The following is a 55,421-nucleotide window of genomic DNA, read 5'->3' as shown; positions in this document are numbered from 1 at the left end:
CCCGGAGAGCTACGAGGCCGGGCTGCACCTATGCGGTGCGATGCTCTGGCTCCGCAGCATCGCACCGCGTCCATAATTCGAACTCCAGACAGGACCTAGATGGGTCTCCGAGAAGCTAAGTCAGCAGCAACGTGATTACTGGTCACGTTGCTCGTGGCTGTCGACTGGAAGCACTCAAGGACACAAGGTCAACAGGTGTTCAGGGTTGGAAGCTGTGGGCTCAACAGGAGTCAGTGAGAACCAGCGACAAGCAGGGTCAGCACGTGTGCATCACAGGCACAGGGGAGACAGCACGCACAGGGCACGCTGTAGGAGGGGCCTTACTGGCAACACCGCCTGTTGCCACTTCTGAGAGGCCCTGGGAGCCACAGAGGGGGTCGGGCAAGGTAAGGGGCCTTACCGTGGGTCGTAGCGGTTGGCGTGCCTGCCCCGTGCTGGTGGTGCTGACACGGTGCCTGGACATGCGAGAGACCCCATCCCGGACCTTGGTCCGAGACAGGGCCTCCTGACTGTTCAGAGTGCCTTGCTGAAGGGGTTCCCGAGGCTGTGAGAGGGTCAGCACGAAGTCAGCACGCTACCCCCAGACAACCGAAGCGAACCCGAGTCAAGACCAACACCCCAAGACCCTAGACCCCTACTGAACAGGTGTTATGAGAACGATCAGGACCAGCGGAGAGGTCGAAACCGAGATCCGGAAGTCCCGGTTCATCTGCGCCCTGGCCAGGGTGGACAGCGAGGAGGCCGCCCGCGACTTCATCGCCGAGCGGCGCAGGGAGCACTGGAACGCCAACCACAACTGCACCGCCTACGTGCTCGGCGAGGACGGCGGCGTCCAGCGCTCCAGTGACGACGGCGAGCCCGGCGGCACCGCCGGGACACCCATGCTGGAGGTCCTGCGGCACCGCCGCCTCACCGACACGGTCGCCGTGGTCACCCGGTACTTCGGCGGGGTCAAACTCGGCGCGGGCGGCCTCATCCGGGCCTACGGCAACGCCGTGTCCGCCGCCGTGGAAGAGGTCGGGGTCCTGGAGCGGCGGCGTCTGCTCGTCGTGGACGTGTTCGCCGACTACGTCCTCGGCGGTCGGCTGGAGAGCGACCTGCGCGGCTCGCCGCTGATCGTGCGCGACGTCGCCTACGAGGACCGGGTCCGGATCGAGGTGGCCCTGCCCGAGGCCGACCTGACCGACTTCGGCGTCCGACTGGCCGAACTGACCGGAGGCGGAGCGGAGTACGGGATCAGGGGCCGCACGGTCGTCGAGGTGGAGCCCGGCTCCGACGATTCGGCGACGCCCTGACCACCAGGCGTGTGCCACCGGCGGTGCCCGACGCTCACACCTGCGTAACGAGTGGACGCCCGCCCGTGTCGCCGCGCCGACGCCCGGCCTAGGATTTGCCGTATACGTCGTCGTTCGTGGGGAGTCACCGTCCATGCGCAGCCCACGCGTGCCCCAGGTGCTGTCCTGCGGTCTCGCGGTGCTGTTGGCCGCGGGGTGCACCGCCGCCCCCGAACCCGAGGGCCGGCCCGCGCCGGAACCCGAGGTCCGCCCTCACCGCTGCGACCTCCTTCGACGGACAGGCGCCGCCGGGGATCGACGGCGCCGTCCTGCGCTTCCTGCACGGCGACCAGGCGGACGTCCACGAGATCATGGACGACCCCCTGGGCGTGCGGATCAGCCCCGTCGGCGCGGCCTTCCTCGTCAGCTCGGGCGGCGCCGACCGCCACCTGCTGCACGACGCCGCCACCGGCGAGACGCTCTGGGAGGGCGAGGCCCGGTTCCGCGGCTTCGACACCGACCTTGCGGGCGCGACGGTCCTGCGGATGACCGACGACGACGGCCCCTTCGTGCTGGACGCCCTGGGGGAACGCGTGTGGGAGGCCGCAGAGGAGGGCGACACCTACCTCGGCGGCGTCGCCGTCCGGTACCCCGACGGGTGGAGCTTCGACGCCCCCGAGGGCGACTACGCGGTTCTGGACACCGCGGGCGGGACCCTGTGGGAGTACGCGTTCGACTCACCGGCTCCGGCGGACGGGGAGCCCTCGGCGGACCCGGACGCGGAACCCGAGGAGGACGCCGAGGACGGCGGCGACCAGACGGACGAGGACGTGCCCGTGGCGGGCGTCCCCGTCGCGGCCTGGGACGGGGGAGTCCTGGTGGCCCCCGGCGGCCCCGTCCTGCGCGCCGCCTCCCTGGACGAGGACGCGGCCGGAGAGGAGCTGTGGTCGGTCAGCGGGGTCGACGAGGACCTGGGGCGGCCCGCCTCGGCCCCGGCCCCGGTCCCGAGCGTGCTCGGCATGTACACGCTGCCCGGGGAGGAGGACGAGGACGAGGACGCCGAGGATCCCGAATCCGGATCGGACGTCCTGGTCGTGCGCTGGGCGGGCCGCGAGGAGCCGTCCACGCTCGCCGTCTACGACCGCGGCGACGGCGCGCTCCTGTGGGCCCTGGAGGAACCCGGCCCCAACCCCGTCGGCGAGCCCTTCGACTCCGCGGAGGCGGCGGGCAGCCTCTACGACGACACCACGGGCACCCTCCTGCTGCCCCAGGCGAGCGGAGAGGCGACCCTCCTCGCCGTCGACCTCGCGCGGGGCGAGGTGCTGTGGGGCCTGGAGGAGGACGACGTGTCGATCTCCCCCGCCTTCACGCACGAGGGCCTCGTCTACGCAGACTCCCGCACCAACGACGGCGCGGACGAACAGCTGGTTCTGGAGGCGGAGACGATGGACGTCGTCGCCGACGAGCTGTCCGCCTACGTGGAGGCGGTCAACGACAGCGGCCACGCCGTCCTCGTGCGGGACCGGCAGCGCTTCGTCTTCGGTCCGCGGCCGGACGAGGAGCCCTCGGCGGAGCCGACCGGCGACGCGTCCGACGAGCCCGCCGAGCCCGACGACGAGACGGGCTGAAGAGCCCGGTTGACGACGGGGAGCCGGTCCCGCAGCGGCGCGAGGGGGCGCCGGGTCGCGTCCGAGACCCGCACCGCCCGCACCGTCGCCGAGGATGCCCGGCTCGCGGATTCAGGCCGTGGGACGCGCAGTGCGCCGCCGGCCGCCGGGCAGGCGCTTCACCACCTCCGACACCGCGCTTCGGACCGCCCCATCCCCGGGGGCCTTGCGGACGGCGCCTGGCAACCGCTGTCCGGTGTTCGTGTAGAGCCGGGGACGACCCCCTGGCAGCGTCCGGACCGCCGGATCCACGGACTCGAAACCCGTCAGGGCGCGCGCGTGACCGAGCTGGTGGCTGATCGTGAGAGACGTGATCGCGGCATCGAGCGCCCTTCGGACGACCGGGAGCAGATCGTGGCGTCCGCGGGAGCGGATGAGACCCCGGATCCCGTGGGCCTTCCGCAACGCCCTGTCGGCCTTCTTCTGCGCCGCCTTGGCGACCGCGGACGATTTCCGGTACTGGCCGGTGAGCTTGAGGTTGTCGACGTAGTCGCGGACGACTTCGAGTGTCCGCGGATCGTTGGGCCCGTACAGCCGTTCGGACGCGTGGTAGGCGGTCGCACGCAGCGGCTCGGCCTCGGCCGCTCTGCCGCGTGCCTCCAGAAGTTCGGCGAGCTTCGTCGCGTTGACGACGCCGTGGAACGTGGGAGCCCAACTGGTGAACCGGGCGTGGATCCGCCGGGCGACCGCCTCGGCCCGCTCGTGGTTCCCGTCGTCGAGATGCCGCTTGCAGCGGTCCAGGAGGTCCTCGGTGCTCTCGAACTCCGGCCGGGCCACACCGTTCGTGGCCGTGCCCGTGAAGTACTCGCGGTCCTGGGCGGCGAGCCGCTTCAGTTCGTTCGCGACGGCCCGCTCGGCTTGGGCCTGTGTCTCCCGGACCACGGCTCTGTTGAGGGAGTCGAGGGCGTCGACGGCGTCGCGGACCCTGATCACCGAGTCCGCGCACTCCTGGGCCGATCCGGAGCGTCGCGGATCCGTGGAGAACCCCTCGAACGCCAACAGGTACATCTGGAGAGCGTCACGGGGGCGGTCGGCCCGTTCCAGTAGGCGCGCGATCGAGTGCTCGATCTCCGCGCGCCTCGTCCGGAACGCCCTCTCCTGGTAGTCGGTGGCGTGCAGTCGTTCCGCGTGGACCGCCGCCGCGGCCAACGGGCGGTCCCGGCGCAGCAGGGCCTCGGCCAGACCCACCAGATTCGTGTGATCGCTGGCCCCGTGGGGGAACGTCCTGCGCAGGGCGTCGTCCCACGAGGTCCTCGGGCCCGCTTGTCGGGCGCTCCACGCCGTGAACGCCCGACCGATGAGGTCGCCGGGGATCTCGGAGAAGGCGACGCGCGGGTCGAGGAGATCGAGGTAGGCCTTCGCGACCCCGTCGAACGCGGCGCGAAGCGGATCGGGGGTGGAGGGGACGGGACGCGGTTCTGACACTGAGGGTCCAATCCGTCGGGGGGAGTCCGGGGCTGGGGACAGCTGCGACCGCCTGTTGAGCGGATGATATCCCTGGCGGGCAGTGCCAGGCGGCACATCACGGCGGAGACCGACGCTGAGGTTCGCATCAGCGGCTACAGCCGGTGATCGGCTCAACGCCGGTGGTGGAGTGGAACATTCGCGCCCGCCCGTCTGTCGCGATGCGGCTGGCCCCACTACCATCGGCGCGCGGGCGCGACGAGGCGCCCGGACGGCAATGGTGCCGACGAGTCGTGGAAGGTGCGCTCCTATGGCGAGAAAAGACCCAGACAAGACCAGAATCGGGGACATCTTCAGAGCGTTTAAGGAGTCCAACGATTCCCAGAGAGCGGGCAGACCCTCCACCAAGAGTCTGCGTGAGACGAGTGCGGGAGCGGCCGTCCAAAGGTCGCGCGGTTCCACAAGCGGAGGCGACGCCGGGTCGTTCATGCGCGGCGTAGCCAGGCAGCGGAAGGAGGACCCGACGAACAGCCTGGGCTCATACGTGGGCGAAGCGGCGGGGTCTCGGAAGGACGGAGGCCTGGCGGCGTATCTGCGCAGGTCCCGGGGCCAGGGGCGCAAGGGCTACACGGCCTGACCCCACCCGATCCCAGCGGTTCCCGCCCCGACCGTTGACGCGCGCCGCGGCCCGGCCCCCGCCGCGGCCGCCTCCACCGCCCAGGCGCGGGCCTGACGCGCTACGCTCGCTGATCCGGGCGCGAAGCGACGCCCCCGAAAACTTCTCCGTTCCGCCGAGCATCGAGTCTGGCGGCGGCACGTCGGAGCGGACCCATCCGTGCCTTCGTGCCCTCCACCGCACACGGGGAACGTGGTCAGGAGGCACAGCATGAGGAGGAACGGGCGTCGGAGGGAACCGGCGTCGCTGGTTCCGGGCACGCACTCCCTGGCGACCTTGTACCGCGGCGACGACGCGGTGCTGTACCAGGGCGAGCTGGACTTCGACGGCGCCTCCGTCGTCGCCAAGGTCCTCGACGGCGCCCGGTCGAGGGCAGGCGGGACGAGACCGGCCTGTGGGAGGAGCTTTCCCTCAGCCCCGGCGTCCAGCCGCTGCTGGGCGCCGGCGCCACCGAGGCGGGGCGGCCGTACCTGCTGATGGAGTACGCCCCGGACGGCAGCTACGAGGACGTCATCCGGCGCGGGGCCCCGATCCCCGTCCACGAGGCCGTCCGGGTGGGCGTGACCGTCGCCCAGGCGCTGGTCGCCGTGCACGGGCTGGACCTGCTGCACCACGCGGTGACCCCGGCCAACATCCTGCGGACCGACGCCGGGCCGGCCCTGATCGACTTCGGTGCGGCGCTGCCGACGGACCACCCGTTCCCGCCCGTGTACCACTCGCGGGCGACGCTGCGGCACGCTCCTCCCGAGGCGCTGCGCGGGGCCGGTCCGAGCCGCGCGTCGGACGTCTACCGGCTCGCCTCCACGGTGTGGACCCTCCTGGCGGGGCGCGCCCCGTTCGACGACGAGGACGCGCCCGTCAGCCTGGAGGAGTACCGGACACGTTTGCTCACGGCGCCCGAGTCCGACGTGCCCCGTGCGGACGTGCCCGAGTGGTTGAACGCCGTCCTGCGCCGAGCGCTGGCCAAGGACCCGGAGCAGCGGATCGGGAGCGCGGAGGAGTTCGCCGAGGCGCTGCGGCTGGAGCGGTCGGTGTCCCGCCCCGAAGCCGACTCCGAACGCGGGGCCGCTCCCGAAGAGCCCGCCGAGGGGCCGTCGCGGGCCGGAGCCGACCAGATCGCTCCGGTGACCACACTGGGCGAGACCGAGCAGGAGGACGAGGGGGAGGCCCCCTGGTGGGAGGACGCCGACGCCACCGAACTGGAGGACGAGGCGTCCACCGAACCGGACGCGGCGGCCCCGTGGTGGGAGGATCCCGAGGCGGCGGGGTCGGAGGGCACCGAGCCGACGCCGGTGATGGGATCGGCCGTAGGTGCCGGAGGCGGTTCGTGGTGGGACGGGTCCGAGGGCACGGAGCCGCTGGGCGGGCCCCCGGCCGACGCCGGAGGGGCGGGCTCCTGGTGGGAGGATCCCGAGCACCGTCATGCCGTGGGCGGGACACCGGCGGGGTCGGGCGGGTCCACCGGAGCTGACGGGACCGACGACACCGCCACAGATGGGGGGTCGACGCCGGAGCGAGTGGCGGACGAGGAGATCCCCTGGTGGGAGGATCCGGATTCCGGACCCGCGCCCGCGGCGGAGCGGCCCTCGTTCGAGGCCCGCGGCACGTCGGGCGTCGCCGAGGACGCCCCCGCCGAGCCGGAGGACGAGGACCGGGAGCCCGCGCGGGACGCGTCGTCCGCCTCCCTCACCCCCGCGCTGTCCCATCCCGCCCCGCCGCCCTCGCCACCGCCGTTCGGACGTCCTGAGCCGCCCGTCCGGCCCGCGCAGCCGCCGCGCCCGAGTGGCTGGACTCCCGAACCCGCGCGGTGGTCGGCCGACGAACCCGTCGACTGGCGGCTACCCTCCGGGATCGATGACCACCGCACGGACCCGGACGAGCGGCGGAAGAGGCTGACCGGCGTGCTCACGCTGGCGGGGCTCGCGGTGCTCGTGGTCCTGACACTGGGGGCGGGCGGCTACGTCCTGAGCAGCTCCTTGTCGTCCTCCGGGGCTCCCGAAGCGGAGCCGTCCGATGCCGCCGAGGGGGAGAGCACCGAACCCGCGGTCGAGGACGGGGAGGATACCCGGCCCGAGACCGGCACGGACATCGCTCCCACGGACGTGGCGGTGGTCGACGAGTCCTTCAGCGTCTCCCTGAGTTGGACCGACAACACCGGCGGCGACACCCCGCACTACGTGGTGGGCGGGCCGGTGGGCGGCGCGTCGTCGTCGATGGCGGACGTGGAGAGCGGCGAGGCCGAGGTGGAGATCAGCGGGCTCAACCCCACCGTGGAGTACTGCTTCCGGGTGGTCGCGGTGGAGTCCGCCGACGTCCTCGCCCCCTCGCAGGAGTCTGCACCGACCGAGGCGGGGCCGACGGGGAGCCCTGAGCGGCGACGTAGACACGTCTAACCTGGGGCATCGGTGAGTTCAGTCCCATAGGGGGACAAATGTCCCGCCAGTCCCTATGATGTAGCCCACCCTGGCGTTTAACTACCTGTTCAACGGGGGTTTCCGCTGGGCACACTGTTCATATGTGCAACGGGGATCCCTGCCCTCGATCCTTTCCGGTGCCGAGCGACTCCTCTCCGTAGCTAGAGCTGAGAGGGTTGTTCGGTCGATGGGTCAGTCCGAAGAGAAAAGGCTGTCGGATCATGGAAATCTGGGGCGCAATATTGGCGACTCTCACTAGTTCCACCATGTTCCCATGGGTTTTGGGTGGGGCGGCCTTCGGAGTACTGTGGCGGTCACGCCACGACGTGCATGTCGCTAGGAACGAACTAGCAAATCACTATGTGGAGGGCGCAGTAAATGATACGGCTAGAACCAATCGCGATAAGAGAGCTGAGCATACCCCGAAGAAATGGTCCAAGGAAGACGGACTAGAAGTCATTGAAGGTGCCATTGGCACCCTTGAGAATGTTATCAGTGCAGCGACGGATCGCAGAGCTGCGGCGGCCAGGTCGATGTACAGGGTGCCTGCAATTCGGGACGCGATTGACGCTACAGCTCGCGAGCAATCGGGGGCCCCTTTGAAACGGAAAAATCTCAAGAGGCAAGGGCTCGACAGCGAAGCGGATAGGCGAGGGCTCGACAGCGAACTGGATAGGCGCGGGCTTAACAGGAGGCCGTCGGATTCTCGGCCGCGAGGCAGGGGTGCCTTTTAGCTTTTCTCTGAATCGCCTGTCGGTGATGCGATTGGATCCTTTTAAATGGATTTTATGGTAACGATATTTGTGGCAGTTGCTGTGCTCTATGTATTGCGTGTTTTGGTGACGGAGTCATTTTATGGATCTGGGGCTCACTTGCGGAGCGTTGCCCAGTTCAGGGAGGCTTTGGACTTTGTGCGCGCGCTGGATCTGAGGGCGACATGCGTGAGTATTGGAAGGAGTGCCTTGAGGGAGAAAAGCTCAATGCTGGATAACATGTCCTCCTTGGCTACCCATCGAAGGCACTTTGGTGTACCACGTGAATCTGCGGGTGATTCCACTCGGTTAGACGAGAGGTTTGCGGACTACTCGAGCCACATCCAGGAGCTCGACGAGGAGATTAAGGAAGTGGTCAGGGTCGAACGTGAGGCCGCAGATATTTCGATCGACGAAGGGGGTGTGGATGGGCAGTGGTACGGTGCTGCGCCAAAATGGAAAAACCTCTCCTGGTACTTCTATGCGGCTTTTGCCGTGCTGCTCGCTGTCCTGGTGGCCGGAGTGCTTATTGTGGAATAGATTGGATTGCAATATATGTATGAGAAGAATCTTGGGGGGAAGGTTTGACTGGATCTCTGCTGAGCATTCTTGAGTCGATGCTCAGGGGATTATCAGCTCAGGGTGCGGTCGGTACGCTTGTCCTGATGGGGGGAGCGGTTGCGGCTGCGTTCGCCGCCCGGTACCTGCCGATCAAGAGGCAGAAATCGGACCACCACCGCCATGACGTCCTGAGGAACGGTCGGCGAAAAGTCACGGAAAACGCGATCGAGATTAAGGGAGCGGGTTGGGCTACGAAGCTTGACCCTCTCTTGATTGAGCGTGTGAGGGCAAGAAATGAAGCGGCGCAGGCTCGGATCGAATCCGACCTTGTCGAATTCAACAGTCTTGGCGATCTCGTTGGAGGTGCGATCGACAGGCTCCACAACAAGCATTGGGTCAGCCACAGCTACGAAGGTGCGATGCAGCCTGGTGTCAGAGTGAAATTTAATCTTCCGATTCAAGGGAGGTTGAAGGCCTCGCCGGATGAAATGGATCGGATTAGCCGTGATGTGGAGGTATATCGCAGCACAGAGGCAATGTTGGCCAGGCACTATAATAGGACCTACGATGTTCCCGGGGTTCAATACACGGTCAATGGTTCAGAGGCTGTCAGAACTGGGAATCTGGTAGACTCGAGTAAATTTCTTGATGATTTCCTGTCCGGATACCCGGAGGGAGTCGATGAAATCATCAAGTCAGCTGGTGTGGAATCCTACGTGTTGGCTATCGACTGGGCGGAGCAGGCGGGGTCGGATGGATTTGACAGGAGGACCTACACGCAGGCGTACGCGACGTCACCAAGGCGATGATTCGGGACAGGACCGCTCGGGAGGAGTCGGGTCTCTCTCCGATGGGGGAGGATCCACGCGCCATCCTGGGGCCGGGTCAGTTTGACAGCAAGACCTACAAACAGGTGTACAAGGAGATCGCTGAGGAGATCAATCGGGACAAGGCAGTCCGGGAGAAGAAGGGTCTCTCTCAGACGGGGGCGGACGCGCGTTCGCTCCTGGGGCCGGCCCCCCGTAGGTTCCCGTTGCCCCGAAAAGGGCCCAAGCGGGGGGCTCACTGAGATGAGGTCGCAGAACGCTCCCGCGATCGCGGTCGCCGTGACACCGATCAGCGCACCGAGTACGTCCAGCCTCTGGGAGGAGCACTCCGTTGGACATTGACCAGTTCGCCTTCTCCCTCTTCTTCGTCGTCGCAGCGGTCATCGCCGCCAACTCGGCTCTGCGGGTCTACCAACGGCCCCTCTACGATGCCGGTCTGGCGATCACGACCCGGAGGATGGAGCGGAGGCAACGGATCTCGGTCACGGCCCTGAGCACGGAGAAGAAGCTCGTCGACCGAAAACAGCAGATCGTCGATTCACTGGTGGACATCATGTCCTCGCCCTCCAGCCAGGCCGAGATCGCTGAGGAGGAGCGCGGGCGCCGTGAAGTGGAGTCACTGAACGAGGAGTTCGACGCCTATCGGGCCAGGGTCGACGAGGAACTCGAACGCATCGACGCGGAGACCGAGGAGGAGTTGGCACGCTACCGACAGCGCCGCCGCATGGCACTGGCCGCCGACGTCGTGCTCCTCGTCCTGTCCCTGGCCGCGATGGTCGCCCTGGTGGTCGCCGCGCTTCCCCTCTTCTCCTGACGCATGAGCGGCCGTCCAGCCGCCGGGACGCCGCCCGAACGGCCGCTCTCGTGTCGCCGCCCGCCGCGACCGGATCAGGCCAGCCAGCGGTTGGTGATCGGCAACCGCCGGTCCCGCCCCAGGTTGCGCCGGGTGATCTTCGGGCCCGGAGGGTAGTGGCGGCGCTTGTGCTCGGCCCGGTCGACCAGCCTGATGACGTGGCGTACCAGGTCCGGGTCGAACCCGGCGGCGACCAGCGCCGCGGCGCCCTGGTCGGTGCCGATGTAGGCGTCCAGCAGCGCGTCGAGCACCTCGTACGCCGGAGGCGGCGGAACCTGCGGGGTCACCGTGTCCCACGCGCCGATCGGGTCGCGGCTGACCGAGCGCCCGGGGATCGGCGGGATCCGCCCCTCCTTGGCGTCGTGGGCGTTGCGCCAGTGGGCCAGCTCCCACACCAGGGTCTTCCAGCAGTCCTTGAGCGGTGCGTAGGCGCCCACGCCGTCGCCGTGGTGGACACACATCCCGGTCGCCAGTTCGCTCTTGTTCCCGGTCGCCAGCACCAGGTGCCCCTCCTCCCGTGAGAGCGCCATGACGAGGGCGCCCCTGGCCTGGGTCGACCGGTCGCGCCGCCTCGGCCCCTCCAGGGTGACCGCCGACTCCAGCGCGTCGACCAACTGGTGCACGGGGTAGAGCCTGCGCGTCAGTCCCAGCCGTTTGATCAGGTCCTCGGCGTCCCCCAGCGCCCCGTCGTCGGTGTCCGGGCCCGGCATGAGCAGGGCGTGCACGTTGGCCGCCCCGACGGCGTCGGCGGCCACGGTGGCGGTGAGCGCTGAGTCGACGCCGCCGGAGACGCCCACCATGACCGAGGTGAACCCGTTCTTGCGGACGTGGTCGCGCACGGCGGTGACCAGCGCGGTGTAGACCTCGCCGAGGTCGCTCAGGGGGTCGCGGCGGGGGGTGAGCACCGGCCGCCGCGCCTCGTAGGGCGCCAGGGGCTGGTCCGAGACGGTGTACCGCACGATCCGGAAGCCGCCCGTGCGCTCCAACCGGTCCGAACCCGCCCGGGCCTCGGGCAGACGCATGTCCGTGATCAGCAGCTCCTCGTCGAACTGCGCGGCTCGGGCGACGAGGTCGCCGTCCGCGTCGACGATGAGGGAGTCGCCGTCGAAGACCAGGTCGTCCTGGCCGCCGGTCATGTTGACGTAGCCGATGGCGGCGCCGATCTCGCGCGCGCGCCGCTGGCACAGCGCGAGGCGGACGTCGTCCTTGTGCCGTTCGTAGGGGGAGCCGTTCAACGTGATGAGCATCCCCGCGCCGGTCTCGGCCGCGGCGGCGACGGGCCCGCCGTCCTGCCACAGGTCCTCGCAGATGGCGAAGGCGATGTCGACGCCGTGCAGCCGGAGGACGGGGAGGGTGTCGCCGGAGACGAAGTAGCGGAACTCGTCGAAGACGCCGTAGTTGGGCAGGTGGTGTTTGGCCGAGACGAGCCGGACGCGGCCGTGGTGCAGGACAGCGAGGGAGTCCTGCGGGGTTCCCGAGGGTTGGCCGAACCGGGCTCCCGGTCCTTCTCTGCGACTCAGGAAGCCGACGACCACCGGAAAGTGTCCGAGGCCCTCCGCGGAAAGGCGTTCGGCGAGGGCGTGGGTGGCTTTGACGGACGCGGACACGAAAGCGTCCCGCAGGGCGAGATCCTCGACCGAGTATCCCGTCACGACCATCTCGGGAAAAACGACGAGATGGGCTCCAGCGTCACTCGCGAGGCGGGCGTGGGCGAGGACGCTGTCGCAGTTGCCTTCCAGGTCACCCACGGTCGGGTTGGTCTGGGCCAGGGCTATACGAAGTTGTACCACGGCGGCGACAGTAGCGAAGGAGTTAACGGGCACGCAACATGTCTCAGTTGTATAACACCGAATTCTCGGGTGGTCGCTGAGCGTGTGCGCATAGCCATTCCCAGTCGCTTTGGCGGTATTTCCGATGTGATTCGCATCACAGCGGAATTCCGTCCCAGCCGGGTGGGCTGGCATCTGGTACTGCGTTCCGATTCCGGTGGGGCGCGGACCCGTCCCGGAGGAAAACACCCGCTCACCGCGCCCTTCGCCGTGCGGTGGCGGCGCCCTCCGCGGGGCCCGCCGTGCCCCCTCCCGTGCCGTATCGCGTGCGGAGGGGCGGAGTGGTGGGGGTCATGGCGACTCGTGATCTATCTTGCGTTCGCGTCGGATTTGCCGTTTCCTGGTCCGCGGCCCGAACCACCCCCACGGGTCTCCAGGTGACTCGCGGCGATGACCTCGGCGGATCGGTCACCCCGTGTCCGGAAGCAGATCAGACCACGCACACCCGCCCTGCCCCCCGCGGGACATGAATCGGTCGCGGAGCGAGACAACGCCGTCTCCGCCGACGACGAAGGGAAAAGTCCCCCTGTGGATGCCGTGAACGAGGGCATCGTCGCCTTCAACGATGTGTTCTGGGCGTACCTGCTCATCCCCCTGCTGATCATCCTGAGCCTGTACTTCACCGTGCGCTCCGGCGCCGTGCAGTTCCGCCTGCTGCCCGAGATGTTCCGCGCGATGCGCGGCGACCCGGGTCTGGCGGCCGACGGCGGCAAACCCATCTCCGCCTTCCAGGCCTTCGCCGTGTCCGCCGCCGCCCGCATCGGCACCGGCAACATCGCCGGCGTGGCCACCGCGATCGCGCTTGGCGGCCCCGGCGCCATCTTCTGGATGTGGGCCATGGCGCTGCTGGTCGGCGCCGCCAGCTTCGTCGAGTCCACCCTCGCCCAGCTCTACAAGGCCCGGGGCAAGGAGGGCTACTACGGCGGCCCCGCCTACTACATGGAACACGGCCTCCGGTCCAAGTGGATGGGCGTGCTCTTCGCGATCATCATCACCGTGACCTTCGGCCTGGTCTTCACGAGCGTGCAGAGCAACACCATCGCGGCGGCCGTGTCCAACACGGTCTCCACCGCCACCGGCGGCGACGCCGCCACGTGGATCCCCTACGCGGTGGGCGTGCTCCTCGCCGCCGTCACCGGCGTGATCATCTTCGGCGGCGGACGCCGGGTGGCCAAGACCGCCACGCTCCTGGTTCCGTTCATGGCGGGGATCTACCTCGTCATGGGCCTGGTGGTGGTCGCGATGAACGTCGGCCAGATCCCCGCCGTGCTGACCGAGATCGTCACCCACGCCTTCGGGCTCCGGGAGATCGCGGCGGGCGGCATCGGCACAGCGATCGTCCAGGGCATGCGGCGCGGCATGTTCTCCAACGAGGCCGGTCTGGGCTCCGCGCCCAACGCCGCCGCCAGCGCCGCGGTCAGCCACCCGGTCAAGCAGGGCCTCGTGCAGACCCTGGGCGTGTACTTCGACACCCTCATCGTCTGCTCCACGACCGCGTTCATCATCCTGGTGTCCAACCCGACCTACGGCGCGGAGGCCGGTCCCACGCTGACGCAGAACGCCCTGGAGGCCAACCTCGGACCGTGGGCGCTGCACCTGCTCACCCTGATCATCCTGCTGGTGGCGTTCACCTCGGTGCTCGGCAACACCTTCTACGGCGAGGCCAACGTCGGCTACCTGACCCGCAACCCCGCGGCCATGACCGGGTTCCGGGCAGTGGTGATCGTGGTGACCTTCCTCGGCGCGATCGGCTCCGGCGGCGTCGTCTGGACCCTGTCCGACACCACCATGGGGCTCATGGCCCTGGTCAACCTCGCCGCACTCGCCTTCCTCGCCCCGATCGCCTGCCGCCTGCTCAACGACTACGTCAAGCAGCGCAAGCAGGGCAAGGACCCGGTGTTCACCAAGGACACCATGCCCGAGCTGACCAACGTGGAGTGCTGGGAGCAGGAGGACGTGGAGCGCTTCCGCGGGAACACCACCACGGTCTGACCGTCCCGGACCGGTGTTCCCCTTCCCCGGGTGTGGCGCTACCCCAGCGGCGCCACACCCAGCCGTGCCCGGTGCGTCCCCGTGCGACGAGGGCGGACCGGGCCGGTCAGAACAGTCCCGCGACGGCCGCGGCGACGGAGCCTCCGGCGACCAGCGCGGCGGCCCCGACACACGCGACGTCCAGCCGCCGGGCGGTGGCACGTCGGCGCTCGGCCAGCCTGCGCCGGTCGTCGAACCGCGCCCGCAGCTGATCGACGCGCCAACTCTCCTCGGAGTCCAGCCGCGCCAGGTCCCGGTCCAGGTCCGCCACGACCCGCACCGGGTCGGGGAGAGCGGCACTGGCCGCCGTGGTCGGGCCGAGGCGGGCGCCCTCGCGCACCCGGGCGCTGGCCGTGTCCACCAGCGCGTACCGGCGCTCCAGGAAACCGCGCCGCAGCGTCTGTTCCGCCTCCTGCTCGTCCGTGCCGAGCAGCACCGACGGGTGGTCGAACCGGTGGCCCCGGACCCGCCTGACCGAGTCGGCGCCGACCCAGACACAGACCGCGACGGCCGCGACAGCGACCAGGAGCGTGACGACGTCACCCGCGTTCAACGTGCCCATGATTGATCCCTCCTCCAGGTCTCACGCGTTCCTCGGGCCGGAGGCGCGCCCGAGTGGCTGACGGGCCTCCGCGACGGTGATGCGCCGGGGCGTCCTCGGCGGCCCCGACTCCGCCGTCCTCCTCAGCGCGTCGTCCAGGGTGGTCGGAGCGTCCCTGAGCGCGCCGAGTCCGGCTCCCCGTGCCTGAGCGGCGCCGTAGCTCGGCTCCTCGGCCCGGTCGAGCCGCCGCACGTGCGGGGTGAGCAGGTCGCCTCCGAACGCCGCCGCATCCGTGAGTCCACGGATGGCCGTCTCGTCGACGCGGTCCGGTCGGCTGAGGCGCTCCTCGGTCGCGGCGACGTCCTGTTCGGTGATCGGCGGCGGCGTGGCCAGCGGGTCGAGGACCCCGCTCGTCTCGCAGTCGGCCCAGTGCTCCGCCAGCCTCCGTAGCACGGCCTCCAGGCTCGCGCGTCCCTCCGCGCGGCTGCCGGGAGGCGGTCGGTCGCGACAGTCAGAGTCGCCGGATCAGCACTGAGCAGTCCGACGCCTCGGAGGTACTGGAGCAGTTCTTCGTGCTGTCGCACACCAGCGGTGAAGGACTGCGCCGACCGGCTGGCGGAGGCTTGCGCCGCCTGGAACCGCGCCAGGATTCCAGCCGCGAATCGGCGCAGCGTCCCCGCACGGAAGGCGCTCTCGACCTGGACGCGCAGTCCGGGCAGCCTGACCTGCGCGTCGACGAGGCGCCCGTTGGCTCGGGCCCGGCTCTGTTCGTTCTCCACGCGGGCGCGATGCACCGCGTCCCGCCCGCCCTGGAGCGCCTTTCCCAGACTGCGCCGGAACACGACGAGGGCGGTGCTGAGGACCGACGCCAGCACTGTCGCGGCCGTGATCAGCCACTCCACGGGTCCGCCCCCCTCGCCGTCTTTCCGTACCGGGCAGGAGCGGAGGAACCAGGCAGGTCAAGGCCGGTGAGCGCGGACCGGATCCGCCTCTGGGCATCGTCGAACGCGCGTCGCCGTTCCGCCTCGTCGGCGGGCCGTCCGTCTCCGGCGGAAACCCTGGACGCCTCCGCCGCGGTGTCGGACAGCAGGGCGCGCCACGCCCACAGGTGGCCCGTGGAGGCTCCGAGGACTTCGGCCCGCTTCAGGGCCCGCCGCGGGTCCGCCGCCGCACCGGTCGAGTCCCGGGCCCGAGGCGGGTACCGGCGCTGTCTCGTGTCGCGGAGGTCGAGCACCTTGCGGGCCATGACGAGCAGCCCCGCCGCGGCGGCGATCCAGACGGCCGTGGTCATCTGCTGGCTCCCCGCCGCCCGCGTGGTCCGGTCCCGGGCGCCCGCTTGTGCCCGACCGATCGTGCGAGGCCGCGACGCGCGCCCGCCAGGCGCCGCGGACCCCTCGGGGCCGGTCGTACGCGCGCAGCAGCTCGACGATCCGCTGCGCGTCCCCCAGAGCCTCCAGGTACTTCTGCACGTTCCTCGCGCGTGTCCGGGCATGTGTCTCAGCCGCCGTGACCAGCTGGTCGCGCCGCTCCAAGTCCTTCGCCACGGGTTTGTGCGCGGACTCGTAGGCTTTGAGGAGCGCTTCGAGGTACCCCGCCTCCAAGACCTGCGGGCTGCGCATGACCCGCGACTCGTAGTCCTTGGCCTCGGCGCGCAGCCGGTCCGACTCGCCGCGTCCCTCCCAGCGGGCGCCGAGGGCGACCGAGGCGACGAGGACGCTGGTCGCGCTGATGAAGGCGGAGCCGAGCGCCAGTGCCAGTTGGAGGGGGTCCACCCGTGCGCCTTCCCGGTCCGTCGTCTCCCGCGTTCGCGGGCCGGGACATGTCTACCGGGAAGGATGGACGGGATTATCCTTCGCCGGGATCGACACGGCGACCGCCGGGTGAACAGCGGCAACCACGGGAAAGGGACCAGCGGTACCCCGCCGGTCCCTTCGGCACGTCCCTCCTACGCGATCACCACTCGTCCTCGAACCAGCCCTCGGGGGCGGGTTCGGCGGGCAGCGGGCGCGGTTCCTGGTGGCGGCGCGACGTGCACTCCCGGAACGGTCCGGTGTCACCGAGCAGGATGCTCATCTGGAAGTCGAGGTGGTCCCGGTACCAGACCGCCATGCCGGTGCCGGCCTCCCAGCGCAGCACCTCCCACGCGTGCCACAGAGCCTGGAACCGGGAGACCGCCTCGGCGTGCCGCCACCACTCCTTGCACCAGCGGAACTGGCCGCCCTCGGGACGGACGTAGACCGGCAGGAAGCGCAGGCGGACGAACTCCTCGACGTTCTTGAACACCGGCTCGGGAGCCGGTTCGTCCTCCAAGGCGTCGGCGTCGTCGCCTCCGTCCACCCCGGCGACCGCGGCGGTGACGTCGGGGGCCTCCGTGGTGAGGCCCCGAGTCCCCGGGCTCAGCCGTTCCGCGTACTCGGGCTCCCCCCACGCGTCATCGGGGAGTTCCGTCTGCCCGTTCACCTGCTGGTTCTGCTCAGCGCTCATGTCCTGCGTCGTCTCTTCTCAGGGTCTTCGTCGTGCTGTGGGGGCCTTCGGCCGGGTCATCGGGCGGCGGCACGGTGTGGCTTGCTGGTCGTCGTGGTGCGGTTGAGGTCGGTCTCTCGTTCCTTCAGTCGCGCCAGAGCCACGCGCGCGTGCTGCTTCTTCTTCGGGAGGCCGACGGCGGATTCGCCGCCCCGAGCGGGCCGACCGCGCCGATGTCCTTCGGCGTAAGCACGGGTTTCGTGGTTGCCCCGGGCGATCTCGACCCGGCCGAGCCGTACCCCGCCGCCGTCGCGGTGTTTCGTGCGCACAACCTTGCCCTGCGGGTAACCGACGTCGGACTGAGCGGTCACGGCACGGTGCGGGCTGACGACCCCGCTGGCACCGCCCAGCCGATGTGCCCGGTGGACCTGACCGATGGTCTCTGGGAGCCGGGAGTCCATCGTCAGGCGCGGATTCGCCGTCCTCGCGGTGCCGTGTGCCCGAAGCTGCGCCTTGATCGCGTTGCCCGCGGCGATGAACCCGGCTCGACCGCGCGGCTGGTCGGTGACCGGGAAGCCGCGGGCCTTGTCCAGCGCGTCGAGAATGCCGTCCCCTTGGAAGAAGGGCCTCCCCAAGCCCTTGTCGGCACGTGCCTGCGACCGTTGCCTGGCCGCCTCGAAGTCCTTGGTGAAGTCGGGGAGGGCCTTGTTGTACATCAGGTTGGCCTTCACCTGGGTCAGGGCGTTGACGGGAGCCCTGCCGTCCAGGACCGCGGCGCTCAGCGACTCGGCGGTGTCCCGGAGCTTGCCGAGGTCCTCCCTGGGGTCCTTGAAAGCGGGGATCGAGCGGGTCCAGAGCTGCTCCATCGTCTCCATCGGGCGGCCGTTCGCCTGCGGGGACGCGGCCGACATGATGGAGTTGGCGTCGATGCGCGCCGAATGGGGGTCGCCGGTGAAGTTGATGTCCTTGACCGTGTGCCGCTCGATCGCCTCCCTCATCTGGATCGGCAGTTCGTCGTAGGCCTTCGCCTGCGCCTCCCGGGCGCCGGGCTCGGTGGAGTTGGCGGCGCTCAGCCAGATCAGTGCGCGCTCGCGGTCCTTCATCGAACTGATGTCGACGTCTTCGTCAAGCGCGCGCCGCCAGAGCTGTTCCGGCGGGGTGTTCGGGTCCGGCCCCTGCCGCCACACGTTGACGCGGGCCGCCTGCTCGATGACCCCGCGGTGGTAGTCGCCGCGCAGCACCGCGTCCATGTCCTGGATACGGAGGTTCCGCTGCACCTCGCGGACCCGGTCGGCGTCGAGGCCCAGCTTCCGGGCGACCAGGCTCGGGTCGGCCTGGCGCGCGAGGCTGAGCCCCGCCATGGAGATGTCGGGTGAGAACGGGGTCTCCGCCTCCCCGAAGAAGCCCTCGCCCCTGCTCCGTGCGCTCCTCTTGCGGAGGGCACCCTCGACGGCGGCTCTCCTGAGGTAGCCGGCGCTGCTGAGGCGGCCGCGGACGACGGTGGCGCCCAGGGTCGTGAGGAGCAGGGCCTCGGCGATCTCCTTGTTCCCACCGCCGCCACCACCCTCACCGGAGCCGATGGCCTTCTGGAGTGCGGCCCACCGTGCGGCGACAAGCTGCCGCGCGCGTTCTTCCTCATAGATGCGCGGGTTGCCCGCTGGCCGGTTCTCACTCATGGACCACTCCATCTCCTCCCCACGTGCGCGGACTCACGGCCGCAGACCACGCCTCGTGCCCTGCGGGGCGAGCTGCTGACCCCGAAGGTGCCGGTCCGTGGATACGGGGGGCGCTGTGCGTCCCCCGCGCTGCCGGGGTGGGAAGCCAGGTCCGTGCAGGCGGGTTGGACCGTTGGGCGCCCGCTGGACATGCGCTCTGCCCACCTGAGCGTTCTGAGTGGCTCCCCCGAGCGAGGACGAGGCGCCGGGCAGGTTCTGGCTCGTGGGATCGGCGGCGGCGATCTCCCCGGCAAACTGCTGCCGTTGTCCCCTGGCCGTCTGCGCGTTCCATCGCAGAGCTTCCTTCACGTACGCCTTTGGCATTCGCCGGTCCCTGGCGAGCGCCCTCAGAACCCGTACGCGTTCTGAGATCTGGTCGGTATAGGCAGCATGAGCCGCGTTCGCGGCATCGACCGCGCGGTCGTGCCGGTCCTGGGCCGTACGCAACAACATGTCGGTCTGGCGCGCCACGCTCCTGAGATCCGTCGTACCCCTGCGGATGGTCGCCTGGACATTCGCGTTCTCGGTCCTGCGCACGTTGGATATGATCCGGTCGGCTCGCTGCGTCGCCAGCCGCTCACGCCGTGCGCTGTCGAGCTTGGCCTTGCGCACCGTGCGCTCCCCTTCGGCCTTCGCCCTGTGCTCAGCTGCCGGTCCCTTACCCTTCGCCGCCTTCATCAAGGCCATCTTCTGCGCTTCGGCCTGCTGGACACCCTTGCGTCCGGTCCGTATCGCCTGCGCGACCAAGCGACCACCCTGCGCCTTCACTGCCGCGATCCGTTCATCCCGTTGGCGTTTCGCGGCCGCCACCTCGCCCCTGACACGGGTGTGAACCCGGGCGATGATCAACGCGCGTTGATCCCTGGCGTGTTGCAGGTACGCTCCGGCGCGTTCCACGGCCCGATCACGGGCCACGTCCGCGCGCGCCTGCCCGCGCTCCGCTCTCCTGGCACGCAACCTGGCCCGGAAACGGGGACTGCGTCTGATGAGACGGCGGAGAAAGGGACGCACGATCAGCCGATTGACCCAGTTCGTCAGCGCGTTGGCGGCCATCACGGTGAGGCCCGACAGAAAGTCCAGTACCTTCCCAGTGATCGCCCTGATATCGCGCATCGCGTTCTCGGTATCCGCTGCGTAGTTCCCCGTCCCGCCCTGGGACGTACCTCCGCCGCTCAATGATCCGTCCCTGTGCGCGACGACGGCGTTGGTGTTGTCAGCGGGGCGGGTGGGGGCGGGTTCCGCATATTGTTCCCCGACTTGCGGGGCTGGCGGAGTAGCGGTGCTCGGAGCGGTGGCCATGGATGTACTCCCTGCCGGTCAGGTCGGACGAGCGCCGACAGCTGTCATTCGTCTGCGGTAATCCGCTTCGTCGTGATCGCGGGCCCTGCCCGCGTCGGTACCCGTCCCCCGGTGCATGCGCGGCGCGTCCTACACTCGGGGCGGGAGGCTGGTTCTCGCCGAGGCGACTTCCTCAGAGCCAGTGCGCGAGGGTGGGTTCGGTGCGGATCGTGGACTCCCGACCATGTCGTCCCACACCGCTACCGCGGCCCCCTGCCCCGTTTAGGCGGAGCAGGCCCTCTTCGCGGGTTCGTTGTCGTTGGATTCCATTCGTTTGGTCTCTTGCGTGGTGGTCCGTTGTCACGGAGGACAGCGATCGGATTCTGAGGAAGGCCCGCTGGTTTCGGAGGAGGGCCCGCTGGTGTCGCCGCGTCGTGGCTTGCCGGTGGCCGGGGGGTGGGGGGCGCCAAGTCTGCATAGGCACGTGACTGGGACGTGGTGAAGTCGTCGCGGGCCGGGACCGTTCGTTGGACCTGTTCGTCGTCCGTGCGGAGGGCCTCGGTAAGCGTCAGCGCTCTCTCCCATGCTGTCCTATCCGACTCAGCTCCTCGCAGAACTCCGGTGAGGTCCGCGATGCGCCCGCTGAGGACGCCCACGTAACTACCGTGCGCGGCGGTGATCTTCTTGACCTGTGTTTCGTAGGCTTGCCGGTTGACCGAGTTCAACCCCGGGCGCGGAAGGTTGGACCGCTTGAAGAGCTCCAGCAGGTCACCCGCCGCTGCTCGCTCGTTCTCCAGGTCGAGGATCCGCGTCTTGACTCGCCAACGGGCCCGGACGAGTCGAAACGGGCCCGCGACACCTCGCGCGAGCCTTCCCCACCTGTCTTCCTTCGGCTCGTCCATGGGCGTCCTCCTCGCCGGTCGGTCCGGGTGTCAGCGGTCGTGCCTCACGTACGGGCGGGCGCGTCGTAGCGTGTGCGCGCCCCGACGGTGATCTGTTCCTCCGCCTCCTTGATCGCGGCACCGATGAGCTTGGCCTTCGGGGTCCTGTACCAGGGACGCATCCGCAGCAGCGTGGGCTTGGCCGCCGTGGCGAAGAGCAGGCACTCGCCCTTGTCGATCTGGCGGATGTCGGCGCCCTGCATGATCTCCTGGCGCCTCAGCTGCACCGAGAAGTTGCCCTTGTTCTCACCGAAACTGAACGACGACGTGGACACGTCGTGCTGGCCGATCAGCTTGGACAGCGCGTCCACGATCTTGTGGTCGTCGAGCCCGGCGCCGAACACCTTGACGGTCGCGGCCGACCACATGGCCTCCATGCCGTTCTCGGTCCACACCCGCACCCCCTGGCGGTAGCTCTGGAGGATGGTGACCGGGACGATTCCGCGCGACCCCAGGTGGGAGTACATGTCGGGCAGGTCGGCGATCTTGCAGATGTTGGCGGCCTCGTCCAGCACGGCCACCAGCGGCGGGTCGAGCCTGCCGCCCTGCCCCTCGGAGGTCTCCTCGCCAGCGAGGAAGATCGCGTCGGTCAGGGCGGCGATCAGCGGCGCGGAGGCGGCGCGTGACTTGCTGAGCAGGTGCAGCGTCTGCCTGGTGGTGACGAAGTCGCGCGGGTCGAACTCCGCCACCGTGCCGTCCCTCGGCTGCGTCACCCACTCCATGATCGCCGGGTCGTCCAGACACCGGGCGGCGGTGCGGGCGGTGGTGTAGATGCCGTCGCGGGTCTCGGCGACGATGTTCTGGGTCTCGCGCAGCGCCTCGGCGTAGGCGGTGAATCCGTGGTCGAAGAGCAGGTCCACCGGCTGCGGCAGCTTGGTGTCGTGCAGCCACTCCCCGACCTTGGCCAGGTTCTCCCGCCCCAGGGCGGCGGCGAGCATGAGTTGGGAGAGCAGCGCCCGAGCCGCCGGACCCCACATGTCCTTCTTGGAGTCGTCGTCGATGGTGAGCACGAAGTGCCCGGCGAGGCGGTAGGCGTCCTCCACGCTGCGGACGTTGGCCAGCGGGTTCCACCACAGCTCCTGGCCCTGGTGGGTGATGTGCTGGGGGTCGAACAGCCAGACCCGCTCGCCCGTCGTCCGCTCGCGGATCTTCGCCGTGGCCGCCCAGACGTCGCCCTTGTTGCTGGTGGCGAGCGCCGGACCGGGGGCGTCCAGCACGTAGGGGATGGCCATCGCGGTGGTCTTTCCCGCGCGGGGAGCCATGTAGGCGAGGACCGTGTCCTCCCAGGACGCGAACAGGCGCGGCCCCGCCCCCCTGCCCGTCGGGCTCTTCATGTCGCCGAGGACGAGTCCGACCTGGGCCTCCGGCAGGCCCTTGCCCCGCATGCCGCGCAGCGAGTGCTTGCGCAGCCGCACCGCCTTGTCGGCGGCCTCGGGGCGGGCCAGTTCGGCGACCGTGTCGTTGCCCTTGTTGAGCGCGGTGACCGCGTCGGGCTGCCCGTACAGCGTGTTCCTCAACCACCGCAGGAACAGCCACGTACCGGTGACCGCCGCCGTGGCCAGGACCGCGAACACCGCGACGACCGCGGCGCTGGGCGTGCCGGGCCAGGCCGCGTCGGTGTCCCAGGTGAGCAGCGCGACCACCCACATGCCGCCGAACGGGCCGACTGCGCCCCCGGCGAGCGCCGCCACCAGCCAGGCCGACAGCCAGAACAGGAAGAACAGGCCCACCGTGCCCCACAGGGCCAGCAGGATGAGCAGCGGGGGCGCGCCCGCCGCGGCGGCGCCACCGCGGACCTGGTACTTCTCCTTCTCGCGGGCCATGGTCTCACTCTCCCCGGATCGCCTGGTCGGTGTCGTACAGGCGGAGTTCGTCGCTCGTCAGCGTCATCTGCACCGGGATCCCGAGCCGCTCGGCGCCCGTCTTGATCAGGTACTTGCCGCGTCCCGGGTGGCGCGCACCGGGCTGCCAGGAGTCCGGCGACGACCACGACGCCACCAGGCCCTGTTCGGGGCCGGTCATCGGGGTGATGCGGTTGACGGCGGCGAGTTCGCGCGGCGGCAGCCCGGCCAGCACGGTGATCGCCGAGCGGTCGACGAACCCCCGCGCCTTGGCCCGGTCCTCCTCGGTCGCCAGCGCCTCAAGGTCGTTGAGCGAGTGCGTCACCATGATCGACGCCATCCCCTTGGAGCGGTTGAGCCGGGTGAGGGAGTCGGCGAACTCCACCAGCCCGGGGGCGCCGCGCAGGGCCCGCCACAGCTCGTCCATCACGCCGATGTAGGACCGGCGGCGGATGAGGCCGAGTTGGGACAGGACGGCCGCCGCGTCGACCATGCCGAACCCGTAGCTCCACGTGCACAGCATCGCGGCGGTCAGCAGCTTGTCCCCGGCGGCCCCCACCCGGGAGATGTCGACGCTGATCCCCGGCGCCTCCATGTCGAGTGGCCTGGTGGTCTCGGCGTCGAAGACCCCCGCCAGGGAGCCGGTGCACAGCAGACGCAGGGTGAACACGAGGTCGTCCACGCGCTTGTCGTACTGGCTCCGGTCGTTCGCTCTGGCGAACGACCGCAGGGACTCGGGGCCCTCCTCCACGACGCGGAGCACGTCGACGACCGTCGGCTGCCTCCCGGACAGCCGCTCGTCCAGGAGGTCCACCGCGGCGCCGAGCACGACCTCCTCGGAGTTGCTGATCCGGTCCTCGCGGACCAGGGTGCACAGGGCCATCAGCAGCGAGATCCGCCGGGAACGGACCTCCCAGCGCAGCTTCTCCCGCTCCACTTCGGAGAGGCGTTCCATCACCGAGCCCAGCGGGCCCGCGTCCAGCGGGTTGATCCGGTCCAGGCCCCGCCCGATCCGGATCACCTGGCCGCCCAGGTGCTGGATCAGGTCGGTGTAGTCCGGTTTGGTGTCGCCCAGGATGATCGCCTGGGAGCCGAAGGAGACCGCTCCGGTCACCAGCCGCTTGACGAACGTCGACTTCCCCGTTCCCGGCTGGCCCAGGACGAAGCAGCCGGGGTTGGTGATGAGCCCGGCGCGCAGCCAGGCCATGGGGTCGAGGCAGACGGCCTCCCCGGACAGGAGGTCGCGCCCGATCGGCGTGCCGACCGAGGGCGGCTTGCTGCTGGTGACGAACGGGAACAGGCCGCACGCCTGGGCGGTGGTGGCCTGGTACTCGACCGCGTTGGGGATGTTCGGCGAGGCGCCGCCGCCCCGGTGCTTCCATCCGAGCAGGGGCGCGATGACCTCGCGGTCCCGCTCCGTGGAACGGTCGGGCTGGCTCGCCTGGGCCCTGCGCGCCTCCTTCTGCTTGAGGCGCTTGCGCTCCGCCCTCTGCAGGCGGCGTTCCTCCCGCCGGCTCTGCCGGTCGATGATCGCCATGGTCGCTCCTCCCTAACCCATGCCGCGCTGGATGAGGAAGGGCGGGCACACCCCGAGCGGCAGTGTCGTGGCGAAGGCCACGTCCTGGCTGCCCCAGGCCCGGCGCAACCGGATGCGCGACGTCTCCGCCGCCGACTCCGTGTGCGCGACCGCCTGCTTCAGCCTCTCCTCGTCGTCCACGGTCGCGGTGGTGTACAGGCTCACCTGCACGAGTCCCGCGCCGCGCGTCTCCTCCTGCGCCGCCTGGCGCGCGTAGGCGAGGTCCTGCCTGTCACGGGCGCTCACCCGGTGCCGCACGCGGGCGGACAGTTCGCTCTTGTACTGGGCCGCGGCGTTCTGCTGCTCCAGGGCGCGTGCGGCGGCCGCCGCGGGCCAGGGCCGGAACAGCAGGGTGGTCCGCTTGACCCAGCGGGTGGGGGAGAGCAGCTCGGCCAGCACGGTGCTGGTGACGTGCGTGCGCGGCGCCTCCTGCCAGATCCAGGAGACGCTGGTCCCGCTGTCGTGGGTGTAGCGGTCGTGGTGCACCTCGGCCTCGACGGGGGTGGCGTCGGTCCAGTCCAGCGTCCCGATGTCCTGGGGCTTGTCGTGCAGCATGGAGCTCAGGTCGTTGACGACCGTCGGGTCGTAGGCGGTGCGCACCATCGCGACGAGCTGTTCCGGGGTGGCCCGGCCCAGCACCGACACGCCGGTGCTGGCGAGGCTGGTCTCGATCTGGTTGAGGTAGCCGCTGATCTCCACGGCCGCCTGCATGCGGTCCCTGGGGGCCACGGGGAACTTGCGCGGATCGAAGGTGAGGCTGACCCGGGTCTCGACCTGGGCGCTGATCGTGGGGGAGTTGACGACCAGGTCGCGCATGATCTTCCTGGCCGCCGCGGGGGACTGCGGGTCGATGTCCGCCTCGACACTGCCGCGCAGGGCGCTGCCGGGGGCCGGCCGGGACTCGACGGTCACCGTGACCCACTGGACCCAGGGCATGTACCCGAGGGAGGCCAGCCACTGGTGCCAGTTGGCCACCCAGGTGTCGACGTCGGAGGATTCCGCCAGCCACACGGAGTTCGACGAGACCAGGACCGTCGCGGTCATGTGCCCCAGACGGCGGTTCCAGGCCAGTCCGAACCGGCCGCCCCTGCCGTCCTCGCAGGAGAGGAGGGCGACGGGCGCGAGGATACCGGGCAGTTGGAAGGCGCGCGGGTGCTCCACCATGACCCCCGCCCGGTAGCGGGTGTGCCCGAGGACCTTGGCCCACCACCACCGCAGCCGCGCCAGGAGGAAGGCCAGCAGCGACTCGCCGCGCACGGGCACCGCCGCGAACAGCAGGGCCACGGTCAGGATCGGCAGCAGGTAGAGGGCGAGCCTGGGCGCGAACATGCCGGACAGCATCAGCAGGACCAGGCCGCCGAGCAGGAACAGGGTGGCGTTGAGCCCCAGCCCGAACAGCCCGATGCTGCGTCGGCGGCGCCACCCTCCGTACGTGCGAACCACCTAGACCATCCTTCCGTCTGCTCCGTCGGCGAGCGATCCCGGTCCCGCTCCCTCCGGGGGCGCCGATCCGCCTCCGCCGGAGATGGAACCTCCCCCGTCCGCCACCAGGGACGCGCCGCCCGGCGCGTCCGCGCCTGGCGCCGCGCCGCCGGGGGCGTCGCCGCCCGAGGCGGGGCGCCCCCGCCCGGGGTGTCCGCGCCGTCCGCGCCGGACGCGACCGTCTGGCTGTACGACTGCTCCGAGCCGCTGACCGTCGAGCTGACGGACTCGGTCGCGCCGGAGGCCGCCGTGCCCGCGCCGCCGCCGTCGGCCCCGACCATGGCGCCCTCGGCGGCACCGGGACCCGCGTCGCCGGTTCCGGCGCCCCCGTCCCCGGAGCCGTTGACGCCTCCGGTGGCGGCGCTGTCCGCGCCGCCCGTCCCGCCCAGGGCGGAGAGCTGGCCGTTCTGCGTGCCCAGGGCCGCGGTCGCCGCGGCCCCCGATCCCGTGTCGGACGCGCTCGCGGCCATCACGGACCCGTCGCCGCCTGCTTCGGGACCGCCTGTTCCGTCGCCGCCTGTTCCGGGACCGCCCTCGTCGAGGTTGCGCGCGACGCCGGCGGCGCGTTCGTTGGCCCCGGCCGCGGCGGCCTGGGCTCCGCCCGTTCCGCCACTGGGGTTGGCGGCGTTGTTCATGGCGCTGGCCGGGTCGGCGTTGGTGCCGCCGCCCGTGCCGCCGCCTGCGCCACCGCCGCTTCCGCTTCCGCCGCCACCCCCGCCGCTGGTGAGGGCGTTGACCCCGCCCGCCGCGATGGCCAGCATCCAGACACTGCTAGAGCTCATGAGTTTCATCAGCACGGGCAGCGCGCCGGTGGCCAGCAGCATGATCGCCGCCCCGAGGAGGTATCTGCGAAGATCGTCCTCGTCGCCGTTCGCGTTGGCGAGGATGACCAGCCCGACCAGGTAGATCATCAGCAGGAGGGGTTTGTAGAGGAAGCAGGCGAACAACCAGCCGATGACCTTGGACAGGAGCTTCAGTCCCGGGATCATCGCGCTGGCCGCGGCCAGCGGCAGGAGGCAGGCGATGAGGTAGACGATGGAGTCCAGCATGGCGAGGACGATCAACTGCGCGTTCAGCCCGAGGATCAACGCGAGCCCGACCAGGGAGCCCAGAGCCCCCTCCGCGACCTCGTTGGTCCCGAAACCGAGGTCGATGCCGCTGGCGCCCACGCGGACGATGCTCGGGTAGACCTCCTTCGCGGATTCGAGGAAGGTGTCCTGGTCCCCGTACGTGCCGGTCTTGAGAACCATCCAGGTGAGCGCGCCGCTGAAGTTCCTCAGAGCGTAGATGAGGAAGAGCCCGCCGAACGTGACGACGATGACCGTCAGCAGGCCGCGGATCATGTCCAACATCGGGTCGAGCCGCCGGGTCCACAGCATGCGGACGGCCGCCAGCAGGATGCCCAGGGTCGCGAGGAACAGGACCAGTGGATTGAAGACGTCCTGGAGTTGCAGGATGCCCTGGTCGATCTGGAGGTTGGGGTTACCCGTTCCCCGGCGGTCCGCGTTGTAGATGGGACTGCTGAGTTCGCTGTCGATCAGGAGATCGAACATGCGCTCGATGATGCCTTGGAGGCTCTCCGTCACCCAGCCGTTGATGCGCTCCCCATCCACCCGCTCCACCCCTCTGTTCCTGGTCTGGCTTTCGTTCCCTGTCTGAAACCCTCGCTAGTCGTCCAGTTGGTCCGGACAGAAGTGGGCAGGCACCTTTTTTTTCGCGCTGATTGCCCTGTACCCAGTTCGGATATTGGGTGCAGGCGTAGTATCTCTGCATTCTGGTATGCGGCAATTCTGTTGGGTAATAATCCGGAATTTCTCCGGCGTCATCCAGCGGGTGATCCTTGCAGGCTGCGCTTCTTTCCCACCAGGATTCGGGAAGGTTGGGGCAGTGATACTTTTCCCAGGGCCAGTTGGCGGGTTCCATCAGATCAAGGTTGTCTGGTGTGCATGGGGACGCCTTGAAGCCGTTCGCGAATTCTCCGAAACTCGGCTCGTAACAGAAGTCGTAGCAGTCCTCCGCGCCGTCGTACGTGCAGCGCGGGTCGTTCGGCCCCGAGAGCGCGACGGTGTGGTTGAGTTGTTCGTACCCGTCGTCGTCGGGGCAGATGTAGTTGCCGTTGTCGGTTCGGAGAGCGCGTTGGCCGCACCCGGTTGATTCCCGTTCCTCCTGGGCCTGGCTTTGGACGAGTTCCTGGATGCTGGTGGAGACGTCTTCGGAGGGGTTGTGGAGGGAGCCCTGGAAGAGCATGGCGGTCAGGCTGCCGGATCCGATGATGAGGACGACGGCGAGGACGACGTAGGGCAGGTCCGCCATGCCGCGTGCGGCGATCCAGGGGTCGCCGGTGAAGTTGGCGTGGATCATGCGTCCGCCGACGATGATCAGCGCGAGGACGCCCAGGATCACGCCCACACCGGCCACGTAGCCCAGCAGATCGTTGCCGCTGGTCTCCAAGCTCGGTAGGGCGAGCGAGGCGTGTGCGGACCCCTCCGCCAGTTCTGATGACACCGTGTCCCCCTTGCCGGTCGTTTCCCGCCCGTTCAGACCCCGGCGAGCGTGGTGACCACGGAAACGGCGACCAGCATGAGGGAGACCCCCATGATGGTCCACACCACGCCGCCGACCCCGTCCGCGGCCATCTCGGACCGGCCGAGCTTTCCGACCGCCATCTTCCCCGCCGAGTAGAGGATGCCGATCACCCCGAGGACGACGACCACCCCCTGGGCCAGGTTGATGAATCGCGCGATCGGGTCGTCGTCCGACTGGCCGCTTCCGTTGCCCCACGCCGGCAGTTTCGGCTCCGGGTCCCACCGCACATCGGCGGGGAGCGCCGCGCTCAGGTGGACGGTGTCGGCGAGCAGGGGCAGGAGCCCGACCAGTGTCATCCGCCGCCGCCCAGGACATCGGCGACCGTCCGGATGACCGGGATGGCGACGAGCATCAGGGAGATGCCCATGACCGTCCACACCAGTCCGCCGACGCCGTCCGCGGCGAGGTCGGACCGGCCGAACTTGCCGATCGCCATCTTGCCCGCGGCGAAGAGGATGCCGATGATCCCGATGACGACGATGACGCCCTGGCCCCAGTTGATCACCTGCTCGATGGGGTTGGCGCTCCCGTTGAAGTCGGGCAGCTCGGGGCTGTTGTCCCAGTCGAAGCTTTCAGCGGGGAGCATGGCCGCGGTGTTGACCAGGTCACTCGCCTGAAGGAAGGTGTCCATACGTTTCCCGTTCTCCTCACCCCGTACCCTGTCGTGCCAGGGTCTGCGCGGCCGCCGCGTGGCAGGCGTTCCTGATCTGGTCCAGGGCCCGGCGGGCCCTGGACGGTAGTTTCACCCGGTCCGCGTCGGCGGCGTCCACGTAGCGCAGCGACGGGACGAAGGGGAACCGCACGAGGCGCCCCACCCTGTCCCGTACCAGTCCCAGACGCGCGGCGGACTCCGAGGGTTCTGGTCCGGCGCCGTCCGCCACGACCGCCAGGGCCGCGGGACGCACGCCGTTTCGTTCGAGGACGTTGAGGACGTCCGCCGCCCGTGCCGTCGAGGCGACGCTGTTTCGGCAGGTCAGGACCAAGGGGCGACCGAAGGTGTCGATCTCTCCGCGCTCGGCCGTGTACGCGCCGAGCTCCCAGGGCGTGTTCAGCAGGACCCGCAGCGTGGTGGTGGCGGCCCCGCCGTGGCAGCCGAGCACGACCATCTCCCTGGCCCAGCCCGGAAGCGCCCCGCCCAGCGGCTCCCGCGCCGCGGCGCTGTCGGTTCCACGCCTCGCCATGGGCTCCCCCCGTCCGCGTCGTGCACGTGTCGTCCCCGGTCGGGTCGACGCGGGGACCTCGCGGACACGTTGATGCCAGCAGTACCGTGAGGCCGGGTCCGGGACCGGACGGCAGGCAATATATACCGGCCCGAGCGGAAGAGGATCAAGTGGCCCTCGGCGTCACGATTACTTTGCGTGGCGGAAGGTGCTCGAAGGCGAGAAAGAAAGCGAATAAATCACGTTCTCATTCGCGAACTGAAGGGGTCCGTTCGACTCTGTTCAGTGATGAGTCGTGGTCAACGCCGTGGAACCTTCCGGCCGAGCCTGCCGGTTCCCGCCCGTCGGGTGAACGGTGCTCGCGCACCTTTGATCAAACCGTTAAGAATGATCGCTCATCGTCACGGTTTCGGATTCCCAGGCCGCTTGCATTTCGGATTCTTCGCAGGTACGGATGGTGCGTTCGTGTCCGCATTCTCGACGAGTGGGTGCCCATGATCAGAGTGGTGGGTCCGGCATGAGCGACTTCGGCGGGGGTTCCCGGGAGAAGACGATCGTGTTCGGGATCGTCGCGGTCCTGGTCGTCGCCCTGGTCTTCCTGGGCTTCCAGCTTCTGCCGGGTTCGGACGACGGGCCGGCGTCCGAACCCGGGACCGCGGCCCCCGAGGCCCTCGGCGCCGGCGGCGGCAGCGTCGACGACGTCATGTCCCTGCTGCCCTACTCGGAGGCCGAACTCGCGACCGGGGCCGAGGTCGCACGGGACTTTATGGCGGCCTACCACGAGGTCGTCCCCGACGAGTCCGCCCAGGAGCGGCTGGACCGCCTCTCACCGATGCTCTCCGAGGAGTTCTTCGGCACCGTGGAGAACCTCGTCCTCACCACCCCGAACAGTGCCGTCGACCGGGACCCGCAGCGGACCAGCACATCGGCTGAGGTCACGGGGATCCGCAACATCGGCGCCGGATCGGTCATCTACGAAGTGCGGGTGCGGTTCCTGACCGACACGGGGGACGACGGCGGGAACGACCCCGTCTCCTACGCGGTCACCACGGTGCCCGAGGACGGCGGTTGGACCGTCTACGCCTTCCAGGACGCCGCCATCGGGAACGACGGTGAGGCCGCGTGAGCGGCGTCCGGGCCGATGAGAACACCGCCCTCAGAATCTGGTCACGCATGCGCGGCTTCCTGCTTCCCCCGCGCGGCCGCGACGGCGACCGGGGCGCCGCGCCCGCCGCCGCGCGCGTGGGCGGCGGTGTCACGGGACTCGCGGTCATGGCGGGCATCGCCTTCGTGTCGACCATGTGCGGACCCGGGGGCGCCACGGCGAGCGACTTCGGCACGGCGGGCTCGGGGAACCCCTCATCGGGCGTCATCCAGGCGTCCGCGTCGTCCTCGGGGGAGTCGATCACGATCAACAGCCACGGAGAGAACGGGAGCCGCGAGTACGACAAGTCCATCCGGGTCGATATCCCCGAGGACATCCTGCGTTTCCATCGCGCGGCGGCCGATGCCTACAAACTTCCCTGGGAACTCCTCGCCGCGGTCGGTGCGGTCGAGACTCAGAACGGCTCCTACCCCGGAGTCAGGGACAGGGGTACGCGCAACTCCGCGGGAGCGGCCGGGATCCTCCAGTTCGGGGTCGCCGACCTGAACGGCGGGAACGTCCTCGCCGCGGGCAACGCCTGGGGAGGCAAACCGGACCAGCGGGTCTCCCAGCGGGCCGAGCACTACGATGTCGGCGAAATCCCGACCCGTGGCGTGCAGTACTTCGGTATCGACGGCAACAACGATGGTCGGGTCAACGTCTGGGACTCGCAGGACAACATCGTCTCGGGCGCGTTCCGGCTCGCGTACTACGCCCAACTCGCTAAGAACGGCTCCAAGGACCCGATGGTCGCGAGGTGCCGTCCGCTCGACCTGGACCCCACCGAATGCACGCTCTACGTGCACAACAACGCCCCGTGGTACGTGGCCCAGGTGTTGGACGTGATGGAGTACTACAGCAACTCCGGCATCGCCCCGACATCGCCTTCCCTCAGCATCCAGGCCGCCTCCTTCGGGAGCGAAGGCGAGGACTGCTCCGAGGGCGGAGGCGTCAACCAGGCCGCCTACCTGGGCAACGCGGGACCGGCGCACCGGGGCGCGATCGAATTCGCCCGGAGCAAGATCGGGCTCCCCTACGTCTGGGGCGGGGTGGGGCCCAACGGTTACGACTGCTCAGGACTGGTCATGGCCGCGTGGAACTCGGTGGGAGTGCAGATACCCCGGACGACCTTCGCCCAATGGCAAGGCGGTCAACCACCCTCCACGTGGGACGGCGCGGACGTCGCAGTGGTGCTGGACGGGACCCTTGACATCGACGCCCTCCAACCGGGGGATCTCCTCTACTTCCACTACTCCGGGCAGTCCCCGTCCCATATGGGGATGTACGTCGGCGGCGGTCGGATGATCCATGCTCCGCGCACGGGCCAGAACATCACCGAGGTGTCGATCGACACCGACCAGTACCGGCGGGTCTTCATCGGCGCCATTCGCATCTCGCCGGACTCCTCCGACAGCGGTGGCGGAAACGACACCTTCGACGCGTGACGGGTGTCCCGCACGCGCCGGAGCACGATTGAAAGGACGTTCACCATGGCAGCTCCGATTCTCGCGGGCCTCGCGGGCGCCGCGCTCCGATTCGTCGGTCAAAGGGCCCTCATGCCCGCGCTCCGTTGGGTCGGTTCCAAGGGCGCGACGTGGCTCGCCGCCCGGGGCGGCTGGAAGGGCTTGGGCAAGAGTGTGGGCAGGGGCCTGCTGACGGGTGCGCTCAAGTTGTTGGGCAAGGGGCTCGGCGCGCTTCCCGGCCTGGGAACCGGCGCGGTCGGCGCGATCGCGGCGGCGGGGGCGGCCGGGCTCAAGGACAATCCGTTCACGGCGCTCGCCGCGCTGATGACGTCCGCGGCGCAAGGAGGGGCCGCGCAGTCCCCAACGGGCGCTCGCGGCGCCCTAGACAAGTTGGAACTGAGAAGGGTGGCCGCGGGGACAACCTGACACCAACGCCACCCCTTCGCCCACCACGGGAGCGCACCCCTGACCCCGGGCCTTCCCCAGCTCACGACGATCGCGGTACCCTCACCCCGGTGAGTGCCCTCACGCGCGCTCCCGCCGCCCTCCCTCCCCTCGCCGGAGTCGGCGGCGCCCGCTCCCACCACCCTCCACCATCCTTCGCGGAAAGACCCACCCTCTGTGAACACCCCTGCTCTCCCGGCTCAGACCGCACCGGTGACGGCGGACGAGGCCGTGCTCATCGCGGACGAGTTCGACGGCATGGTCTCCTCCGTCGGGTCGGCGGTCCTCGGCAAGACCGACGTCGTGCGCCTGGCCCTGGTCGCCATGCTCTCCCAGGGCCACATCCTGCTGGAGGACGTCCCCGGCACCGGCAAGACCACACTCGCCCGTGCCATCGCCGCCAGCGTGGCCGGAGCCTGGCGGCGGATCCAGTTCACCCCCGACCTGCTGCCCTCCGACGTCACCGGTGTCACGGTCTTCAACCAGGCCACGCGTGAGTTCGAGTTCCACCCCGGGCCGGTCTTCGCCAACGTCGTCGTCGCCGACGAGATCAACCGGGCCTCGCCCAAGACCCAGTCGGCGCTGCTGGAGGTCATGGAGGAGGGCACGGTCACCGTGGACGGCAACGCCTACGCGGTGCCCTCGCCGTTCCTGGTGGTGGCGACCCAGAACCCGGTCGAGATGTCGGGCACCTACCGGCTGCCCGAGGCGCAGCTCGACCGGTTCCTCATGCGGCTGTCCCTGGGGTACGCGGACACCGCCGCCGAACTCGCGATCATCCGCGGCGACCGGCTGACCTCGCCCGGCGACCTCGACCCCACCTGCGACGCCGAGCGGGTGGACCGGTTGCGCGGGGCGGCCGCTCGCGTGCACGTCCACGACGCGATCTACGAGTACGTCCTGCGCGTCGCGCACGCCACCCGCACGGACCCGGCGCTGAGCGTGGGCCTGTCCACCCGGTCGACGGTGGCCATGGCGCACGTGATGCGCATGCTGGCGCTCACCTCGGGCCGTCCGCACGTCGAGCCCGAGGACGTCAAACTCCTCGCCCAGCCGGTGTGGGCGCACCGCCTCGTGCTGTCGCCGGAGGCCTCGGTCGGCGGCCGGACCGGCGCCGACGCCTGGCGGAGATCCTGCGGGAGACCCCGGCGCCCGCGCCGCGGGACTCGGGAGCCCCGGCGGGCCGCTGATGCCGACGACTCGGGGATGGCTCGTCGTCGGGGCGGGAGTCCTCCTGCTCGTCGTCGGGGTGGTCTCGCAGTACCAGGAGGTCGCGCTGCTCGGCGGTGTGGCGGTGACCGTGGCGGTGCTGGCCGTGCTGGTGGTCGGGCGTCCCGCCGCCGTGCGCGTGCGGCGGTCGGTCCCCGTCGTGCGGACCTCACCGGGCGCGGCCGTGCGCGTCTCGCTCCAGGTGAGCAACACCGGTCGGCGGGCGTTGCGGATCACGGAGCGCGTGCGCGCCGCAGACGGTGAGCGGCCGGTGCCGCTGCGTCTCCTGGCCGGGCGGGCCTCGGCCGAGGCCGAGTACCGGATCGCGGCCTCGCGCAGGGGGGTGGTCGAACTCGGCCCCCTCCGGTCCGGGCGCTCCGACCCGCTCGGCCTGGCCGCCGCGCGCCGCGACCACGGAGAGGCCGACCGGCTCTGGGTGCACCCGCGTTGGGAGTACCTGCGCACGATCCCCATCGGCCGGGTGGCCGACCCGGACGGCGCCGCGGACGGCTCCCCGGCCGGGACGCTGACCTTCCACACCCTGCGGGACTACGTGCGGGGGGACGACCTGCGCCACGTCCACTGGCGCAGTTCCGCGAGGCTGGACAAGCTCGTCGTGCGCGAGTACATCGACACCTCCAGGACACGGGTGTGCGTCATCGTCGACGACCGGCCCACGCCCGGGGGCGAGGAGCGCCTGGACGAGGTCGCGGGCGCCGCCGCGTCCATCCTGGCCACCGGCGTCCGTTCGTCGCTGCACTGCGAACTCCGCCTGGCCGGCGGCGGCGCCAGGGAGAGCACGGGCGGGCTGCCCCCGCTGCTCGACCTGCTCGCCGAGGCGCGGACCTCGCCGGGGGCCGACCTGCACGCCGCACTGACCCTCGCCCGCACGCGTCCCGCCGGGGACACCGCCATCCTGGTGAGCGGCGCTCTCGACGGCGCCGACCTGCGGTCGTTCGCGCGGCTCGCCGACCGCTACGCGGGCCTGGTCGCGGTGGTCGTCGGCGCGGAGGAACGCCCCGCCGCTCCCGCCGACGTCACCCTGCTCACCGCCGGTGACGCGGCCGGGTTCGCCGACCGCTGGAACGAGGCGCCATGGTCACGGTGACCGCGCCGCGAGCCCGGGAGGAGACGCGGCCGACGGCCGGGCCCGCCACGGGCTCCGCTCCCGGGCCGGGCCCGGCTCCGGCGGGCGGCGTCGGACCGCTCGCCGTCCTGGGACTGTTCCTGGCCTCGGCCGCCGGCGGCGTGGTGATCGCCCCCGGCTACGCGGTGCCCGCGAACGTCTACGCGGTGGTGGTCTCCAGCGCCCTCCTCGGCGTCGTGGCGACCCTTCTGCTGCGGCGGCGCGTGTCGGCCTCCCTCGCACTCCTGGCCGGGCTGCCGCTGCCGCTGGCTGCCGTGGCGGCGTGCGCGCTGTGGCTGCCCGGCGAGGGGACCGGGGTGTGGCGGTCGGCCGGGGAGGCGATCCTGCACTCGGGGGCGCGGATCCTCACCAGCACGGCGCCCACCCCGGCGAACGTGGACACCCTGGCGCTGCCCCTCCTGGCGACCTGGCTCACCGCCGCCGCCTCCGCCCTCGCCTGGTGCGGACGCCGCCGGGCGCTCGCCCTGCTGCCGGGACTGCTGCTGTTGGTCGGGGCGGCCGTGCTCAACGGACCCGTCGCGCCGCCCGGGTTCCTCGCGATCGGCATGCTCACGGTCGCGGCGGCCGTCGTCATGTCGGCCCCCCGGTCCGAGGCCGGCCGGGGGGCCGCGTCGGATCCGGCCGGACTGACCATCGAGGTGGACACCCCCGGCGAGACGTCCCCCGCACGGTGGACGCGCGCGGTGGCCACGGGGGCGCTCGCGACGCTGACGGCCGCCGCCGCGGTGTTCGCGGGTCCGCTCCTGCTCGCCGGATGGGACGCCGAACCGGAGGACCCGCGCGAGGCGCTGACCCCGCCCATGCGCCCGAGGCGGCGCTCAACCCGCTCGGCTACCTCTCCGGGTGGGCCGCCGACGCCGACGAACCGCTGCTCACGGTCACCTCCGACGACCCCGTCAGCCTCCGGTGGGCCACTATGTCCGACTTCACCGGCACCACCTGGCTGCCCGAGGCGGGCTACCGCGCCGCGGGCCAGGCGTTGCCCGAGCCGGTGCCGCCGCTGCCGCACGCCGCCGAGAGGGGTGTGGAGATCGCCGTGGGGGAGGACCTGCCGGGCAGTTGGGCGCCGGTCGTCGGCGTCCCCCGGAGCATCGACCTGCCGTCACCGGGATACGACGCGTTCACGGGCACGGTGGTGAACATGGACGGTCCGGTGGCCGGAACCACGTACCAGGTCGTCGGCGAGGTCCCCGACTGGCGGGCGGACGAGCTGGAGAGGGCCACCACACCCGTGGGAGGGGTCTTCGACGCCTACCGCGAACTCCCGGAGGGCGCGCCGCCGATCCTCAACGAGGTGGTCGCGGCGGTCGCCAGCCAGGGGGCACCCTACCAGCGAGCCACCGCCCTGGCGGAGTACGTGCGCGAGTCGCACACCTTCGACCCCCAGACCCCGGGGGGCCACGGGTACGCGAACGTCGCCGCGGTCCTCGCCGCACCCGGGGAGCCCGGGGGCGGCGGCACCTCCGAGCAGTTCGCCAGCGCCTTCGCCATGCTGGCCCGGGCCGCCGGACTGCCCAGCCGCGTCGCAGTCGGCTTCGGCCCGGGAACGGACGAGGGGCGCGGCACGCACACGGTCCGCACGGGGGACGCCGTGGCCTGGGGCGAGGTCTACTTCGAGGGCGTGGGATGGGCGCCGTTCTCGGTGACGCCCGGGGAGGAGGGCGCGGACGCGCGCAGGAGACGGCCCGGGACACCTCCGATCCGGAGGAGGCCGAGGACACCCGGGACCGGGAGGCTCCGCGGGACGAGCCCTCAGACGCGGCGGAGGATGACGGCGAGGAGTCACGGGCCCCGTGGTGGGTGGCGGCCTCGATCGTGGGCGTCGCGCTCGCGGCCGTGCTCGCGGTTCCGGTGCTGCGGCTGCTGCGGGGGCGGCGCCGCCTTCGGTCGGGCACCCCCGACCGGCGCGTCCTCGGTGCGTGGCGGGAGCTGCGCGACGCCCTGCGCCTGTGCTCGGTCACCCCGCCGCCGGGGAACACGGTCAGCGACACGGTGGCCCTGGTCACGGACCTGCTGCCCGCGCGCGCCCGGGGGTGGGCCGAGGTGGACCTGGGATGGCTCGGCCGCGCGGTCAACCGCGTCGCGTTCTCCCCCGGCGTGGCCGTCACCGAGGCGCAGGCGTCGTCCATCGTCGAGGGAGTCCGCCGCCAGACGCGGGAGCTGCGGCTCAGCCGGGGCCGCGCGCGGGCACTCGCCTGGTGGTTCGACCCCCGGCCGCTGCTGTGGCGGGACCGGTGAGTCGTCGCCGCGGCCGTGCGCCGGGGTTAGGGACTGGGGAGAGGGGAGGGGCCTCGTGAGCGGTGCGCCGCGCGGAGGCAGCCTGGTGCCGGGATTCCACTCGTTGGAGGTCCTGCACCGCGGCTCGGCCTCGACCGTCTACCGGGCATTGCCGGACGGCGGTGAGGAGCCGGTCGCCGTCAAGGTGATGCGCGACGTGGACGGCGCGGCCGAGGCCGCGCGGCTGCGCGAGCTGTCCGGCCTGCCGGGAGCGGTGCCGGTGGTCGGCGACGGGCGCACGACGTCGGGACGGCCCTTCGTGGCCATGGCCCTCGTCGACGGCGGCGACTACGGGGCTGCCCTGCGCGGCCGTTCGCCGCTGCCGGTCGACGAGGTCGTGGGCGTGGGCGTGGCCGTCGCGGAGGCGCTGGGGGCCGTGCACGCCCTGGGGCTGCTGCACCACGGGGTGGAGCCGGGCAACCTGTTGGCGGTGGACGGGGGCGCCGTGCTCGCCGACGCGGGCGCGGTCCTGCCCGTCGACGCGGTTCCACCCGCCACGGGGCTCGACGCGCACGCCGTGCGGCACGCCCCTCCTGAGGCGCTGCGGGCCGAGCCGCACTCGGCGGCCTCCGACGTCTACCGGCTGGCGGCCACCCTGTGGACGCTGCTGGCCGGGCACGGGCCCTTCGACGACCCGGAGTCGGACGACCCGTTCCGGTGCCGCGAGCGCGTGCTCGGCGAGGCGCCGCCGCGGCTTCCCCGCGAGGACGTGCCCGCCGCCCTGGAGGCGGCCTGGGCCGCGCTCTGGCCAAGGAGCCGTCCGAGCGGTTCGCCAGCGCCGCCGGTTTCGCCGAGGCACTGGCCGAGGCGGTCGCTCCCGGTGCGGCCGACGTCGGGCACGTGGTGCCCGGCGAGGCGGCATCGCCGTCCCCCGGTGGGCGGGCCCCTGCCTCTGGTGGGGCCGAGGAGTCCTCGGAGGCGGGTGGGGACCGCCGTTCCGGGGAGGCAGAGTCCGGCCCGGTGCGTCCTGTCGGGCCGGCCGCCGCCGTTGGTGGGCCTGAACCGGAGGCGCTTCCCGAGCCCGAGGCCGACGCGGGGGCTGTCGGTGCCGCAGGTGAGCCCGAGGCGCGCGCGTGGTGGGAGACCGACGAGGGCGCGCACCGGGTAGCCGGGGCGGACGCCCCCGACACCGGCTCGGCGGCCGACCGGAGCGAGGACGGACCCTCCGACCGCGACCGGGCGACCCGTGGGGCACAGGGCGGTCACGCCCCCCGGCCGTCGTCGCCGCCGAACCGCGTGCCCGCACCCGCCGACGACCCCTGGGCCGGGCTGGACGTCTGGTCGGGCCCTTCGCCCAGGCAGGAGCCCCCGCCGCCGCGCTCACCCGGGTTCGGGGACGCGGGCGGGGCCCGGCGTCCCGTCCCGCCCACCGGGTGGGAGCCGCCGCGGACGCGCGTGCGGGCGGCCCCGACACCGAGTCGACGGTGGCCCCTCTACGCCGCCGTCGCGGGGGCGGCCTTGGTGCTCGCCGTCGTGGCCGCAAGCGTCGTGGTCCTCCTCCGGTCCGGCGCTGAGACCGGTCCGTCCGTGGCCGACCCCTCCACCTCGCCCTCCGACGACGCGTCGAACGCGCCGCGGGCCTCCGTGGTCGCCGAGGCGGCGCCGACCGGCGTCGAACTGGAGGACTCCGGAGCCACGGTCGTGCTGGCCTGGGAGGACAACACCGAGGGGGAGGCGGCGCACCACGTCGTCGGAGGACCGATCGGCAGCGTCCCCGCCTCGCTCGCCGCCGTGGCGCCCGGGGAGACCGAGGCCGCGGTGGACGGGCTCGACGCCGGTGAGGACTACTGCTTCACCGTCATCGCGGTCGTCAGCGTGGACGAGGTCGCCTACTCCGACGAGGTGTGCACCGGCCGGAACTGACCCTTCCCCGCCGCGTCAGGTGCCGCAGTTGGTGCCGATCAGAGCCGTGGACTGGTCGCCGACGGCCCCTGTCGTGTCCACGCAGATGCCCCGCGCCGCGACGTAGACGGGCCCGGCGTGCTGGCCGTTCCCCGATGAGCCCCATCGCGCGGTGCCGTCGTTGCCGGTCTGGCGCAGGCCGACGTCCACGTACGTGGGGCCCACGCCCGTGTTGACGGTCACGGCGCAGTTGTAGCCGGTGGTGTTGTTGTAGAAGAGGTACAGGGTGCCTGCGCCGCCCGGGATCGCCGCACTGTTGACCTGGCCGAACGTACCGCCCCCACCTGGGTTGCCGCCGTTGCACAACGCGGCCGGGTCCGCCGCCTGGACGACTGTGGCCGAGGTCATGACGAGGACCGACGCAGCGACGGCGACCGCGCCGACCGCACTCGTCCAGACGCGTCCGCGAGACTTCCTCGGTGCCACCGCCGCCTCCTCGCGGGTGTCGTGTGTCGTCGGCATCAGCTGAACTCCTGTACGCAGGAACTGGGACTGGACGCGGAACCGTCGCTCTCGGCGCCGTCGGCGCCGATCGCCCGCACGGTGAAGGAGTAGCAGCGTCCGCCGCCCCGGGTGAACGTGTGCGAGGTGCCCGTGACGGTGACCGGGCTCAGGTTCGCTCCGCCGCCGCCCGCGGGCGTGATCCGGTACTGGGTCGCGTTCTCCGCGGCGGTCCAGGTGACCGTGACCTGGTTGCCGTTGACGGAGTGGCTGACGTTGCCCGGGTCGCCGACGGTCAGTGCGTTCATGGTGAGCGGGGCGCTGGTGGCCGACCCGCCCGCGACACCGCCTTGGCCCCGGGCGGTGACGGTGAAGGTGTAGGTCTGTCCCGGGGTCAGCCCGGTGATCTCCACCGAGGCGCCCGTGGAGGTCCGGTCGCTGGGCGCGGCCCCGCCGCCGGTGTTGGCGGTGGTGACCAGGTAGTCGGTGGCGTTGTCGGCGGCCTGCCAGGTGACGGTCGCCGAGTCGTTGCCGGAGGCCTGCGCGGTGACGGCGGCGGGGTCGCCGGGCGTGGCCGCGTTCGGAGTGACCTGCGTGGTCTGTGCGGCCGGGCCGGTGCCGAACTCGTTGGTCGCCGTCACCCGGAAGCGGTAGGCGGTGCCGTTGGTCAGGCCGTCGATCCGCGCCTCCAGCTCCGTGCCGGGGACGGTGGTCGACCCGCCCGTCCAGGTGATCGAGTACCTGTCGACCGGCGCGTCGGGCGAGTAGGCCTCGGGCCAGCTCAGGGTGACCGATCCGTCCCCGGACGTGGCGGTGACGGGTGCCGGGGCGCCCGGCGGCACGCCGGGGTCGGGCTCGTCGTCCTGGTCGTCCTGGTCGTCCCGTGGGGGGTCGGTCTCGCCGGGGTCGGGAGCGGGTGTCTCGGGCCGCTCCGGGGTGGGAGACGGCGGGCCGTCTGGCGCCGCCGGGCCGTCTGGGGCCTCGGGGGCGTCGGGTGCCGCTGGGGCCTCGGGCGCGTGGTGACGGGCGTCTCGGGTCGGGGGGCGTTCGGAGCGGGCGGCGTGACGTCGCCCGGTCGGGGATCCCTGGGAGTGGGGTCCTCCTCGTCCTCGTTCTCCTCCCCCGTGCCGGGCGGCCGGGCGGTCTTGTCGATGACGGTGGCCTGGCCCTCGGGGTCGACGACCGCCGCCACCCCGGAGTCGGGTGCGTTGATGTACAGGTTCCCCTCGCGGGTCTCCAGTTCCAGGGGTCCCTCGGCGCCGGTCAGGCTGATCGGGTTCAGTTCCTTCCCGGTGGCGTCGAAGGCGCGCACGGTGGCCTCGTCCTCGTAGGGGACGTACAGGCGGCCCTCGTAGGGGACCGCGACGCCGCCGCCCTCGCGGCCGGTCGAGAAGCTCCCGACCCGGCCCGCTCCGCCCGGGTCCCGCACGGTGACGATCTCGCCGGACGCGGGCAGCGTGACGGCGGCCAGGTCGCCTCGGGTGCGTTCCGGAACCTCGGCTCCCTCCAGGGGGATCGGCGAGGTGAGGACCCGGGGTTCGCCGCGGCCGTTGACGGCCACCATGGTCTCCCCGGTCCGGTCGACCGTGAGCACGCCGCCGTCCAGGACCGTGACGGCGATGTCGGCGCCCGGGTCGGCCACCGACACCGTCTGCTCGATGGTGGCCTCCCCCTCCTGGACGGTGACCCCCACGACCGTTCCCTGGGTGGGCACGCCGAGCCAGAGGGTGTCGGAGTCGTCGAAGGCGCCGCCCGCCAGCGGGGCCGGGATCCTCAGCAGGGGCCCCGTGGGCTGGAGGGTCGCGGGGTCGACCGCCCGGACCTCGCCGCCCTCGTGGTCGATGACCACTGCGGTCTCCTCGCCGAGCGTCAGGCTGAAGTCCCCGCCCGCGCCCAGGTCGAGGACGCCGGAGAAGCCCATCTCCCGCAGGTCCACGGAGGTGACCCGGCCGCTGACGGGGTCGAACAGGAGCAGGTAGTCGTCGTTCTGGCTGACCCTGACCCGGCTGCCCGAGGACTCGGGCAGCGCGGCGACGAGATCGATCTGCGCGTTGTTTCCGTTGACGCGGACGGCCTCTCCCAGGGGGCCGCTCCAGAGCCACACGGCGCCGTCGGACATCTCGTCGGCGCGTCCCATGGCCCCGGCGCGAAGACGGTGCTCAGGAGCGCGGCGCCCAGCACCGAGACCAGCAGTCCGGGGGAGCTGGCCTTGGCGCGGCGTCCGAGCGCCGCGATCGCGCGGCGCGGGGAACGGCGGCGAGGTGGAGTGGGATCCGACACGGGGGTGGTGGGTTGATCCACCATTCTGGGCTCCCTTGGGCGAGTGGCTCGTTCAGGGCCGTCGACGGAGAGGACACTCTCAGCGCCTCGCGGCGCGCCGGCGGGGGCAGGGGCCGGTGGAGGGCAGGGGCGTGAGTTGTCTACCAGGGTTCGCACAGGTGCGTCAATACGTGGTCCGGAGTCCCGGAAGTGCCGTGTGCGGGGGTCTGACGGGTTCGTCAGTAGGACTCCCGAAATCTCCGGTCGGTTCACGTGAACGTTGTGTACTTGTGAGGCATCTGTTGATCGAGGGGCGTTATGTCGCTCTCGTGCTCTCACGCGACCGGCCCCCGGCGCCGCCGTGCCCCTGCCCGACGACCGACGCCGACGACCGACGCGCGCGCTCCGGTGGGCGGTCGCCGATCGCCGACGACCGCCCACCGGAGCGCCACCGCCTCCCCGCCTAGACCGACGGGTCGCGGTCGTAGAGCTTCCCGGCCCAGAGGCGGGAGACCAGGGCGATGCCGACGCACCAGGCGAGGGCGGCGATCCAGGCGTCGCCGACCCCGGTCCCCGTCAGCAGTCCGCGCAGGGTGTCCATGACGGGTGTGAACGGCTGGTACTCGGCGAACCAGCGCAGCCCGGCCGGCAGGGTCTCGGTCGGCACGAAGCCGCTGCCCAGGAAGGGCAGGAACATCAGGGGCATGGGCAGGTTGCTGGCCGACTCGACGGTCTTGGCGACCAGGCCGAGTGCCACCGACAGCCAGGTGAGCGCGAACGACACCAGCGCCAGCAGGCCGAGGGCCGCCAGCCACTCCGCCGGGCCCGCGCTGGGCCGGTAGCCGATGAGCAGGGCGACCGCGACGACCACGCCCGCGCACAGCATCGCCTGGACCAGGCTTCCGACGACGTGCCCGGTCAGGACCGAGACCCGGGCGATGTCCATGGTGCGGAACCGGGCGACGACGCCCTGGGTCATGTCCATGGTCACCGAGATGGCCGTGCCCTGGGCCGCGCTCGTCACCGCGATCAGGACGACGCCGGGCGCGATGTAGTCGAGGTAGTCGGCGCGGCTGGCGGCGGCGCCGTCCGCTCCGGGGCCCATGGCGCCCCCGAAGACGTACACGAACAGCAGCAGGAAGAAGATCGGCATCCCGACCAGGAGCAGCGTCATGGACGGATAGCGCAGCATGTGGCGGAGTTGGCGGGCCACCATCGTGGCTGAGTCGCTGACGGTGTGGGTGATGGCGGTCATCGGTTCGCCTTCCGGGCGTGGTCGTTTGCGCCGCGGTGGCCCGTGAGCGCGAGGAATACGTCGTCGAGGCCCGGGGTGTGCACCGACAGTTCCTCGGGGGTGATCGACGCGGAGTCGAGGCGGTCCAGGAGCGCGCGCAGCGAGGCGATCCCGTCCCCGCCCGGCACGTCCAGTGCCAACGCGTCGGGGTCGGCCTCGCCGCCCAGGGCCTGAGCCGCAGACTCCAGCGCGCGGGCCTCGGTGAAGCGCAGGCGGACGTGCCCGCCGGGGATCCGGCGCTTGAGTTCGGCCGCGGTGCCCTCGGCCACGATCGTGCCGTGGTCCAGGACCGCGATCCGGTCGGCGAGCTGGTCGGCCTCCTCCAGGTACTGCGTGGTGAGCAGGACCGTGACGCCTCCGGCGACGAGTTCGCGGATGATCCGCCACATGTCACGGCGGCTGCGCGGGTCCAGGCCGGTGGTCGGCTCGTCCAGGAAGATCAGCCGCGGCTCGCCCACCAGGGTCATGGCCAGGTCGAGTCGGCGGCGCATGCCCCCGGAGTAGGTGGAGGCGGGCTTGGCGGCCGCGTCGACCAGGTCGAACAGCTCCAGCAGTTCGGTGGTGCGGCGCCGTGCGCCGGCCCGGCCCATGCGGTTCAGCTTCGCCATGAGCATGAGGTTCTCCCTGCCGGTGAGCAGGCCGTCCACCGCCGAGTACTGCCCGGTGACGCCGATCGCGGCGCGTACCGCGTCGGGTTCGGTCGCCACGTCGTGGCCGAGGATCCGGGCGCGGCCCTCGTCGCGCCGATCAGGGTGGAGAGGATCTTGACGACGGTGGTCTTGCCGGCGCCGTTGGGTCCGAGGAGGGCGAAGATCGTTCCGGCGGGAATGTCCAGGTCGACGCCGTCCAAAACGGTGTGGTCGCCGTAGGACTTGCGCAGTCCCGTCACCGTGACGGCCGCGCTGGGGGTGGGCTGGGTCATGTCTGTCTCTCCGTGGTGTCGGGTCAGGACCGGTGGATCAGGACGTCGCCGTGGACGCTGCGGGCGCGGATCTGGACGGTCTCCTCGGTGGGGCCGGGTTCCTCGGCGGCCTCCAGGGAGCTGCGCACGACGCCCTTCCTGGACACCGCGTCCAACCAGGCGGCGGTGCCCTCGACGACGCCGATCTCCAGTTCGCCGAAGGAGGTCTCAACGTCGACACGGCCGCTGACCACCTGGCCGAGCCGGATACTGCCGTGGGTGGTGCGCGCGGTGACGGAGGCCAGGGCCCGGTCGACGGTGATGTCGCCGTGCGCGGAGTTGGCCCGCAGCTCCCCGGCCACCGTGCCGAGGGTGAGGCCTCCGCCGGTGGACTTGACGACGGCGGAGCCGCCGATCTCGGCCGCACGGATCCAGCCGTACCCCGTGGTGAGTTCGGCGTCGCCGGTGACGCGGTCCACGGCGATGTTGCCGTTGGAGAACTTGATCTCGGACGGTCCCAGGCGTCCCTCGCAGCGCAGGTCGCCGAAGTCGCCCGTGGCCCGTACCCGCGATCCCGCGGGCAGTTCGACGGTGACGTCGACCATGCCCTTGCGTCCGATCACGCGGCCCAGGCCCGTGGGCTGGGGGTCCCGCACGTCGAGGCGGCCGTCGGCGTAGGCGACCTCGACCTGTGCGGCGGCCCGCACGTCGCTGTCCTTGTCGGTGTCGCGCGGGCGGACCTCGACGGTGGTCTCGGCTCGGTCTCCGGCGGTGATCTGGACGGTTCCAGCCACCACGGTGAGAGCCGCGGTGATCGGTTCGGGTGTGTCGAAAGTTGGCATGGCTGTCTCCCAGACGTGGCGTTGGTGGGCGTCCCCCCTGGTGGGAGACGTGGTGGTGGAGGTCGGGCGGCCCGGTCGGGTCAGCGGACCCAGCCGGTGTAGCCGCGGCCGATCTGGCGTGCCCGGCCGTCGGGTCGACGCCGCCCGCCGTCGAGCGCCGCCGCCACGGCGCGCACGAGCCAGGCGTTGACCGACAGCCCCTCGGCACGGGCCGCCTCCTCGACGCGCGGCTTGAGGCGGTCGGGCAGGCGCAAAGTGATCCGCGACGTGCCGCCGTCCTCGGCCTCGGCCAGGAGTCGCTCCGCGGTCGTCCCCGGGTCCTGCGCGGCGTCACCCCGGTGGGGCGGCAGTCGATCACCCCCCTCCTGCTCGACGTCCTCGAAGTCGGGTGACGTCACGATGAAGTCAGTTTGGCGTCCGCGCAGTCGAACCTCGACCGAGCCGGGAGCGAGATCCCGGGTGATCTCGTCCGCGGCATCGGACAAGGCGTCCATCAGGGTCAACCGGGCAGCGGAGACGAGCGCCGCGCTGAGGCGCTCGGCGACGGCCCGGGTCTCCTCGTCCCCGGCTTCGGCGGCCACCAGGAGCTGGCTGCGGAGTTCGTCGACGTACGGCATCAGATCCATGACGTCATGATGACGTCATTGGTGGCGTCATGTCAAGCGCCGACAAGGGGGAGTGACGCCACCGGCCCGCCGGCCGGTCCGGATCGCGCCGCTCAGGCCAACGTGGCGTCGAGCCAGTCGAACACCCGCTGCTCGAACACGGCGCGGCCCAACGGCTCGCAGTGCAGGTCGGCGCCCTCCTCGGCGGTGAACCGCACGAGCTCCCGCGGGCCGCGCAGCGCGTCGTGCAGCTGCCGGGACTGACCCGGCCAGAAGCCCTCGCCCTCGGGGTCGGTGATCAGCAGCGGCGTGGTCACGCGGTCCACGACCGGGGAGAGCGTGTACCGGGAGAGCTCCGTGAACAGGTCGAACGGGGCGAAATGGCCGTACGGCTTGGCCCGCCACCGCCAGGTCGCGCGGGCGACCGGGTCGCCGTCGCCCTCCAGGACGTACCGGTCGAAGGCGTCCCGCTCACCCGCCTCCCACAGGTCGCGCATCTCCCGGGGGAAGTGCCGCCACCACACCGCCGCCACGTCCATCACGCCCGGGTCCGCGACGGCGGCGGCGATCCGGTGCTCGAACGCCAGCGCCCGGGGCACCCAGTACCCGGCCTGGCTGATGCCGAGCAGGGCGATCCGCTCGGTGTCGACGTCGGGGCGGTCGTGCAGGAAGTCGACGATCGGCGTGACAACGTTCTCCCAGTCGTGGCGGAACGGCATTCCGCGCAGGAACAGCATCGACTGCTGCCCCGGGCCGTCGAACAGCAGCACGCGGTACCCCCGCGCCACGGCGCCCGCGCCCGCGAGCGACCACACGTCGGTGAGCGCGCCGTCGCTGCCGTTGCAGACGATCAGCGTCGGCAGGGGGCCGAACCGGTCGGGCGGGCCGAACAGGAACCCCGGCAGCACGTCGCCCCCGTAGGGGATGTCGACGCGCTCGGCGGGCGGTTCCACAGCCTCGGCGAAGCGGTCGAAGCAGTCCCGGTGCTCGCGGAAGACCGGAACCAGCCGCTCCGGGTCGTCCGTGGCGTCGATGCTGACCAGCGCGGTGGCGAAGTACCTCGCGGCTCGCAGATGGCCCTCCCCGGCGCTGACCCGGTTCCCCCGGGCGGCGCAGGATTCGGCCTGCTCGCGGACCCGGCGGGCCAGATCCGTCCACGCGGCGAACCACGCCTCGGCGTCACCGCCCGGGGTGATCCGCCCGGCCGTCGCCAGGACCTCGCCGACGTCCGCGGCGCGCCGGTAGACCGCCCCCAGCGCGAGTCGCGTCTCGTAGTCGAACTGGTCGTCGTCGAAGAAGCGAAGTCCCATCCGCCCACCCGTGGTCGGTGCCGGCGCCACCGGCCTGGTCGCCGAGCGTTCCCCCAGGTCAGGCTAGTCCGGAGTCGGGTAGGCGCCGCGGCGCGGCGCGCCGCCCGACCCGGGCGCCCGCCGATGCTCGTGTGACCCGTGTCATAAAGTGGGTGGCGCGGGGGTCGGGAACCGCCCAGGACACGGCTGATGTGCGCGGCACCACACCCCGACGCCGCCGGACCGAACGCGATTCCCTACCATCTCGGAGTATGGACGTCCCTGAGAGAGGCGCTGGCGATCCCAGCGCCCCCAACCTGGCAGAAGGTTCCCGGAAGCCACCCGCGACCGGTGGCGCGAACTCGTCGCGGGGTGCTGCGCAAGAGCGGCGTCGCGGAGGAACGGCTCGCCGACGCACCCGAAGCGGTGCTCGCCACCCGCACCTACGACGGTTTCGACATCGCCCCGCTCTGCACCGGCGACCCCGCCGCGGCCGACCCCGGCTTCCCCGGGCAGCCGCCCTTCACCCGGGGCTACCGGCCCGAGGGCGCGGTCACCGGCGGATGGGACATCCGCGCCCGCCACACCGACACCGACCCGGACACCCTCCGGCGGCGCCTGCACACGGACCTGATGAACGGCGTCGCCTCCCTGTGGGTCGGCGTCGGCGGAAACGCCCTGCCGACCGCCTCCCTCGGCGCCGCCCTCGCCGACGTCTACCTCGACCTGGCGCCCGTCGTCCTGGACCCCGGCCCCGACTACGCCGACGCCTCCCGGGCCCTGTTGGAGGCGCACGCCGACTCCGGCGTCCCGGACGGCCGGATCATCTCCCACTTGGGCATCGACCCGCTGACCACCGCCGCCCGCGCGGGCGGGCGCCCCGACCTGGCCGACCCCGTACGCCTCGCCGTCGAACTCGCCGCCGACCGCCCCCACCTCGGCCTGCTCGTCGCCGACGGCACACTCGTGCACGAGGCGGGCGGCTCCGAGGCCCAGGAACTCGGCGCCGCGATCGCCGCGGGCACCGCCTACCTGCGCGCGCTGCACGGGGCCGGTCTGGACCTGGCCGACGCCGCCCGCCGGATCGAGTTCCGCCTGGCCGCCAACGCCGACCAGTTCTCGGTCATCGCCAAGCTCAGGGCCGTGCGCGCCATGTGGAACCAGGTCCTGTCCGCGTGCGGCCTCGGCCACGACCAGCGCTCCATGCGCGTGCACGCCACCACCTCCGAGGCGATGACCACCCGCCGCGACCCGCACGTGAACATGCTGCGCACCACCGTGGCCTGCTTCGCCGCCGGGGTCGGCGGCGCGGACGCGGTCACGGTCGCCCCCTTCGACTCGGCGGTGGGCCTGCCCGACGACTTCGCGCGCCGGATCGCCCGCAACACCCAGTCGCTGCTCATCGAGGAATCCCACCTCGCCCGGGTGATCGACCCGGCGGGCGGCTCCTTCCACATCGAGGCCCTCACCCGCGACCTGTACCGCGCCGGCTGGGCCTTCTTCCAGGAGCTGGAGGGCGCGGGCGGCGCCGCCGAGGCCCTCGCCGGCGGGCTGCTGCGCGAGCGCGTCGACCAGGTGTGGGAGCGCCGCCGCGCCGACATCGCGCACCGCCGCGCGCCCCTCACCGGCGTCAGCGAATTCCCCGACCTCGATGAGACCCCCTTGGCCAGACCCCCCGACCCCGCCCGGTCCCGCGCCCCCGGCGGCTTCCCCGTCCGCCGCTACGCCCAGGACTTCGAGGACCTGCGCGACCGCGCCGACGCCCGGACCGGCGACACCGGCCAACGGCCCACCGCCTTCCTGGCCACGCTCGGTCCGGTCGCCGCGCACACCGCCCGCGCCTCCTTCGCCGCCAACCTGCTCGCTGCGGGCGGGATCGCGGTCGAACGGCCCGGCCCGCTCGGCGACGCCCACGACGCCGCGCGCGCCTTCGCCGCCTCCGGCCGCCGGGTCGCCGTCATCTGCTCCTCGGAGAAGGTCTACGCCGAGCACGCCGAGACCGCGGCCCGCGCGCTCAGGGAGGCGGGCGCCCGCCGCGTCCTGCTCGCCGGACCGCCGTGCGACTCCTACCGAGAGGCCGGGGTGGACGTGTTCGCCCACCAGGGCTGTGACGCGGTCGCCCTGCTCACCGACCTGGCGGACGTCCTGCTCACCGACCCCCCGGCTCGACCGGACGCCTCCGGCGCGCCCCGACCCGCAGCCTCCCGGGAGGAGATCGCATGATCCCCGACTTCTCCACCGTGGCCCCCGAGCCGCCCGAGCCCACCGGCGACGCGCCGCCGCCTGGCGCGAGGCCGTCCAGGAGCACAGCGGCAAGGCCGTCGACGCCCTGGAGTGGGAGACCCCCGAGGGCATCTCCGTCAAGCCGCTCTACACTCCCGCCGACCGCGCCGGCCTCGACTTCGTGCACGGGCTGCCCGGCATCCCCCCGTACCTGCGCGGGCCGTACCCCACCATGTACGTCAACCAGCCCTGGACCGTCCGCCAGTACGCGGGATTCTCCACCGCCGAGGCGTCCAACGCCTTCTACCGGCGCAACCTCGCGGCCGGGCAGAAGGGCCTGTCCGTCGCCTTCGACCTGGCCACCCACCGCGGCTACGACTCCGACCACCCCCGCGTGGCCGGCGACGTCGGCATGGCCGGGGTGGCGATCGACTCCATCTACGACATGCGCCAGCTCTTCGACGGCATCCCGTTGGACCGCATGAGCGTGTCGATGACCATGAACGGCGCGGTGCTGCCCGTCCTCGCGCTGTACATCGTCGCCGCCGAGGAGCAGGGGGTGGCCCCGGAGCGGCTGTCGGGGACCATCCAGAACGACATCCTCAAGGAGTTCATGGTCCGCAACACCTACATCTATCCGCCCCAGCCGTCGATGCGGATCATCTCCGACATCTTCGCCTACACCTCGCAGCGGATGCCGCGGTTCAACTCCATCTCGATCTCCGGCTACCACATGCAGGAGGCCGGGGCCACGGCCGACCTCGAACTGGCCTACACGCTCGCCGACGGCGTCGAGTACATCCGCGCCGGTCAGCGCTCCGGACTGGACGTCGACCGGTTCGCGCCCCGGCTGTCGTTCTTCTGGGCGATCGGCATGAACTTCTTCATGGAGGTCGCCAAGCTCCGCGCCGCCCGCCTGTTGTGGGCGCGCCTGGTCAGGGACCTGGGCGCGGTCCAGGACAAGTCGCTGAGCCTGCGCACCCACTCCCAGACCTCGGGCTGGTCGCTGACCGCCCAGGACGTGTTCAACAACGTCGCCCGCACCTGCGTGGAGGCGATGGCCGCGACCCAGGGGCACACCCAGTCGCTGCACACCAACGCGCTGGACGAGGCGCTGGCCCTGCCCACCGACTTCTCCGCGCGCATCGCCCGCAACACCCAGCTCCTCCTCCAACAGGAGTCCGGCACCACGCGGGCGGTCGACCCGTGGGGCGGCAGCTACTACGTCGAGCGGCTCACCCAGGAGTTGGCCGCGAGGGCGTGGGGGCACATCCAGGAGGTCGAGAAGGCGGGCGGCATGGCGGCGGCGATCGACGCCGGTCTGCCCAAGATGCGCATCGAGGAGGCCGCCGCCCGGACCCAGGCGCGGATCGACTCGGGGCGCCAGCCGGTGATCGGCGTCAACAAGTACCGACCGGACGCCCACGACGAGATCGAGGTCCTCAAGGTCGACAACGCCCAGGTGCGCGCCCAGCAGCTGGAGAAGCTGCGGCGGCTGCGCGAGGAGCGCGACGAGGAAGCCGTGCGCTCCGCCCTGGACGCGCTCACCGAGGCGGCCGGCCGCGAGTCGGTCGCCGACGAGGCGCTCACGGACAACCTGCTGGCCGCCGCCGTGGACGCGGCCCGCGCCAAGGCCACCGTGGGGGAGATCTCCGACGCGATGGAGAAGGTGTTCAGCCGCCACTCCGGCCAGATCCGTACCATCCAGGGTGTGTACAGGGACGAGGCGGCCGGCAGCGAGGACGCGGCGGGGCTCATGGAGCGCGTGGGCGCCCGCGTGGACGAGTTCACCGAGGCGGAGGGGCGGCGCCCGCGCATCCTGGTCGCCAAGATGGGCCAGGACGGGCACGACCGGGGGCAGAAGGTCATCGCGACCGCCTTCGCCGACCTGGGGTTCGACGTCGACGTCGGTCCGCTGTTCCAGACCCCCGCGGAGGTGGCGATCCAGGCCGTGGAGGCCGACGTCCACGTGGTCGGGGTGTCCTCCCTCGCGGCCGGGCACCTCACCCTGGTCCCCGCGCTGCGCGAGGAGCTGGCCGGGCTCGACCGCGAGGACATCATGATCGTCGTCGGCGGCGTGATCCCCCCGGCGGACTTCGAGCCGCTGCGCCAGGCGGGGGCGGCGGCGATCTTCCCGCCCGGGACGGTGATCGCCGAGGCCGCGATCGGGCTGCTCGACCAACTGGAGGAACGCCTGGACCATCCCGGGCGGGAAGGGGAGTGAGCGTGGCCGACGACGGCCCGGCTTCGGGGACGCGCGGCCGGAGGCGGCGCGCGGTGGACGTGGACGCCCTCGCCGAGGGGGTGCTCGCCGGGCGCCGGCCGACCCTGGCGCGGGCGATCACGCTCGTGGAGTCACGCCGCCCGGACCACGCGCGCGCCGCCCAGGACCTGCTGGTGCGGCTCCTCCCGCACACGGGCCAGGCGCGGCGGGTCGGGATCACCGGCGTCCCCGGCGTCGGCAAGTCGACCTTCATCGACGCGCTCGGCGGTCGGCTCACCGCGGCCGGGCACCGGGTGGCGGTGCTCGCGGTCGACCCCTCCTCCACACGCACCGGCGGCAGCATCCTCGGCGACAAGACCCGGATGGCGCACCTGTCCGTGGACCCCGACGCGTTCATCCGACCCTCGCCGACGGCGGGCACGCTGGGCGGCGTCGCCCGGGCGACGCGCGAGACCATGCTGCTCATGGAGGCCGCGGGGTACGACGTGGTGCTCGTGGAGACGGTGGGCGTCGGCCAGTCCGAGGTCGCCGTGGCCGCGATGGTCGACTGTTTCGTCTTCCTGACCCTCGCGCGCACGGGCGACCAGTTGCAGGGCATCAAGAAGGGCGTCCTGGAGCTGGTCGACGTGGTCGCGGTGAACAAGGCCGACGGGCCGCACGCCGACGACGCGCGCCGCGCCGCCCGGGAGCTGTCCCGGGCGCTGCGTCTGCTCCAGCCCGTGCACCCCGACTGGCGCCCGCCCGTGCTGACGTGCAGCGCCCTGACGGGGGACGGCTTGGACGAGGTGTGGGAGACCGTGGCCGAGCACCGTGCCGTGCTGGAGCGCGGCGGCGGGCTGGCCGAGCGCCGGAGCCGCCAGCGGGTCAGCTGGATGTGGGACCAGGTGCGCGACCAGGTGATGGACACGTTCCTGCGCGACCCGCGGGTGAGCGCGCTCGCGCCCCGTCTGGAGCGGGGAGTGCGGTCCGGGGAGACCACCGCGACCCTCGCGGCGCGGGAACTCCTCGACGCGTTCACGCGAACGATCACGCGGAGTGATCGTTCCTCGGGCGAGTGAACCGAAAGTCACCACGGGTGGTGTGACGCCGACCACGTGTGTCGGGTGGGCGGTTTCACCGCCCCTCATGTCGTGAGATAACACGGTGTCAACGGGCGTTAACAGGCACCTCGGAGCGGGTTCGTGCCCAGGAGACGAAAATTTCTTCCGTGATGGCATTCCCGAACGGGCCGTTCGCCTATACCGTGTGTGTCCAACGACTTACCAGACCGCGGGTGCGCCAGCTTCGTCCCCTCGGTGGTTCGGCTCTGTGGGAGTGGCGCCGGGCCCCGAAGGCGCGGCCCGCCGGTCTGCGTATGGTTTAGCGAAGGGACCCCCGCCATCTCAACGTGGGGCCGGGAGGAGTGATCGTGCACAGGCTTGGACTGAGCACGCGGGTAGACAGCCGCAGCGTCATCGTCGCGATCGAGGGTGAACTCGACATCGCGACCGCCGCCGACCTCCAGGAGCACATCGAGTCCGCGATCGAGGCCCATGGGCCGTTCCTGATCCTGGACCTGTCCGCGTTGGACTTCATGGACTCCAGCGACTCAACGTCATCATCAACGCCTACCGAACCGTCCGCGAGCAGGGCGGTTCTCTCGCGCTCGCCGCACTGAACGAGCGCGTGACCAAGGTCGTCCGCCTGGTCGGCCTGCATCGCCAGGTCCCGGTCCACCAGACCGTGGCCACCGCCGTCGCCGCCATGGACGCCCTGGAGGCCAAGCGGCAGGCCGGGTAGTCTCCGGGCGCATGACCCGAATTCTGCCCCCAGTCCCGTCGGCGTGCCGTGGGACCACAACAGTCACTACCACGGACACCTCCTCCGCCAGGTGCCCTCCGGCCGGAGCCGTGCCCTGGACGCGGGGTGCGGCGACGGAAGGTTCGCCCGGGTGCTGGCCCAGCGCGGCCTGACCGTGGACGCGGTGGACGCGTCCGCGGAGATGGTCGAGCTCGCCCGCCGCAGGACCCCCGCCCGGCTGCCCGTGCGCTACCAGCACGCCCGCCTGGAGGAGGCCGAACTCGCGCCGGAGGGGTACGGCTTCGTGAGCGCGATCGCCAGCGTCCACCACATGCCGTTCGGCCCGACCCTCGAACGGTTGGCCCGCGCCCTGGAACCCGGCGGGACCCTGGCCGTCCTGGGCCTGTACCGCGAGGAGGGGTGGGAGGACCTGGCCGCGAGTCTGGTCGCGCTCGGCCCGCAGTGGGGGATCGGGCTGGGGCTGCGCGCCGCCCGCCTGGCGACCGGCACGCCCGACCTGGTGCGGATGGCCGGCCACGCGGACATGCCCATGCGCGAACCGGGGATGAGCCTGCGGGAGATCGGGGTGGCCGCCGCCCGGCACCTGCCGGGGGCCCGGCTGCGCCGCCTGCTCATGTGGCGGTACTCGCTGGTGTACACGCGGCCGGAGTAGGCGATCCGGCACGGGGGCCGCGCGGATCGTCGGCCCCCGTCGTTAGCATGGCCCCGACCAGTCGCACCCACCGAGAGGACGAGGACCGTGTTCGTCATCGCCGGAAGCATCAGCGTGGATCCCGCCGACAGGGACGCCTACCTGCGGGGCTGTGCCCCGATCGTGCAGCGGGCCCGTACCGAGCCCGGATGCCTGGACTTCGCGCTCTCCCCGGACCCGCTGGACCCGGCCAGGATCAACGTCTACGAACGGTGGGAGTCCGAGGCCGACCTGGAGCGCTTCCGGGGGTCGGGCCCCTCGGAGGACCAGGAGGGGGAGATCGTGTCGGCCTCGGTGGCGCGGTACGTCGTCGCCTCCGTCCAGGCTCCGTGACGCCGGGGCGGCGGTCAGTCCGGTCGGTCCGCCGGCTCGGACAACCGGTCGACCACGCGCTCGGCGTCGCGCTCGGCCCGGGTGCGTTCGAGTTCGGCCCGCAGTTCGACGACGACCTCCCGTAGCTCGCGGAGTTCGGCGCTGGTGAGCGCCTTCTCGGCGTCCCCCTTCTCGCCCTCGATGGTCTTGACGAACCAGGACGCCAGCACACCGGTGATGACACCGAGCAGGGCGATCCCCACGAGGAACAGACAGATCGCGACCAGCCGCCCCATGTCCGTCACCGGGTAGTGGTCGCCGTAGCCGACCGTGGAGATCGTGACCAGCGTCCACCAGGAGGCGTCCCCGATCGTGGTGATGTTGGCCCCCGGGGCGTCGCGCTCGGCGCGCAGGACCGCGAGGGAGGCCACGAGCAGGATGATCACGGTGAGCACGGCCGTGTAGAGCAGGACGTTCCCGCGCGCCGACACCGACAGCTTCCGGTGCAGGATGGACACCACGCTCAGCAGCCGCACCAGGCGCAGGGGACGCAGCATCGGCAGGAGGCAGATGGCCAGGTCGAGGAGGTTCGCGCGGACGAACGCCCACCGGTCCGGGGCCAGGTACAGCCGGACCAGGTAGTCCACGGTGAAGGCGAACCACACCACCCACGCGGCGGCGGCGCAGGCGTTCTGCCACCGCTCGGACAGGTCGGGGTCGAGGATCGGCCACGCGTAGGCGGCCAGGAAGCCCACGGCCAGGGCGAGCAGGGGCCACTCGGTGGCGTGCTGCCACTGTTCGAGGCGTTCGGGGTCGCGCGCGTCGGTCTTCTTCCGGGGGTCGTCCACGGCCATCTCGATCAGCCCTCAGGGGTGTCGGCGTAACGTGCGGGTCGCGCGGGGGTGCGGCTAGAGCTGTTCTGGTGGGTGACTTCGGGGAGCCTGCGGGGCGGTGGGCGTCGGGCGGCGGCCGGGAGGGCCGACGCAGGGTGAGGGTGAGGGCGCCCACGAGGACGCCCGCGGTTGACGTGCTGATCGTGTGTGCTCCGCGCACGGTTGGCCTCCGCTCTTCGCCCGAGCCGTG

The 55,421-nt window shown here is 71.4% G+C and carries 43 protein-coding genes and 6 pseudogenes; 24 read left to right on the top strand and 25 right to left on the bottom strand.

What is annotated here, in order from left to right; translation table 11 throughout:
* Positions 1–650 precede the first annotated feature (650 nt).
* Together BJF83_RS12665 and BJF83_RS12660 are read left to right on the top strand one after the other, a co-directional pair.
* Positions 651–1,295, top strand: a complete 645-nt coding sequence (locus BJF83_RS12665) for a YigZ family protein (RefSeq protein WP_075926442.1) — start codon at positions 651–653, stop codon at positions 1,293–1,295.
* A gap of 350 nt (positions 1,296–1,645) precedes the next feature.
* Positions 1,646–2,902 (top strand): hypothetical protein, encoded by a 1,257-nt coding sequence (locus BJF83_RS12660; RefSeq protein WP_316042266.1) that lies wholly within the window; start codon positions 1,646–1,648, stop codon positions 2,900–2,902.
* A 111-nt stretch (positions 2,903–3,013) separates the two neighbouring features.
* Here the strand turns inward: BJF83_RS12660 and BJF83_RS12655 are convergent, their stop codons facing one another.
* Positions 3,014–4,366 carry a hypothetical protein gene (locus BJF83_RS12655; RefSeq protein ID WP_075926441.1) on the bottom strand — a complete coding sequence of 451 codons (1,353 nt, stop codon included), beginning with the start codon at positions 4,364–4,366 and terminating at the stop codon, positions 3,014–3,016.
* An 865-nt stretch (positions 4,367–5,231) separates the two neighbouring features.
* Here BJF83_RS12655 and BJF83_RS29045 point away from each other — a divergent pair.
* From BJF83_RS29045 to BJF83_RS12635, 5 genes are all read left to right on the top strand, one after another.
* The gene (locus BJF83_RS29045) at positions 5,232–5,498 is read left to right on the top strand and encodes a hypothetical protein (protein ID WP_262391502.1); all 267 of its coding nucleotides are present in this window, start codon (positions 5,232–5,234) and stop codon (positions 5,496–5,498) included.
* Positions 5,498–7,414: a protein kinase gene (locus BJF83_RS12650; RefSeq protein WP_262391501.1), complete on the top strand. Its 1,917-nt coding sequence runs from the start codon at positions 5,498–5,500 to the stop codon at positions 7,412–7,414. Before BJF83_RS29045 ends, BJF83_RS12650 begins: the two co-directional genes overlap by 1 nt.
* An 800-nt stretch (positions 7,415–8,214) precedes the next feature.
* A complete protein-coding gene (locus BJF83_RS29040; RefSeq protein WP_143831866.1) occupies positions 8,215–8,727 on the top strand; it encodes a hypothetical protein in 513 nt (170 codons plus the stop codon).
* A gap of 44 nt (positions 8,728–8,771) precedes the next feature.
* A complete protein-coding gene (locus BJF83_RS26750; RefSeq protein WP_143831865.1) occupies positions 8,772–9,557 on the top strand; it encodes a hypothetical protein in 786 nt (261 codons plus the stop codon).
* 349 nt (positions 9,558–9,906) lie between these two features.
* Positions 9,907–10,389, top strand: a complete 483-nt coding sequence (locus BJF83_RS12635) for a hypothetical protein (RefSeq protein WP_075926437.1) — start codon at positions 9,907–9,909, stop codon at positions 10,387–10,389.
* Between the two features lie 74 nt (positions 10,390–10,463).
* Here the strand turns inward: BJF83_RS12635 and BJF83_RS12630 are convergent, their stop codons facing one another.
* Positions 10,464–12,218 carry an NAD+ synthase gene (locus BJF83_RS12630; RefSeq protein ID WP_262391500.1) on the bottom strand — a complete coding sequence of 585 codons (1,755 nt, stop codon included), beginning with the start codon at positions 12,216–12,218 and terminating at the stop codon, positions 10,464–10,466.
* A gap of 567 nt (positions 12,219–12,785) precedes the next feature.
* Between BJF83_RS12630 and BJF83_RS12625 the strand changes: the two genes are divergently transcribed.
* Positions 12,786–14,249 carry a sodium:alanine symporter family protein gene (locus BJF83_RS12625; protein ID WP_075926436.1) on the top strand — a complete coding sequence of 488 codons (1,464 nt, stop codon included), beginning with the start codon at positions 12,786–12,788 and terminating at the stop codon, positions 14,247–14,249.
* Positions 14,250–14,355: 106 nt separating this feature from the next.
* Here BJF83_RS12625 and BJF83_RS12620 read toward each other — a convergent pair whose 3' ends face one another.
* From BJF83_RS12620 to BJF83_RS12555, 14 genes are all read right to left on the bottom strand, one after another.
* Positions 14,356–14,850 carry a hypothetical protein gene (locus tag BJF83_RS12620; protein WP_075926435.1) on the bottom strand — a complete coding sequence of 165 codons (495 nt, stop codon included), beginning with the start codon at positions 14,848–14,850 and terminating at the stop codon, positions 14,356–14,358.
* Between the two features lie 21 nt (positions 14,851–14,871).
* Positions 14,872–15,282, bottom strand: coding sequence for a hypothetical protein (locus BJF83_RS12615; RefSeq protein WP_075926434.1), 411 nt, complete (start codon positions 15,280–15,282; stop codon positions 14,872–14,874).
* A gap of 436 nt (positions 15,283–15,718) precedes the next feature.
* On the bottom strand, positions 15,719–16,120 hold the full coding sequence (locus BJF83_RS12610) for a hypothetical protein (RefSeq protein WP_075926433.1): 402 nt from the start codon (positions 16,118–16,120) through the stop codon (positions 15,719–15,721).
* A 662-nt stretch (positions 16,121–16,782) separates the two neighbouring features.
* Positions 16,783–17,313, bottom strand: a complete 531-nt coding sequence (locus BJF83_RS12605) for a DUF4913 domain-containing protein (protein ID WP_075926432.1) — start codon at positions 17,311–17,313, stop codon at positions 16,783–16,785.
* A gap of 56 nt (positions 17,314–17,369) precedes the next feature.
* Positions 17,370–18,968, bottom strand: a complete 1,599-nt coding sequence (locus tag BJF83_RS12600) for a hypothetical protein (RefSeq protein WP_143831864.1) — start codon at positions 18,966–18,968, stop codon at positions 17,370–17,372.
* Between the two features lie 33 nt (positions 18,969–19,001).
* Positions 19,002–20,120 (bottom strand): hypothetical protein, encoded by a 1,119-nt coding sequence (locus BJF83_RS12595; RefSeq protein ID WP_075926430.1) that lies wholly within the window; start codon positions 20,118–20,120, stop codon positions 19,002–19,004.
* Between the two features lie 1,111 nt (positions 20,121–21,231).
* Positions 21,232–23,049 carry a type IV secretory system conjugative DNA transfer family protein gene (locus BJF83_RS12590; RefSeq protein ID WP_075926429.1) on the bottom strand — a complete coding sequence of 606 codons (1,818 nt, stop codon included), beginning with the start codon at positions 23,047–23,049 and terminating at the stop codon, positions 21,232–21,234.
* A 4-nt stretch (positions 23,050–23,053) separates the two neighbouring features.
* Complete coding sequence (locus tag BJF83_RS12585; protein WP_075926428.1) at positions 23,054–24,604, bottom strand: hypothetical protein; 1,551 nt, start codon at positions 24,602–24,604, stop codon at positions 23,054–23,056.
* 12 nt (positions 24,605–24,616) lie between these two features.
* A complete protein-coding gene (locus BJF83_RS12580; RefSeq protein WP_075926427.1) occupies positions 24,617–26,086 on the bottom strand; it encodes an SCO6880 family protein in 1,470 nt (489 codons plus the stop codon).
* Positions 25,984–27,678, bottom strand: a complete 1,695-nt coding sequence (locus BJF83_RS12575) for a hypothetical protein (protein ID WP_083678511.1) — start codon at positions 27,676–27,678, stop codon at positions 25,984–25,986. The genes BJF83_RS12580 and BJF83_RS12575 overlap by 103 nt, the downstream gene beginning before the upstream one ends.
* Entirely contained in the window at positions 27,608–28,630 is a 1,023-nt protein-coding gene (locus tag BJF83_RS29035; RefSeq protein WP_262391499.1) for a TrbC/VirB2 family protein, read from the bottom strand. The genes BJF83_RS12575 and BJF83_RS29035 overlap by 71 nt, the downstream gene beginning before the upstream one ends.
* 32 nt (positions 28,631–28,662) lie before the next feature.
* The gene (locus BJF83_RS12565) at positions 28,663–29,007 is read right to left on the bottom strand and encodes a hypothetical protein (RefSeq protein ID WP_075926426.1); all 345 of its coding nucleotides are present in this window, start codon (positions 29,005–29,007) and stop codon (positions 28,663–28,665) included.
* Positions 29,004–29,342: a hypothetical protein gene (locus tag BJF83_RS12560; protein WP_075926425.1), complete on the bottom strand. Its 339-nt coding sequence runs from the start codon at positions 29,340–29,342 to the stop codon at positions 29,004–29,006. Before BJF83_RS12560 ends, BJF83_RS12565 begins: the two co-directional genes overlap by 4 nt.
* A gap of 16 nt (positions 29,343–29,358) precedes the next feature.
* Positions 29,359–29,892 (bottom strand): hypothetical protein, encoded by a 534-nt coding sequence (locus BJF83_RS12555; protein ID WP_262391498.1) that lies wholly within the window; start codon positions 29,890–29,892, stop codon positions 29,359–29,361.
* A 496-nt stretch (positions 29,893–30,388) separates the two neighbouring features.
* On the opposite strand from BJF83_RS12555, the gene BJF83_RS12550 reads away from it, so the two are divergent.
* The 10 genes and pseudogenes from BJF83_RS12550 to BJF83_RS26745 all read left to right on the top strand — a co-directional run bounded on the left by BJF83_RS12550 (position 30,389) and on the right by BJF83_RS26745 (position 39,418).
* Positions 30,389–30,997 (top strand): hypothetical protein, encoded by a 609-nt coding sequence (locus tag BJF83_RS12550; protein WP_075926424.1) that lies wholly within the window; start codon positions 30,389–30,391, stop codon positions 30,995–30,997.
* 47 nt (positions 30,998–31,044) lie between these two features.
* Complete coding sequence (locus BJF83_RS12545) at positions 31,045–32,460, top strand: bifunctional lysozyme/C40 family peptidase (protein WP_262391497.1); 1,416 nt, start codon at positions 31,045–31,047, stop codon at positions 32,458–32,460.
* 45 nt (positions 32,461–32,505) lie between these two features.
* Entirely contained in the window at positions 32,506–32,904 is a 399-nt protein-coding gene (locus BJF83_RS12540) for a hypothetical protein (protein ID WP_075926445.1), read from the top strand.
* Between the two features lie 249 nt (positions 32,905–33,153).
* Positions 33,154–34,112 (top strand): annotated as a pseudogene (locus BJF83_RS12535) (AAA family ATPase).
* A gap of 263 nt (positions 34,113–34,375) precedes the next feature.
* Complete coding sequence (locus BJF83_RS12530; RefSeq protein WP_262391495.1) at positions 34,376–35,239, top strand: DUF58 domain-containing protein; 864 nt, start codon at positions 34,376–34,378, stop codon at positions 35,237–35,239.
* Complete coding sequence (locus tag BJF83_RS29030) at positions 35,227–36,417, top strand: hypothetical protein (protein WP_262391494.1); 1,191 nt, start codon at positions 35,227–35,229, stop codon at positions 36,415–36,417. The genes BJF83_RS12530 and BJF83_RS29030 overlap by 13 nt, the downstream gene beginning before the upstream one ends.
* Before the next feature lie 2 nt (positions 36,418–36,419).
* Positions 36,420–36,857 (top strand): annotated as a pseudogene (locus BJF83_RS29025) (transglutaminase-like domain-containing protein); the annotation flags it as partial.
* A gap of 47 nt (positions 36,858–36,904) precedes the next feature.
* Complete coding sequence (locus tag BJF83_RS29020; protein ID WP_262391503.1) at positions 36,905–37,516, top strand: hypothetical protein; 612 nt, start codon at positions 36,905–36,907, stop codon at positions 37,514–37,516.
* Positions 37,517–37,571: 55 nt separating this feature from the next.
* Entirely contained in the window at positions 37,572–38,663 is a 1,092-nt protein-coding gene (locus BJF83_RS12520) for a protein kinase (protein WP_075926421.1), read from the top strand.
* Between the two features lie 128 nt (positions 38,664–38,791).
* Entirely contained in the window at positions 38,792–39,418 is a 627-nt protein-coding gene (locus BJF83_RS26745) for a fibronectin type III domain-containing protein (RefSeq protein ID WP_143831862.1), read from the top strand.
* 15 nt (positions 39,419–39,433) lie between these two features.
* Here BJF83_RS26745 and BJF83_RS12515 read toward each other — a convergent pair whose 3' ends face one another.
* The 8 genes and pseudogenes from BJF83_RS12515 to BJF83_RS12480 all read right to left on the bottom strand — a co-directional run bounded on the left by BJF83_RS12515 (position 39,434) and on the right by BJF83_RS12480 (position 47,109).
* Positions 39,434–39,919 (bottom strand): spore-associated protein, encoded by a 486-nt coding sequence (locus BJF83_RS12515; RefSeq protein WP_075926420.1) that lies wholly within the window; start codon positions 39,917–39,919, stop codon positions 39,434–39,436.
* A complete protein-coding gene (locus BJF83_RS29015; protein ID WP_075926419.1) occupies positions 39,919–40,740 on the bottom strand; it encodes a fibronectin type III domain-containing protein in 822 nt (273 codons plus the stop codon). Before BJF83_RS29015 ends, BJF83_RS12515 begins: the two co-directional genes overlap by 1 nt.
* Entirely contained in the window at positions 40,680–42,035 is a 1,356-nt protein-coding gene (locus BJF83_RS29010; protein WP_262391493.1) for a hypothetical protein, read from the bottom strand. Before BJF83_RS29010 ends, BJF83_RS29015 begins: the two co-directional genes overlap by 61 nt.
* A gap of 585 nt (positions 42,036–42,620) precedes the next feature.
* Positions 42,621–43,412: an ABC transporter permease gene (locus BJF83_RS12500; RefSeq protein WP_075926418.1), complete on the bottom strand. Its 792-nt coding sequence runs from the start codon at positions 43,410–43,412 to the stop codon at positions 42,621–42,623.
* Positions 43,409–44,373: pseudogene (locus BJF83_RS12495) on the bottom strand (ATP-binding cassette domain-containing protein). The gene BJF83_RS12500 and the pseudogene BJF83_RS12495 overlap by 4 nt, the downstream one beginning before the upstream one ends.
* Positions 44,374–44,396: 23 nt before the next feature.
* Complete coding sequence (locus tag BJF83_RS12490; protein WP_075926417.1) at positions 44,397–45,194, bottom strand: DUF4097 family beta strand repeat-containing protein; 798 nt, start codon at positions 45,192–45,194, stop codon at positions 44,397–44,399.
* A gap of 80 nt (positions 45,195–45,274) precedes the next feature.
* Positions 45,275–45,820, bottom strand: coding sequence for a histidine kinase (locus BJF83_RS12485; protein ID WP_316042265.1), 546 nt, complete (start codon positions 45,818–45,820; stop codon positions 45,275–45,277).
* Between the two features lie 92 nt (positions 45,821–45,912).
* On the bottom strand, positions 45,913–47,109 hold the full coding sequence (locus BJF83_RS12480) for a S9 family peptidase (RefSeq protein ID WP_075926416.1): 1,197 nt from the start codon (positions 47,107–47,109) through the stop codon (positions 45,913–45,915).
* Positions 47,110–47,360: 251 nt separating this feature from the next.
* Between BJF83_RS12480 and BJF83_RS12475 the strand changes: the two are divergent.
* The 6 genes and pseudogenes from BJF83_RS12475 (at position 47,361) to BJF83_RS12450 (ending at position 54,359) form a co-directional block, all read left to right on the top strand.
* Positions 47,361–49,311, top strand: a pseudogene (locus tag BJF83_RS12475) (methylmalonyl-CoA mutase family protein).
* Positions 49,308–51,535: pseudogene (scpA, locus tag BJF83_RS12470) on the top strand (methylmalonyl-CoA mutase). Before BJF83_RS12475 ends, scpA begins: the two co-directional pseudogenes overlap by 4 nt.
* Positions 51,536–51,537: 2 nt before the next feature.
* On the top strand, positions 51,538–52,593 hold the full coding sequence (meaB, locus tag BJF83_RS12465; protein WP_075926443.1) for a methylmalonyl Co-A mutase-associated GTPase MeaB: 1,056 nt from the start codon (positions 51,538–51,540) through the stop codon (positions 52,591–52,593).
* Positions 52,594–52,943: 350 nt separating this feature from the next.
* A pseudogene (locus BJF83_RS12460) lies at positions 52,944–53,314 on the top strand (STAS domain-containing protein).
* Positions 53,315–53,357: 43 nt separating this feature from the next.
* Positions 53,358–53,987 (top strand): bifunctional 2-polyprenyl-6-hydroxyphenol methylase/3-demethylubiquinol 3-O-methyltransferase UbiG, encoded by a 630-nt coding sequence (locus tag BJF83_RS12455; RefSeq protein WP_075926415.1) that lies wholly within the window; start codon positions 53,358–53,360, stop codon positions 53,985–53,987.
* 87 nt (positions 53,988–54,074) lie between these two features.
* Positions 54,075–54,359, top strand: coding sequence for a putative quinol monooxygenase (locus BJF83_RS12450; protein ID WP_075926414.1), 285 nt, complete (start codon positions 54,075–54,077; stop codon positions 54,357–54,359).
* 14 nt (positions 54,360–54,373) lie between these two features.
* Here BJF83_RS12450 and BJF83_RS12445 read toward each other — a convergent pair whose 3' ends face one another.
* Entirely contained in the window at positions 54,374–55,186 is an 813-nt protein-coding gene (locus BJF83_RS12445; protein WP_262391492.1) for a potassium channel family protein, read from the bottom strand.
* Positions 55,187–55,421: the final 235 nt, after the last annotated feature.

The organism is Nocardiopsis sp. CNR-923 (assembly GCF_001942255.1).
In the GTDB taxonomy this organism is placed as follows: domain Bacteria; phylum Actinomycetota; class Actinomycetes; order Streptosporangiales; family Streptosporangiaceae; genus Nocardiopsis.
Note: the sequence above shows the minus strand (reverse complement) of the source record. Positions and strands in the feature narration are given on the sequence as shown.

Excerpts from the sequence above, each read along its gene's own strand:
- BJF83_RS12665 (WP_075926442.1), top strand. The coding sequence starts at position 651 with ATGAGAACGATCAGGACCAGCGGAGAGGTCGAAACCGAGATCCGGAAG.
- BJF83_RS12660 (WP_316042266.1), top strand. The coding sequence starts at position 1,646 with ATGGACGACCCCCTGGGCGTGCGGATCAGCCCCGTCGGCGCGGCCTTC.
- BJF83_RS29045 (WP_262391502.1), top strand. The coding sequence starts at position 5,232 with ATGAGGAGGAACGGGCGTCGGAGGGAACCGGCGTCGCTGGTTCCGGGC.
- BJF83_RS12650 (WP_262391501.1), top strand. The coding sequence starts at position 5,498 with ATGGAGTACGCCCCGGACGGCAGCTACGAGGACGTCATCCGGCGCGGG.
- BJF83_RS29040 (WP_143831866.1), top strand. The coding sequence starts at position 8,215 with ATGGATTTTATGGTAACGATATTTGTGGCAGTTGCTGTGCTCTATGTA.
- BJF83_RS12620 (WP_075926435.1), bottom strand. The coding sequence starts at position 14,850 with ATGGGCACGTTGAACGCGGGTGACGTCGTCACGCTCCTGGTCGCTGTC.
- BJF83_RS12610 (WP_075926433.1), bottom strand. The coding sequence starts at position 16,120 with ATGACCACGGCCGTCTGGATCGCCGCCGCGGCGGGGCTGCTCGTCATG.
- BJF83_RS12605 (WP_075926432.1), bottom strand. The coding sequence starts at position 17,313 with ATGAGCGCTGAGCAGAACCAGCAGGTGAACGGGCAGACGGAACTCCCC.
- BJF83_RS12600 (WP_143831864.1), bottom strand. The coding sequence starts at position 18,968 with ATGAGTGAGAACCGGCCAGCGGGCAACCCGCGCATCTATGAGGAAGAA.
- BJF83_RS12595 (WP_075926430.1), bottom strand. The coding sequence starts at position 20,120 with ATGCGCGATATCAGGGCGATCACTGGGAAGGTACTGGACTTTCTGTCG.
- BJF83_RS12590 (WP_075926429.1), bottom strand. The coding sequence starts at position 23,049 with ATGGCCCGCGAGAAGGAGAAGTACCAGGTCCGCGGTGGCGCCGCCGCG.
- BJF83_RS12585 (WP_075926428.1), bottom strand. The coding sequence starts at position 24,604 with ATGGCGATCATCGACCGGCAGAGCCGGCGGGAGGAACGCCGCCTGCAG.
- BJF83_RS12575 (WP_083678511.1), bottom strand. The coding sequence starts at position 27,678 with ATGTTCGATCTCCTGATCGACAGCGAACTCAGCAGTCCCATCTACAAC.
- BJF83_RS12565 (WP_075926426.1), bottom strand. The coding sequence starts at position 29,007 with ATGACACTGGTCGGGCTCCTGCCCCTGCTCGCCGACACCGTCCACCTG.
- BJF83_RS12560 (WP_075926425.1), bottom strand. The coding sequence starts at position 29,342 with ATGGACACCTTCCTTCAGGCGAGTGACCTGGTCAACACCGCGGCCATG.
- BJF83_RS12555 (WP_262391498.1), bottom strand. The coding sequence starts at position 29,892 with ATGGCGAGGCGTGGAACCGACAGCGCCGCGGCGCGGGAGCCGCTGGGC.
- BJF83_RS12550 (WP_075926424.1), top strand. The coding sequence starts at position 30,389 with ATGAGCGACTTCGGCGGGGGTTCCCGGGAGAAGACGATCGTGTTCGGG.
- BJF83_RS12545 (WP_262391497.1), top strand. The coding sequence starts at position 31,045 with ATGCGCGGCTTCCTGCTTCCCCCGCGCGGCCGCGACGGCGACCGGGGC.
- BJF83_RS12540 (WP_075926445.1), top strand. The coding sequence starts at position 32,506 with ATGGCAGCTCCGATTCTCGCGGGCCTCGCGGGCGCCGCGCTCCGATTC.
- BJF83_RS29030 (WP_262391494.1), top strand. The coding sequence starts at position 35,227 with ATGGTCACGGTGACCGCGCCGCGAGCCCGGGAGGAGACGCGGCCGACG.
- BJF83_RS29020 (WP_262391503.1), top strand. The coding sequence starts at position 36,905 with ATGGGCGCCGTTCTCGGTGACGCCCGGGGAGGAGGGCGCGGACGCGCG.
- BJF83_RS12515 (WP_075926420.1), bottom strand. The coding sequence starts at position 39,919 with ATGCCGACGACACACGACACCCGCGAGGAGGCGGCGGTGGCACCGAGG.
- BJF83_RS29010 (WP_262391493.1), bottom strand. The coding sequence starts at position 42,035 with ATGGGACGCGCCGACGAGATGTCCGACGGCGCCGTGTGGCTCTGGAGC.
- BJF83_RS12500 (WP_075926418.1), bottom strand. The coding sequence starts at position 43,412 with ATGACCGCCATCACCCACACCGTCAGCGACTCAGCCACGATGGTGGCC.
- BJF83_RS12490 (WP_075926417.1), bottom strand. The coding sequence starts at position 45,194 with ATGCCAACTTTCGACACACCCGAACCGATCACCGCGGCTCTCACCGTG.
- BJF83_RS12485 (WP_316042265.1), bottom strand. The coding sequence starts at position 45,820 with ATGGATCTGATGCCGTACGTCGACGAACTCCGCAGCCAGCTCCTGGTG.
- BJF83_RS12480 (WP_075926416.1), bottom strand. The coding sequence starts at position 47,109 with ATGGGACTTCGCTTCTTCGACGACGACCAGTTCGACTACGAGACGCGA.